This is a genomic window from Cupriavidus gilardii, from assembly GCF_013314895.1.
Lineage (GTDB): Bacteria > Pseudomonadota > Gammaproteobacteria > Burkholderiales > Burkholderiaceae > Cupriavidus > Cupriavidus gilardii_C.
Map to the genome: position 1 here is coordinate 228,627 of NZ_JABTYE010000004.1, position 57,671 is coordinate 286,297.

The 57,671-nt window shown below is 66.6% G+C and carries 49 protein-coding genes (2 of these 49 cut by a window edge); 19 read left to right on the forward strand and 30 right to left on the reverse strand.

The features are described from left to right. Positions 1–581, forward strand: partial view of a hypothetical protein gene (locus HTY53_RS05805; protein ID WP_053821808.1) — the 3' portion only. The gene continues 10 nt to the left of window position 1, outside the view; the window shows 581 of its 591 coding nt (coding positions 11–591); the start codon falls outside the window, past its left edge; its stop codon occupies positions 579–581. 379 nt (positions 582–960) lie between these two features. On the opposite strand, the gene HTY53_RS05810 is transcribed toward HTY53_RS05805, so the two are convergent. The 5 genes from HTY53_RS05810 to HTY53_RS05830 form a co-directional block, all read right to left on the reverse strand. Next, a complete protein-coding gene (locus HTY53_RS05810; RefSeq protein ID WP_174105505.1) occupies positions 961–2,085 on the reverse strand; it encodes an MBL fold metallo-hydrolase in 1,125 nt (374 codons plus the stop codon). Between the two features lie 835 nt (positions 2,086–2,920). Then, positions 2,921–3,205 carry a relaxase domain-containing protein gene (locus HTY53_RS24730; protein ID WP_238508903.1) on the reverse strand — a complete coding sequence of 95 codons (285 nt, stop codon included), beginning with the start codon at positions 3,203–3,205 and terminating at the stop codon, positions 2,921–2,923. A 202-nt stretch (positions 3,206–3,407) separates the two neighbouring features. Further along, positions 3,408–4,286 (reverse strand): NAD(P)-dependent oxidoreductase, encoded by an 879-nt coding sequence (locus HTY53_RS05820; protein ID WP_174105506.1) that lies wholly within the window; start codon positions 4,284–4,286, stop codon positions 3,408–3,410. A 54-nt stretch (positions 4,287–4,340) separates the two neighbouring features. Further along, a complete protein-coding gene (locus tag HTY53_RS05825; RefSeq protein WP_174105584.1) occupies positions 4,341–4,874 on the reverse strand; it encodes a TetR/AcrR family transcriptional regulator in 534 nt (177 codons plus the stop codon). A gap of 196 nt (positions 4,875–5,070) precedes the next feature. After that, positions 5,071–5,940, reverse strand: a complete 870-nt coding sequence (locus tag HTY53_RS05830) for an NmrA/HSCARG family protein (protein ID WP_174105507.1) — start codon at positions 5,938–5,940, stop codon at positions 5,071–5,073. Between the two features lie 122 nt (positions 5,941–6,062). On the opposite strand from HTY53_RS05830, the gene HTY53_RS05835 reads away from it, so the two are divergent. Next, positions 6,063–6,989 (forward strand): LysR family transcriptional regulator, encoded by a 927-nt coding sequence (locus tag HTY53_RS05835; protein ID WP_174105508.1) that lies wholly within the window; start codon positions 6,063–6,065, stop codon positions 6,987–6,989. Positions 6,990–7,140: 151 nt separating this feature from the next. Here the strand turns inward: HTY53_RS05835 and HTY53_RS05840 are convergent, their stop codons facing one another. The 3 genes from HTY53_RS05840 to HTY53_RS05850 form a co-directional block, all read right to left on the reverse strand. Next, positions 7,141–8,652 (reverse strand): tripartite tricarboxylate transporter permease, encoded by a 1,512-nt coding sequence (locus HTY53_RS05840; RefSeq protein WP_174105509.1) that lies wholly within the window; start codon positions 8,650–8,652, stop codon positions 7,141–7,143. Next, complete coding sequence (locus HTY53_RS05845; protein ID WP_174105510.1) at positions 8,649–9,092, reverse strand: tripartite tricarboxylate transporter TctB family protein; 444 nt, start codon at positions 9,090–9,092, stop codon at positions 8,649–8,651. The genes HTY53_RS05840 and HTY53_RS05845 overlap by 4 nt, the downstream gene beginning before the upstream one ends. Positions 9,093–9,183: 91 nt before the next feature. Beyond that, positions 9,184–10,161 carry a Bug family tripartite tricarboxylate transporter substrate binding protein gene (locus HTY53_RS05850; RefSeq protein ID WP_174105511.1) on the reverse strand — a complete coding sequence of 326 codons (978 nt, stop codon included), beginning with the start codon at positions 10,159–10,161 and terminating at the stop codon, positions 9,184–9,186. Between the two features lie 134 nt (positions 10,162–10,295). Between HTY53_RS05850 and HTY53_RS05855 the strand changes: the two genes are divergently transcribed. The 3 genes from HTY53_RS05855 (at position 10,296) to HTY53_RS05865 (ending at position 13,954) form a co-directional block, all read left to right on the forward strand. Next, positions 10,296–10,970: a response regulator gene (locus HTY53_RS05855; protein WP_174105512.1), complete on the forward strand. Its 675-nt coding sequence runs from the start codon at positions 10,296–10,298 to the stop codon at positions 10,968–10,970. Beyond that, positions 10,957–12,432: a sensor histidine kinase gene (locus HTY53_RS05860; RefSeq protein WP_174105513.1), complete on the forward strand. Its 1,476-nt coding sequence runs from the start codon at positions 10,957–10,959 to the stop codon at positions 12,430–12,432. Before HTY53_RS05855 ends, HTY53_RS05860 begins: the two co-directional genes overlap by 14 nt. 220 nt (positions 12,433–12,652) lie before the next feature. Beyond that, the gene (locus HTY53_RS05865) at positions 12,653–13,954 is read left to right on the forward strand and encodes a cation:proton antiporter (RefSeq protein ID WP_238508913.1); all 1,302 of its coding nucleotides are present in this window, start codon (positions 12,653–12,655) and stop codon (positions 13,952–13,954) included. A gap of 189 nt (positions 13,955–14,143) precedes the next feature. On the opposite strand, the gene HTY53_RS05870 is transcribed toward HTY53_RS05865, so the two are convergent. The 5 genes from HTY53_RS05870 to HTY53_RS05890 all read right to left on the reverse strand — a co-directional run bounded on the left by HTY53_RS05870 (position 14,144) and on the right by HTY53_RS05890 (position 21,955). Next, entirely contained in the window at positions 14,144–14,674 is a 531-nt protein-coding gene (locus HTY53_RS05870; RefSeq protein WP_174105514.1) for a carboxymuconolactone decarboxylase family protein, read from the reverse strand. A 234-nt stretch (positions 14,675–14,908) separates the two neighbouring features. Beyond that, on the reverse strand, positions 14,909–15,898 hold the full coding sequence (locus HTY53_RS05875) for a Bug family tripartite tricarboxylate transporter substrate binding protein (protein ID WP_174105515.1): 990 nt from the start codon (positions 15,896–15,898) through the stop codon (positions 14,909–14,911). Between the two features lie 173 nt (positions 15,899–16,071). Beyond that, positions 16,072–17,565, reverse strand: coding sequence for an efflux transporter outer membrane subunit (locus HTY53_RS05880; protein ID WP_302480469.1), 1,494 nt, complete (start codon positions 17,563–17,565; stop codon positions 16,072–16,074). After that, positions 17,562–20,717, reverse strand: a complete 3,156-nt coding sequence (locus HTY53_RS05885; protein WP_174105587.1) for an efflux RND transporter permease subunit — start codon at positions 20,715–20,717, stop codon at positions 17,562–17,564. Before HTY53_RS05885 ends, HTY53_RS05880 begins: the two co-directional genes overlap by 4 nt. A 35-nt stretch (positions 20,718–20,752) precedes the next feature. Further along, positions 20,753–21,955, reverse strand: a complete 1,203-nt coding sequence (locus HTY53_RS05890) for an efflux RND transporter periplasmic adaptor subunit (RefSeq protein WP_174105516.1) — start codon at positions 21,953–21,955, stop codon at positions 20,753–20,755. A gap of 183 nt (positions 21,956–22,138) precedes the next feature. Between HTY53_RS05890 and HTY53_RS05895 the strand changes: the two genes are divergently transcribed. Next, complete coding sequence (locus tag HTY53_RS05895) at positions 22,139–22,726, forward strand: TetR/AcrR family transcriptional regulator (RefSeq protein ID WP_174105517.1); 588 nt, start codon at positions 22,139–22,141, stop codon at positions 22,724–22,726. A gap of 129 nt (positions 22,727–22,855) precedes the next feature. Beyond that, a complete protein-coding gene (locus tag HTY53_RS05900; protein WP_174105518.1) occupies positions 22,856–23,971 on the forward strand; it encodes an alkene reductase in 1,116 nt (371 codons plus the stop codon). 30 nt (positions 23,972–24,001) lie between these two features. Here the strand turns inward: HTY53_RS05900 and HTY53_RS05905 are convergent, their stop codons facing one another. Genes HTY53_RS05905 through HTY53_RS05920 form a run of 4 tightly spaced genes read right to left on the reverse strand, consistent with a single transcriptional unit; the run spans position 24,002 to position 29,466 of the window. Further along, positions 24,002–25,732: an acetyl/propionyl/methylcrotonyl-CoA carboxylase subunit alpha gene (locus HTY53_RS05905; protein WP_174105519.1), complete on the reverse strand. Its 1,731-nt coding sequence runs from the start codon at positions 25,730–25,732 to the stop codon at positions 24,002–24,004. A gap of 38 nt (positions 25,733–25,770) precedes the next feature. After that, positions 25,771–27,414 (reverse strand): 5-oxoprolinase subunit PxpB, encoded by a 1,644-nt coding sequence (gene pxpB / locus HTY53_RS05910; protein WP_174105520.1) that lies wholly within the window; start codon positions 27,412–27,414, stop codon positions 25,771–25,773. A 37-nt stretch (positions 27,415–27,451) separates the two neighbouring features. Next, complete coding sequence (locus HTY53_RS05915; RefSeq protein ID WP_174105521.1) at positions 27,452–28,207, reverse strand: LamB/YcsF family protein; 756 nt, start codon at positions 28,205–28,207, stop codon at positions 27,452–27,454. 11 nt (positions 28,208–28,218) lie between these two features. After that, complete coding sequence (locus HTY53_RS05920) at positions 28,219–29,466, reverse strand: MFS transporter (RefSeq protein WP_174105522.1); 1,248 nt, start codon at positions 29,464–29,466, stop codon at positions 28,219–28,221. A 384-nt stretch (positions 29,467–29,850) separates the two neighbouring features. Here HTY53_RS05920 and HTY53_RS05925 point away from each other — a divergent pair, with 384 nt between their 5' ends. Beyond that, positions 29,851–30,519, forward strand: a complete 669-nt coding sequence (locus HTY53_RS05925) for a GntR family transcriptional regulator (protein ID WP_174105523.1) — start codon at positions 29,851–29,853, stop codon at positions 30,517–30,519. 18 nt (positions 30,520–30,537) lie between these two features. Here HTY53_RS05925 and HTY53_RS05930 read toward each other — a convergent pair whose 3' ends face one another. From HTY53_RS05930 to HTY53_RS05945, 4 genes are all read right to left on the reverse strand, one after another. Next, entirely contained in the window at positions 30,538–31,680 is a 1,143-nt protein-coding gene (locus HTY53_RS05930) for a VWA domain-containing protein (RefSeq protein ID WP_174105588.1), read from the reverse strand. Next, positions 31,677–32,825 (reverse strand): DUF58 domain-containing protein, encoded by a 1,149-nt coding sequence (locus HTY53_RS05935; protein ID WP_217435516.1) that lies wholly within the window; start codon positions 32,823–32,825, stop codon positions 31,677–31,679. Before HTY53_RS05935 ends, HTY53_RS05930 begins: the two co-directional genes overlap by 4 nt. Continuing rightward, positions 32,803–33,816 (reverse strand): AAA family ATPase, encoded by a 1,014-nt coding sequence (locus HTY53_RS05940; RefSeq protein WP_174105524.1) that lies wholly within the window; start codon positions 33,814–33,816, stop codon positions 32,803–32,805. Before HTY53_RS05940 ends, HTY53_RS05935 begins: the two co-directional genes overlap by 23 nt. Before the next feature lie 61 nt (positions 33,817–33,877). After that, positions 33,878–34,804, reverse strand: a complete 927-nt coding sequence (locus tag HTY53_RS05945) for a S1C family serine protease (protein ID WP_174105525.1) — start codon at positions 34,802–34,804, stop codon at positions 33,878–33,880. Between the two features lie 69 nt (positions 34,805–34,873). Between HTY53_RS05945 and HTY53_RS05950 the strand changes: the two genes are divergently transcribed. Continuing rightward, entirely contained in the window at positions 34,874–35,953 is a 1,080-nt protein-coding gene (locus HTY53_RS05950) for a VWA domain-containing protein (RefSeq protein ID WP_174105526.1), read from the forward strand. Positions 35,954–35,989: 36 nt separating this feature from the next. Here HTY53_RS05950 and HTY53_RS05955 read toward each other — a convergent pair whose 3' ends face one another. After that, positions 35,990–36,967, reverse strand: a complete 978-nt coding sequence (locus tag HTY53_RS05955; RefSeq protein WP_174105527.1) for an SOS response-associated peptidase family protein — start codon at positions 36,965–36,967, stop codon at positions 35,990–35,992. Between the two features lie 103 nt (positions 36,968–37,070). Continuing rightward, positions 37,071–38,003: a LysR family transcriptional regulator gene (locus HTY53_RS05960; protein ID WP_174105589.1), complete on the reverse strand. Its 933-nt coding sequence runs from the start codon at positions 38,001–38,003 to the stop codon at positions 37,071–37,073. 103 nt (positions 38,004–38,106) lie between these two features. Here HTY53_RS05960 and HTY53_RS05965 point away from each other — a divergent pair, with 103 nt between their 5' ends. After that, complete coding sequence (locus HTY53_RS05965) at positions 38,107–39,321, forward strand: CaiB/BaiF CoA transferase family protein (protein WP_174105528.1); 1,215 nt, start codon at positions 38,107–38,109, stop codon at positions 39,319–39,321. Positions 39,322–39,355: 34 nt separating this feature from the next. After that, positions 39,356–40,354: a tripartite tricarboxylate transporter substrate binding protein gene (locus tag HTY53_RS05970; RefSeq protein WP_174105529.1), complete on the forward strand. Its 999-nt coding sequence runs from the start codon at positions 39,356–39,358 to the stop codon at positions 40,352–40,354. Between the two features lie 56 nt (positions 40,355–40,410). Here HTY53_RS05970 and HTY53_RS05975 read toward each other — a convergent pair whose 3' ends face one another. Both HTY53_RS05975 and HTY53_RS05980 read right to left on the reverse strand, forming a co-directional pair. After that, positions 40,411–41,841 (reverse strand): heavy metal sensor histidine kinase, encoded by a 1,431-nt coding sequence (locus tag HTY53_RS05975; RefSeq protein WP_174105530.1) that lies wholly within the window; start codon positions 41,839–41,841, stop codon positions 40,411–40,413. A gap of 4 nt (positions 41,842–41,845) precedes the next feature. Continuing rightward, positions 41,846–42,520: a heavy metal response regulator transcription factor gene (locus HTY53_RS05980; RefSeq protein WP_174105590.1), complete on the reverse strand. Its 675-nt coding sequence runs from the start codon at positions 42,518–42,520 to the stop codon at positions 41,846–41,848. Between the two features lie 291 nt (positions 42,521–42,811). On the opposite strand from HTY53_RS05980, the gene HTY53_RS05985 reads away from it, so the two are divergent. Further along, positions 42,812–43,084 carry a hypothetical protein gene (locus HTY53_RS05985; RefSeq protein WP_254599829.1) on the forward strand — a complete coding sequence of 91 codons (273 nt, stop codon included), beginning with the start codon at positions 42,812–42,814 and terminating at the stop codon, positions 43,082–43,084. A 58-nt stretch (positions 43,085–43,142) separates the two neighbouring features. Here the strand turns inward: HTY53_RS05985 and HTY53_RS05990 are convergent, their stop codons facing one another. Further along, positions 43,143–44,399 (reverse strand): phosphatidylserine decarboxylase family protein, encoded by a 1,257-nt coding sequence (locus HTY53_RS05990; RefSeq protein ID WP_174105531.1) that lies wholly within the window; start codon positions 44,397–44,399, stop codon positions 43,143–43,145. Positions 44,400–44,885: 486 nt separating this feature from the next. On the opposite strand from HTY53_RS05990, the gene HTY53_RS05995 reads away from it, so the two are divergent. Beyond that, on the forward strand, positions 44,886–45,614 hold the full coding sequence (locus tag HTY53_RS05995; protein ID WP_254599830.1) for a MipA/OmpV family protein: 729 nt from the start codon (positions 44,886–44,888) through the stop codon (positions 45,612–45,614). Between the two features lie 12 nt (positions 45,615–45,626). Here the strand turns inward: HTY53_RS05995 and HTY53_RS06000 are convergent, their stop codons facing one another. The 3 genes from HTY53_RS06000 to HTY53_RS06010 all read right to left on the reverse strand — a co-directional run bounded on the left by HTY53_RS06000 (position 45,627) and on the right by HTY53_RS06010 (position 48,730). Beyond that, positions 45,627–47,009: a sensor histidine kinase gene (locus tag HTY53_RS06000; RefSeq protein WP_174105533.1), complete on the reverse strand. Its 1,383-nt coding sequence runs from the start codon at positions 47,007–47,009 to the stop codon at positions 45,627–45,629. Beyond that, positions 47,006–47,671: a response regulator transcription factor gene (locus HTY53_RS06005; protein WP_174105534.1), complete on the reverse strand. Its 666-nt coding sequence runs from the start codon at positions 47,669–47,671 to the stop codon at positions 47,006–47,008. Before HTY53_RS06005 ends, HTY53_RS06000 begins: the two co-directional genes overlap by 4 nt. A 150-nt stretch (positions 47,672–47,821) precedes the next feature. Continuing rightward, the gene (locus HTY53_RS06010; RefSeq protein ID WP_174105535.1) at positions 47,822–48,730 is read right to left on the reverse strand and encodes a LysR family transcriptional regulator; all 909 of its coding nucleotides are present in this window, start codon (positions 48,728–48,730) and stop codon (positions 47,822–47,824) included. Positions 48,731–48,888: 158 nt separating this feature from the next. Between HTY53_RS06010 and HTY53_RS06015 the strand changes: the two genes are divergently transcribed. Together HTY53_RS06015 and HTY53_RS06020 are read left to right on the forward strand one after the other, a co-directional pair. Next, a complete protein-coding gene (locus HTY53_RS06015; RefSeq protein WP_174105536.1) occupies positions 48,889–50,070 on the forward strand; it encodes a M20 aminoacylase family protein in 1,182 nt (393 codons plus the stop codon). A gap of 22 nt (positions 50,071–50,092) precedes the next feature. After that, positions 50,093–51,100: a Bug family tripartite tricarboxylate transporter substrate binding protein gene (locus HTY53_RS06020; protein WP_174105537.1), complete on the forward strand. Its 1,008-nt coding sequence runs from the start codon at positions 50,093–50,095 to the stop codon at positions 51,098–51,100. 59 nt (positions 51,101–51,159) lie between these two features. Here the strand turns inward: HTY53_RS06020 and HTY53_RS06025 are convergent, their stop codons facing one another. After that, the gene (locus HTY53_RS06025; RefSeq protein ID WP_368040918.1) at positions 51,160–52,329 is read right to left on the reverse strand and encodes a phosphotransferase family protein; all 1,170 of its coding nucleotides are present in this window, start codon (positions 52,327–52,329) and stop codon (positions 51,160–51,162) included. Between the two features lie 161 nt (positions 52,330–52,490). Here HTY53_RS06025 and HTY53_RS06030 point away from each other — a divergent pair, with 161 nt between their 5' ends. The 4 genes from HTY53_RS06030 to HTY53_RS06045 all read left to right on the forward strand — a co-directional run. Further along, positions 52,491–54,146, forward strand: a complete 1,656-nt coding sequence (locus tag HTY53_RS06030; protein WP_254599831.1) for a long-chain-fatty-acid--CoA ligase — start codon at positions 52,491–52,493, stop codon at positions 54,144–54,146. Between the two features lie 92 nt (positions 54,147–54,238). Next, complete coding sequence (locus tag HTY53_RS06035; protein WP_174105538.1) at positions 54,239–55,444, forward strand: acetyl-CoA C-acetyltransferase; 1,206 nt, start codon at positions 54,239–54,241, stop codon at positions 55,442–55,444. Between the two features lie 89 nt (positions 55,445–55,533). Beyond that, positions 55,534–57,669, forward strand: a complete 2,136-nt coding sequence (locus tag HTY53_RS06040) for a 3-hydroxyacyl-CoA dehydrogenase NAD-binding domain-containing protein (protein WP_174105539.1) — start codon at positions 55,534–55,536, stop codon at positions 57,667–57,669. Further along, on the forward strand, positions 57,666–57,671 hold the start of the coding sequence (locus HTY53_RS06045; protein WP_174105540.1) for an acyl-CoA dehydrogenase family protein. It continues 1,152 nt past the right edge of the window; only the first 6 of its 1,158 coding nucleotides appear in the window; the start codon lies at positions 57,666–57,668; its stop codon lies off the right edge, out of view. The genes HTY53_RS06040 and HTY53_RS06045 overlap by 4 nt, the downstream gene beginning before the upstream one ends.

Consider the following 57,671-nt stretch of genomic DNA (forward strand, 5'->3'; position numbering starts at 1 on the left):
CCGACGAACTAAGCAGAGAAGACCTGTTGCTCCGCCTCATCGAGCGCTACGTCATGATTGGTGGCCGTTACTACCGTGACATACCGGCGGAACAACAGGCGCAATACCTACCCGACGTCTGCGAGAGCGAATCGTATCGATGTGAACGGTTGCGACAGCTGCTATATGAGCACGGCGCATTTCGAGGAGTGCCTTTCCGAAAGGGACCGATCGAGGTGATGGACGCCTTTATTGCTCAAGGTCCGCAGCGGCTTGCGGCAGAGCGCGAGAGACAGCGCGCCAGTGCCGAAGAAGACGAGCAAATGCGGAACCGACTTCTTGCACGGCAAAGAGAGCGGGAACCTGAGATTGACAGGACCGCAGACAAGCACCGCCGGCTGAGCTGGCTACCTTATGAGTCGGGGCCCGAAGGCCAGATTCTCGACCTCGTCAGTGCAAGCGTCAAGAAGTTGCACGCGGTCCAAATCGCCAAGCTGCTCGAGATGGAAGTAGCCGATGTCCTGGAAGGACTGGCGTCGCTGATCAGGTCAGAACGCATTATTGCGAGCGGCGACGGCACGTTTAAACTGGCAGACGAATAACCTGCCGGGGAGACACGCCCCTTCGCACGCTACCTGACAGACTGAAGATGTAACATGGCCGCCGTACATCCAAAGAACACTTTAAGTTGAACCGTTCAACGGAGTAACAATTTTCTGCAAAGTTTGTTCAACTAAATTTGTTACTAGGCAAGCGACAAGCAGCGTCACGCCGTCAGTGTGTGAGTAACAAAATTACGCAAAACAACGGCCCCTTTGCCTTCGAACGGGAGCAAGACGTCGCTGAGAATTCTGAACCGCGAATAGACATCTGCGACGAGGTTCATCGACATGTCCGCGCCCCCTCCGACTCCTCGCCGGCAAGCCCGCCGTGGACCGTCGTCGCTTCGCAAGACATCGTCAGTTGAAGCAGCGACAGCGGCTAGCGCCCTACGCGCACCGCGTCCAAGATAAGTCTGCGTTCCATCGCTAACTCAACACTCACCGACAGCTCCTCGCCGTCGCGGAACCGAAGGTGGTCACACAGCGAAGGCACTGCTTCCAGAGCGGTAGCGATTCCCTCCAAGGCCCTACTTCTCGTTGTCGTTAGCCAAATCGTATAGTCCGTTGCGGCGGTTTCGTCGATCCATACCAAGACTGCCGCGGATGGATTCCCATAGCGTCCGTCGGCGGAGATGACATAGTGATCGGCGGTAACCTGCTGGAAGAAGCCAGCAGTATGGTTCCGGTCGCTACCGTGGTGCGCCACTTTCAGCAGGTCGAAATGGACCCGTCCTTCACTATCCAGATATCCCGCGTTTCGAAGTCCGTCGAGGATGTGGTCACCACGCGCATCGCCACAGAGCAACATCCGACGCACCCTCCCAGATGAGTCGGAAGCCTCCATCACCATGACGAGACTCGATAGATTGAATATCGAACTGTCCAAGTATGCGCGTTGCAACGGGCGACTTTCCGACGCGGCCCTCCACTCTTTTTCGAGCCTGCGCAACTGCTCGGAGGTCGGCCCAACCAAGGTCACCGTCAAATTTGGATCCAACTCGAGCCGTGTACCGCCCGGACCGGCAACCAGCTGCGCGGCCCCGCCATTGATACCGAAGCCGCGCTCGCGGATTAAATCCCGCAGGTGCTTGCCTTGGGGAACACTGCGCAAGAGCCTGGCATCGGCTGGCGATTGCTCATTGAGATGGCTTACACCGATGATTTGTGCGGGCGTACGAAGCGTGCCCGTCCTGGGCTCGTCGAACGTGTTGAGCCAATAGTGGCGGCACTCAGCTGGCGGGTCGTCCCGGTCCTGGAGGAGTTCCAGTATCCCGGCAATGTGATCGTCGTCTGTATGCGAAACGATGATATGCGCGATCTGCAGAGGCCGGACGCGCCTTTCGTCGGCAAGTTGATCGAGGCGTGGCCGAATCGTACTCTGATAGACGCCGCCCGGCCCGCCGTCGATCAGGACTAGCCTTGGTTGTTGCCGTCGGCCATAGTGCAATAGCAATGCATCCCCATGGGCCGCATTGAACGCCTCCAGCGCGAAAACATCCACCATTGCGTCGGACTCCCTTGCTACCTGCTACTCGCCACCGCAAGATAGGACTCTCACTGGAAGCGGTAAGCGTCCTTCGACTCCGGCATCGGGTCGTGGTCCCGCCGTGGGCATTCGACTCTCGCCTCAGTGTCCAACATGGCAGATAACAAGAGGACCGGTAGAGAGCAAATCTGGATACGGCATTGGACGACCCGATAGCGGGGCTTCATCGTGGAGTTCTCGGTTCACTGCCGAGCAGCCGCCATAGTTGTGAACGTCTGCCTCGCTCCCTACCGCGATCGCTGACGCCACTCTCGAGCGGGGTTGCGCTATGACCGTTAATTGGATCCTCGATCCGAGCATAAAAGCGGGACATCCTCTTCCGGCAGTTATGGTTTCTGTTCGGCTCGGATAAGCAACTGCCACGAAATACGGCCCGCCTCGGGCAAATGCTGGTGATGGTTCTGGGGCGGTAAGGTATGCCCCTTGGCAACCGCAATCTCGTCGCCACAGCCGATACACCTGTAGATGCCGGCGTTGTGCGCCTGTGCACCCGGTGGAAGCTCGAAGTCATAGATGGACTCCTCGGCCAATGTCAGGTGTCTAGCGTACTTGTATTGAGCCACGCTTCCTCCAGTGGATGACGATGGCGGCCAACGACAGGTTGTTCGCCGCCGCTTGAACGAAGGCAGCATAGCGAAAGCGATTCCGCATGTTTTCGGATTTTCGCTGTTCCTTATCTGCATGGGACAGCGCTGATCCGGCCCCATGCATATCGTGCTCTGCAGCATCGGCTCATGCCTTTGACAAACAGTTGTGGCTGAACACCGCGACAACGTGTGAACCAACGGCACCCTCATGGGGGCGTTCTATCAACGCAGCAACTCTTCTTAATCCGAATTCGAATCCAGCGCTGTATGGGGAGCAACGACGTGCACGCACTGATCGCCGCGCTGACGCCACAGAGCAAGGCCGCGCGACTCGGGGAGCTAACGCCAGCCATCGAAGCCAAGCTCCGATAGCCCAGGACCATCAGCTCTCGCGCCACCTCGACCTGATACACACTATCGATCGCCTTCTTCGCGTGAAAGAGATCTTCGTTCAACAAGGCGCGCCAGGCGCCATCCGCGCGCTGGGTCATATTCAGTACCACTGCATGCGTATGCAGCTGCGGGTCCTTGCCGCGAGTCACCGTGGCGGAATTTGGCGATCACCAGATTGGCCGCACGCTCCTGAACATCGCTCCGATATGGGCGCGCATGGAGGCCGACATTTGTCCGCTGAATGCCATCTCGCATAGCAAGGCTTAAGCACGCAGACGTTTGCTCGAGGTCTCGTACCTCTCATGCCTGCCCTGCCCGGCGTGCCGACGTCCGCGACAACGCCGCCCAGTCCAGATGGCCTTCATCGTGCGCGAGGCTTTCGATGTGGGCATCGCGCAATGCGCTTGCCAACGGCAGCGGTACGTTGACCTGCTCGGCTGCCGCCAACGCAAGACGTATGTCCTTGAGGCCGAGAGCCAGCTTGAACCCGGCCGGCTCGAAGCGTTCCTCGGCGATCGCCTTCCCGTAGCCCTTGTAGACCGGTGCGGCAAACGCCGTCGACGTGACCAGTTCAAGAAAGTCGGCCTTGTCCACGCCATGCCCCTGTGCCAGCGCGACGGCCTCGCCCATGGTGCCGATGGCACTGGCAATCATGAAGTTCACCGCGAGCTTGGCGGCATTGGCCTGCTCGGGCCGCTCTCCCAGGTACCAGGTCTTTTGGCCGAGCACGTCGAACAGCGGCTGCACGGCCGCCACCGTCTCGGCGGCGCCAGCGGCCAGGATATTGAGCTCTCCGGCTTCGGCGACATTCACCCGGCCGAGCACCGGTGCGGCGACGTATCCAATGCCTTGCGTCTGGTGCAGCGCCGCCAGTTCGGCCCCCAAGGCGACCGATACCGTTGCCATGTTCACATGGATTGCCCCGGGCTTGAGGACGGCCAGCATTCCCGCTTCGAGCACGGCGGCGCGTGTAGCAGCGTCGTCCGCCAGCATCGAGATCATGACATCGGCATCGGCGGCGGCTTCCCGCGGTGTGGCGGCGCTTTCCGCGCCGAGCGCGGCGAGCTTCGTCATCGGTGCCGGCGAGCGGTTCCAGCCGCGCATGGCATGGCCTGCCTTGACCAGATTGATTGCCATCGGCAGGCCCATCGTACCGAGGCCAAGAAATGCGATCTTCATACAGGTCTATCCTCGCTCAAATGGAATTGGTCATTTCCTAAATAGGCAAGAAAATCAGGCGATCGCCTTGAGCGCGGCGTCTACCACGGCATGCATGTCTTCGCGGCTGCGGCGTGTCTTGCCGACCACGCGCATGCCTTGCGTCAGGCACAACAGCATCCGCGCGGCCGCCTCGACATTGACGTGGGCGGCAATGGAACCGTCGTCTTGTCCCTGGCGGATCAGCTCGGCGAGGAACGCTTCGTTACGTGCGAGCGCCGTGGTGATGTGGTCGGCCAGCGGTTTCTCGAACGCCGACAGCCCCACCGTGCTGCCGACAACAAGGCATCCTTGCCGGCCGGTCGCCCCGTGAGACGATTCGGCATAAAAAACCAGCGTCTTGCGCAGGCGTTCCAGGCCAGTACCGCCCTCGCCAATGGCATGGCGCAGCTTCTCCATCCGCTGCGCGCGGTATCGGTCAAACGCCGCCAGGAAAAGCTGTTGCTTGTCCTTGAACGCCTTGTAGAGACTCCCCTGCGCCAGACGCATGGCGTGAGTCAGGTCGGAGATCGACGCACCGTGGTAGCCCCGTTCGCTGAATACACGCACGGCCCGATCCAGCGCCTGATCGACGTTGAATTCGCGCGGTCTGCCTCGGCCGCGCGAGTGGGCGGAGGCTTGATGATGGGTCGCCATGCTGTGGATATCGCTCAATTTGGAATTGATCGTTTTCCAATATAGCACGGGTTATGGACTAGCGTGCGGTGCCGCGCTGCCTCGGGTCAAGGTACGCATTGACCTGGCCTCATGCCGATGCCGCGACCTGCGTGGCAAATTCGCGATAGGAATGAAGCGGTCGACCCAGCAGCGCGGTCAGCCGTTCGACGTCGCCGGCCTCGGGGATCATTCCCTCGGTGATGAAACGCTCGCTCATCAGGCGCATGTCGAAGGCCATCCAGTTCGGCATGAACTGCCGCAGGTTCTGCTCGAACGCGGCGGTGTCGTCGCCCGGATAGGCGATCCTGCGGCCAAGTACCTCGGTCCAGATCGCGGCAACATCCACGCCGGTCAGCGTGTCGGGGCCGACCAGGTTGATCCGGTCCAGTGGCAGCGGCATTGCCGAACGTTCCCGGCGCAGCAGTTCGATGGCCGCGACCTCGCCAATGTCCCGTGTGTCGATCATCGCCAGGCCCTTGCTGCCGATCGGCATCGGATAGACGCCGTATCCGGTCACCACGTCCTTGATGGTGAGGTCGTTGTCCATGAAGTAGGCAGGACGCAGGATCGTGGCATTGAGCCCCATCTGCTCGATCATGCGTTCGACGCCATACTTGCCGGCAAAGTGCGGCACGTTCGGATAAAGGTCGCTGTGGATCACCGACAGATAGACGATCCGCTGGATGCCGGCCTCGCGCGCGACGTTGAGCGCGATCAACGCCTGGGTGAATTCGTCCGCCACTACCGCGTTGAGCAGAAAGAGCGTCGAGACGCCGGAGAAGGCGCTGCGCACCGAGTCGACGTCGAGCAGATCGCCTCGGACCACGTCGACGCCCGCCGGGAAATTTGCCTTGGAGGGATCGCGGACGAGCGCGCGGATATCGGCTCCGCGCTTGACGAGTTGTTCGACGACTTGGCGGCCGACCGTGCCGGTGGCGCCGGTAACGAGAATGGTCATGGTGATTCCCTTGGTTGCGGGTTGGGGTGCGGTTGTTGGTGCGTATGAAGCAACCATAATGCGTTTCACATGCAGAACAAAGACTCTAAAATGCAGACAACCCGTTCCGAATATGAGACACCATGGACCTGAATGCCCTCGAGGATTTCCAGCTGGTAGCCGCTCACAGCGGCTTTGGAAGAGCCAGCCGTGCCAGCGGCCGCTCCAAGGCGACGCTGTCGCGGCGTGTGGCCGATCTTGAAGAAGCCCTGGGCATTCGACTCATCGAGCGCGGCGACCGCAGCCTGGAACTGACCGAAGCCGGCCAGTTGCTGCTGGCTAGAGTCGAGGGACCGCTGCGCGAGGTTGCCGAAGCGGTCGCGGCGGCGCGGGATGGCCTTGCCGCTCCGAGAGGCCGCCTGCGTATCGCGGCACCGCTGCTGTTTTCTCAGGTCGCGCTCGGGCGGCTCGCCGCTGCGTTTCAGGCGGCCCACCCCGAAGTCCAGATTGAAGTCGTGTCCGAGGACCGTCTCGCCAATCTCGTCGAGGAGCATTTCGACGTCGCCATCCGCATCAACCCGCGTAAGGACAGCGCACTGGTAGGCAGGTGTTTCGCCAGGGACCGACTGGTCCTCGCCGCGGCCCCGTCTGTTCCAATGCCGAAGGGGCCCAGAGATAAGACGTTTCGAGTACCGGCTGTCGTGATGCCGAACTATCGAGACGGTGACATCTGGTCCGTCCGGGATGGCGGGCTCACGATCGAACCACTACCTGTGCTGCGGCTGTCCTCGCTGCTGACCGTTCGCGATGCCGTGGCCGCCGGCGCCGGGGTGGCCATGCTGCCGCAGTCCATCATCGGAAGCCTGCTGGAAAACGGCGAACTGGTGTCCTGGGGCACGGCCGGCGACGAGGTCGAACTGTGGGTTCTGCACACGTCTCGACGCCTGCAAAGTCCCAAAGTGCGGGCCTTTGTGGAGTTCATCTGCAACCAGTACCCCGATGGATCATTCGTGGTGCAAACGTACGCCGATACGCCGGTTGGCGCCGAGCGCCGCAGGCCGCGCCGGTGATGACATCGCCAGCGTCCGTCATGCGTGGATGCGCGGCGCCTACGCAGTCCCGCACCAGGCGCGGCGTCCATGCCATCGCCTTTCAACCTCGCCCGTTACTTGTCGGGCATTCCGAGTTGGCATGGCCACCTCCTCTGAAATGTTCCGGGCCTCACGCCGCTTGCCGGCGTACACCGCGCAACCGCCGGACAAGAAACGGTGCAATCAGCATCGTGATCGACGCCGCCAGCAAGCCGGCCGAAATCGGGCTCGACCACAACACCGCCACCTCGCCATTCGAGATGGACAGCGCGCGGCGCAGGTTCTGTTCCAGCATTTCGCCCAGAACAAAACCGAGGATTAGCGCGGACATCGGGAAATCCATCTTGCGCAGGATGTAGCCGAATACGCCGAGCGCCGTCATCAGCACCAGATCGAAGGTGGTGGCATGCACGGCGTAGACGCCGATTGCGCTGATGGCAGCGATGGCTGGCACCAGCATCCACATCGGTGTGGAAAGCGCCCGCGAGAACAGATTGACCAGCGGGATGTTCAGCACCAGCAGCATCACGTTGCCGATAAACAGCGACGCGATCAGGCCCCAGACGATATCCGGCTGCTGCGTAAACAGCATCGGACCGGGCGTGATGTTGTACAGGGTCAGCGCGCCCATCATCACCGCCGTCGTACCCGAGCCCGGCACGCCCAGAGTCAGCATCGGCACGAAGGAGCCGGTCGCCGAGGCGTTGTTGGCCGCCTCGGGTGCCGCCACGCCGCGAATATCGCCATGACCGAAGGTACCGTTAGTGCCGTAGATGCGCTTCTCGGTCATATACGTGATCGCGCTGGCAATGGTCGCGCCTGCGCCCGGCAGCACGCCGACGAAGAAGCCGATGACCGACGAGCGTACCGTGCACCACCAGGTCTGCGCGGCTTCACGGGCGTTGAACATCATGCGGCCGGTGTTCTTGACTAGTTGCTGCCCGGTCTCGGTATGCTGCTCCAGCATCAGCATCAGCATCAGCTCGCTGACCGAAAAGAAGCCGATCACCACCACGATGAACTGGATGCCATCGGACAGGTGCACATTGTCGAAGGTAAAGCGGTACACGCCGCTATTGGCATCCACCCCGACGGTGGCCAGCGTCAACCCGATCAACGCCGCCAGCAGGGTGCGCACCGGCTTGTCGCCCACCATGCCGGCGAGGCAGGCGATAGCAAACACCATCAGCGCGCAGTATTCGGCGGGGCCAAAGGCAACCGCCCAATCGGCCAGCACAGGCGCAAATATCACCAGGCCGATGGTGGCAATCACCGAACCGACGAACGAGCTCCACGCCGAAATGGAAAGCGCGACGCCGGCCAGTCCTTTGCGCGCCATCGGATAGCCGTCGATCGCCGTCATGATGGCACCGGCGTCGCCCGGCACATTGAGCAGAATCGACGAAATGCGACCGCCGTACTCGCATCCCATATAGACCGCGGCGAGAAGAATCAGAGCGGTCTCCGGCGGCAGCTTCATCGCATAAGCCAGCGGCAGCAGAATGGCGACGCCGTTGATTGGGCCCAGCCCCGGCAGCATGCCGACCAGCGTTCCGATAAAGGCGCCGATGGCGGCCACCAGCAGGTTCGACCATTGCGACGCAATGCCGAAGCCATGCAGCAGATGTTCGAACGCGTTCATAGCAGGCCCTCGATCAGCGAGCCGATCGGCAGCGTGACTTCCAGCCAGCGATCGAACAGGAAGAACAGGCTCGTACCCATGACTGCCCCCGTCGCCACGCAGGCCCGCCAGCCGCCGCCGAACAGCCGGCCCAGCACGATCGTCAGCAAGGCGGTGGCAATGGCGAAGCCAAGCGACTGGAACACCAGCGCATACACCAGCAGCGCCAGCACCATGATGGCGAGCCGGATGACGCCGCGGCGCTCGGGCCAGGCCACCCTCGGCCCGGGGAAGAGCAGCAGCCAGACGCTGCAAAGTGCCATCAGCACGCACAGCAGCAGCGGAAACGCCCGCGGGCCAACCGGCTCGTAACTGAACTCGGCGGTGAAGCCGGTTGCCACCCACGCGGCGGCGGCGCTCAGCAGCAGCCACGCGATGGCGAAAACGCGATCACTATTCATCGATGTCTCGGCGTATAGGAAGGGGCCGCGAACGCGGCCACCAGGGAGATGCCGGGCCGCCCATGCGCCCGGCGCAGAGGGGGCGACTGGCCTACTTCATCAGGCCGAATTCACGCGCCAGGGTCTGATAGCGGGCGACTTCGGCCTTTACGTAGCCGTCCAGTTCCGGTCCGGTCTTGGCGAACGGAAAGAGGCCCCGGGAGTCGAGCGCCTCGCTGAACTGGCGGGACGCCAGCAAGTTCCGGAACGCGGCGCTCCACCATTGGAAATCGGCATCCGACACCTTCGGCCCCATATAGAAGCCGCGCACGATGGGCCATTGGACATCGAAGCCCTGCTCTTTCGCGGTCGGAATTCCCGACAGCTTGCCGGGCAGGCGCTTGTCGGACAGCACCGCGAGCACGCGAATCTTGCCGGCGTCCAGCATGCCCGCGGCTTCGCCAATGTCGCCAGGCACGACCTGCACATGGTTGCCGAGCAAGGCGGTGATGGCCTCGCCGCCGCCCTCGAAGGCGACGTAGCGCATCGCGCGATGCTCGACGCCAGCCTGCTTTGCCACCAGCGCCGCCTTCATCCAGTCCTGGCTGCCGACCGAACCGCCGGCACCGAACACCACCTTCTGCGGATCGGCCTTCATCGCGGCCATCAGGTCTTTCAGCGTCTTGTACGGCGAGTTGGCTGCGACCGCGACCATGCCGTAGTCGGTGCCGATCGCAGCCAGCCACTTGACGTCGTCCGGGCCGTACTTGCCGAACTTGCCATGCGCCAGGTTCAACAGCGACCCGCTCGAGAACGCGACGATGGCCTGCCCATCGGCCGGCCGCTGCGCGACGACGGCGTTATAGGCCACCGCGCCGATGCCGCCCGGCATATAGGTGACCCGCATCGGCGCCTTCAGCTGGCCGCCGTCCTGCAGCGCGGTTTGTGCCAATTTGCAGGTCAGATCAAAACCGCCTCCGGGCTTGGCCGGTGCAATGCATTCGGGGCGCGATGGCTGAGCTTGCGCGCCGGACGAAAGCATCAATCCGGTCGTGAGCACGGTGGCAACAAGCATGGGAATGGCGGTCATGACGTCTCCTGGTCCGGTCGTTGTTATGGCGCGCGAACACGAATTGACTTCCGCGCGATTGGCCGTATCGTAGAGCCCGATGCTGTCGCGAGCCTGTCATTGCGACTGTCACGGCCTAGCGTTTACCCTATTCCATGCGTTTATTGCTGATCGAAGACCACCAGGATCTCGCAGCCTGGATGGTGAAATCCCTGCGGACGGACGGTTTCGATATTGGTCATGTCCCCGATGGCGAAACTGCGCTGGCGATGCTGCAGAACCAACCTTATGGTCTGATCCTGCTCGATCTGTCATTGCCTGGCATCGACGGCCTGGAGGTCCTGCGCATGGCCAGAGCCCGCGGTGTCGTGGCGCCTATCCTGATCCTGACGGCGCGTACCGAGGTCGCTGACCGCATCAAGGGCCTGGACCTGGGCGCCGACGACTATATCGCCAAGCCTTTCGACCTCGGCGAATTGATCGCGCGTATCAAGGCCCAGCTGAGACGTACCCATGGTGGCCAACCGATGACGCGCTTCGGCGACCTCGCCTTCGACTCGGTTGAGCGCGCCTTTCTGCTACGCGATGAGCCGCTGATGCTGTCCCGGCGAGAGCATGCGGTGCTGGAGGCGTTGTTCATTCGCCCCGGCCGCGTGGTGACGCGCGAAAGCTTGCTCGGGCGAGTGTTCTCGCTGGATGACGAAGTCAATCCCGAGGCCATCGAACTCTATATCTCGCGAGTACGCAAGAAGCTGCGCAATAGCAGAACGACCATCACCGCCGTCCGGGGCATCGGCTACCTGCTCGAAGCAAACCATGGCAGCGAGTGAGAGCCGGCACAGCTTGCGCCGGCGTCTGCTTTGGCGCCTGACTATCCCGCTCGTCGCGGTAGGTATCTTTACCGCTTTCACGTCGTATCGCACCGCCTTGTCCGAAGCCAACCAGGCTCATGACCGCACGCTGTTGGCGTCCGCCCGCGCCATCGCCGAACGGCTGGACTATCGCAATGACAGGCTCGTCGTCGACGTTCCTTACGTGGCGCTGGACACCTTCCAGGTCGATATTCGGGGCCGCATTTTCTATCGGGTGCGAGATCCGGCCGGGCGTTTTGTCTCCGGTGACCGCGACCTGCCCGCCATGCCGAAGGAGGTGCCGCGCAGCGACCACTACCCTGCCCTCGTGCATTTCTACAACACCGACTATCTCGGCACGCCGCTGCGCGTCGCAGCGTTGTGGCAACCGGTGGCCGACGCCCCCGATGGCGGCATGGCCCTGGTCGAGGTGGGCGAAACGCTCGAAATGCGCGACGACATGGCAATGCGGCTGCTGGCGACCACGCTGTGGCAGCAGGCGCTGCTGATTGCCGCCTCGATTGCGCTGATCGCGCTGGCGGTACACGTCGCACTTCGGCCGCTAAAGAATATCGAGGACACGCTACGCGCGCGCGACACCGCCAGTCTGGACCCCATCGATGTTCCCGAGCTGCCGCGGGAAATTCATCCGCTGCTGGCGTCGTTGAACAGCTATCTGGCCAGTCTGCGCAGCATGGTGTCGCGGCAATCCCAGTTTCTCGACGACGCCTCGCATCAGTTGCGCACCGCGCTTGCGCTGGTCAGAACGCAGGCAGACCACGCCGTGCGTACGTATCAGGCCAAGCCGGAATGGCGCGAGATCAGAGACGCGATTGACCGAACCATCCGGCTGACCAACCAGCTGCTGGCGTTGGCACGTACCGATGCCCAGCCGCCGCATGCTGCGCCGGGGGCTGCGTTGCATCGGCTCGACCTGACGGCGTTGTGCCGGGCGGTGTCGGCCGAGTGGTATCTCGCGGCGCGCGAGCGGCAGCTGGATTTCGGCCTGAGCGCCCGCGACGAGGTGCACGCCTACGTCAACGGCGACGAAGGTACGCTGCGCGAGATGCTGGCCAATGTGCTGGACAACGCCGTGCAATACACGCCGGCCGGAGGACGGGTGGAAGTGACGGTGATTGCCGGGGCCACCACACACCTGGTGCTGATCGACGACAGCGGCGTAGGCATTGCCCCGCCGTTGCGGGACAAGGCCTTCGAACGATTCGTGCGCCTCGGGGACCTGCGTCAGCCAGGCAGTGGCCTGGGCCTGGCGATCGTGCGGCAGATTTGCGAAGCGCATGGCGGACAGGTGCTGCTGGAAGACGGGCCGGATGGGCGCGGACTTCGGGTCCGTATCGAATTGCCCGCAGCGCCTGAGCCCCGCATTGCTTCGCCCATCCTCGCCCCTGCCTTGCCGCGCAAGGCAAACGGCCCGCTCTGAAATCATCTCGCCGTAGCCAGGTTCTGCAGTACGTGGAAACGAACAAAGGGCGACGGACGCGGGTATGATTGCCCGCGGCGGGCCCGTAATGCTGCACCCGCCTCCGCCAGGGCGAAACTCGGGATGGGCTGCCGCTGCGGGGTTCCCCCGGTTCCCGACACAGCAATACCGGGGCTCCCTACTCCTGAAGTCCGCGAAGCGGCTTGGCAAGGAGATCCGTGTGTTTGCGATCTGGGCGTTGGTGATTGGCGGACTGATGGTGACGATGGGCCTCATCGGCTCGGTCGTGAAACGGATGCCCATTGCGCCCTCCGCGCTGTACCTGCTGTTCGGCGTGGCGCTCGGGCCCGTTGGCGCCGGCCTGATCGCGCTCGATGTCCACAATCCGAGCCACGTTGCTGCGCTCGAGATCATCACCGAAATTGCCGTGCTGATCTCGCTGTTCGGCGTTGGGCTGCGCTTGCGCGTCCGCATGTCGTATCGGATATGGCGCTTGCCGGTCCAGCTTGCCAGCGTGGCGATGCTGCTCACCATCGCGGGGATATGCGCGGTCGGAGTCGGTTGGCTCGGCCTGCCGCTCGGGGCGGCAATCCTGGCCGGCGCCATCCTTGCGCCCACCGATCCGGTGCTTGCGTCCGACGTACAAATGGCGGACACCGAAGACCGGGACATCGTTCGACTGAGTCTGACCGGGGAAGGCGGCCTGAACGATGGCACGGCATTTCCCTTCGTGATGCTGGGCCTGGGCCTGCTTGGCTATCACGAGCTGGGCCCCGGCTTGACGCGATGGATTGCCGTGGACCTGATCTGGGCAACCGTCGGGGGCCTTGGCATCGGCGCCGCGCTTGGCTTGCTGGCCAGCAAGACGATCCTGGCCTTGCGCATGCGCTTCCATGAGGCTGTCGGGCTCGAGAGCTTCTTCACGCTGGGTCTGATCGGCGTGTCCTATGGCGCCGCATTGTCGGTGAGCACCTATGGCTTTTTGGCGGTGTTTGCGGCGGGCGTGGCAATGCGTCAGGTCGAACGCGACGAAAACCCCAACACCCCGCCGGACGAAGTGCTCGGCACCCTTCCCGTCAAGGGCCTCGAACAGGTTGCCACACACGAGCACAAGGCCGCGGCGTATCTGACGCAAACCGTATCCGAGTTCTCCCTCGACGTGGAGCGTCTGGCCGAGCTATGCGTCACCCTGCTGATCGGCGCCATGCTGACACGGGCGACCTTCAGCGTTCCCGCGCTGGGCTGCGCCCTGCTGCTCATCCTGTTGATCCGGCCGCTCTCGGTCTATCTCTCCACGGCCGGCATGGGCTTGCGGCCGGCGCAACGACGGCTCACCGCATGGTTCGGCATCCGAGGCATCGGCTCGCTGTACTACCTGGCCTATTCGCTGGTTCATGCACCCGATATGGCGCACGCCGACCTGCTGCTGCAGATCACCTTGTGCACGGTCGTCGTGTCGATCGCGCTGCACGGATCGACCGCCACGCCGCTGATGGCCATGTACCAGCGGCTCCGCAGGTGACAGCGCTTTTCGCGCTGCAGAGGGTCCGGTGCACGCATGGACCAATCGAGGACATGACGCGCCGATTGGCATGGCCCTTGCGAATAGTCCCCTTGCGAATAGTCAACGAATCGCTTGCTTGCGTGGAACCGGCCGGGAGCGACCCCGCGCGTCCAGGCCCGACCAAGTACCCAGCCGCGGCGATACCGCTCAGTGTGGCGCCGCACCGGCATTGCCCTGACCCGTGGCCTGCAGTACCTCGCGCACCGCATTGGCCGCATCGATGGCGCGCGGAAATCCCGCGGTCACGGTGGTCAGGTAGACCACCTCTTTCAATTCTTCGGGCGTCACGCCCAGCCGCAGCGCGTAGCCGGCGTGGATCTTCAGCACCTGCGTGTGCCCCTGCGCCGCGAAGGCCGCCACGGCGGCAAGCTGGCGCGTGCGGTCGTCCAACCCGGGCCGGGACCAGACATCGCCCAGCGAGTAGTCGACGATCGCATCCGCCAGCGGCGGAAAGTCCTTGCGCAATGCGTTCAGCACCGGCTGGCCCGCACCGCCGGAAAGTTTGTCCATAGTGGCGTTGCCACGCTCGCGCGGCGTGCGTTGCGCGGGCTCGTTGCCTGCCACCCCCTGCGCGTACGCAGCGCCGAAGGTCGCGCTGACGTAGACGGCGGCCAGTACCAGGGCGGGGTCGACGGAACGAAGGCGGGCAAGGAAGGCGAAGCGATGGCGAACTGGCATGACAGGCTCCTCGGTCATGATGTTGTCTGACCGAAGCATTGTCGGCTGCCCCGCGGAAGGCGCGAATACCTATTGGTCTGCGATGCTTGCCTGATTCTCTTCCAGGATGCCGTCTCGGCGCCGTTCCTGACCCGCAAAGGCGGGTGGCCGCGTGAAGCGCCCGATTTCCAGGACACGGAAAGCGAGCCGAGGGGACTGCGGCACTCCTGATGGGCCGAGGCGAAGCAACCGCGATTACTCCGCAGCGATCTTCATCGTCTTGATGTCCTTCTCCCAGCGCACCAGCTCGTCGTTGATGCGTGCCCGGAACGCCGCCGGCGTGCTGGCCTCCGGTTCGACGCCCTGCTGCGCCAGCGCCGCGACCACATCCGGCCTGGCAAGCGCCTTGGCGGTTGCGCGCGCCAATTGTTCGACGATGGCGGGGTCGGTGCCGCCGGTCGTAAAGAGCCCATACCAGCTGGAGAAGTCGTAGCCCGGCACGCCGGCTTCGGCCATCGTCGGCACGTTCGGCAGCGAAGGAACGCGCTTCCTCGTGGTGACGGCCAGGATTTTGGCCTTGCCGGTCTTCAGTGCGGCCATGGCGACCGGCACCGAGCCGAACACCATGTCGACATTGCCCGCGTAGAGGTCGTTCATCGCCGGACCGTTGCCCTTGTACGGGATGTGCAGCAGGTCGATGCCGGCCAGCTTCTCCATCAGCGCGCCGGAGACATGCAGCGTGGTGCCGTTGCCGGAGGAGCCGTAGGTATAGGCACCCGGCTTCTGCCTGGCAGCGGCCAGCAATTCCTTGACGTTATTGACCGGCAGTCCGCTCCTGACCATCAGCACATTCGCCGCCTCGGCGACCAGCGATACCGGCGCGAGGCCGGTGCGCGGATCGTAGGGCATCTTGCGGGTCAGCGCCGGCATGATGGTCTGCGCGCCGGCGCTGCCGAGCAGCAACGTGTAGCCGTCCGGCGTCGCCTTGGCCACCATGTCGGAGCCGATCAAGCCGCCCGCGCCGCCGCGGTTTTCCACCACGACGGACTGGCCCATGCTCTGCTGCAATTCCTTGGCGAGGATGCGGGCGATGGTGTCGTTGGCCCCGCCCGCGGCAAATGCCACGACCATGCGGATCGGCTTCGAAGGGTACTTGTCCGCGGCAAACGTCAGCGAAGGGGCGACGCACAGCGCGCCAAGGGCAAGCAGGGTACGGCGGCGGACGGCATTACGGACGGCGGGCATGACGGGTTCTCCTCCTGATGGTCGGCCGATCATAATTGCGCTCACAAATAAAGAAAATTAAGACTTTATTTGTCGGGTCAAAAGAAAACCTTAAGGCCCGCCTTGTAGCGCCAACTGGCCAACTTGCCGTCCCTTCATGGGCCCGCCATTCCCCATCGAGGGGCAACGCCGCCCTATATCGGTGAACTGCCCGCCGCCGGAAGCGTCCTGGCGGCGGCCGGGCTTTCCGCCGACCACCCTCCTCCAAGCGCACGGAACAGCGAAGCCAGCGCGGCCTGCCGCTGCGCCGCCACGTCGATCAGCGCGGTTTGCGCGGAATAGTGGCTGCGCTGCGCCTCGAGGTAGCGAAGATGGTCATCGACGCCGGCGCGATAGCGCGCCTCGGACAAGCGCAGCGTCTGTTCGCTGGTCTGCGCCACCGCACGACGCGCGATCTCCTCGCGCCGCAACGTATCGGTGGCGGCGAGCGCGTCCGATACTTCGCGGAATGCAGTCTGGATCGTCTTCTCGTAGTTGGCCACGGCGATGTCCTTGCGCGCATGGGCCAGATCGAGGTTCGCGACATTGCGGCCCCCGGAGAAGATCGGCAGCGTCAGTTGCGGGGCGAACGCCCATACCGTCTGACCCGCGCCGAACAGATTGGACAGCTCGCCGCTCGCGCTGCCGAACATGCCGGTCAAGGCAATGCGCGGGAAGAACGCGGCGCGCGCCGCGCCGATGTCGGCATGCCGCCCGCGCAGCCGCTGTTCCGCCGCGAGGATGTCCGGGCGATGAATCAGCAGTTCCGAAGGCGTGCCGGGCGCCAGCTCCTGCACCAGCAGCACGTCGTCGCGCGGGGTCTGCGGCAAGCGCGCGCCAACGTCCGGCACGCCGACCAGCAGTGCGAGGGCATTGGTGGCCTGGCGGAACTCGCGATCGGTGCGCTCCAGATCGGCACGCGCCTGATCGGTCAGGCCGCTTGCTTCGTGGAAATCGAGCGCGGTCGCGGTGCCGGCCTGGCGGCGCTGCGCGATCAGACGCAGCGACGACTCGCGCGCCTGCAGCGTCTGCATGGTCAGCAGATGGCGCCGCTGGGCGCTGTCTCGCGCCAGATAGGCCTGTATGACCTCGGCGATCAGGCTGATGCGGGCACTGCGCGCGGCCTCCTCGGTTGCCAGGTACTCGCGCAGCGCCGCTTCTGACAGGTTGCGCACGCGGCCGAACAGATCGAGTTCGAACGACGGCACGGCGATACCGGCCTGCACCGATTGCTGGACCGACGACATGCCCGGCTGACGCAGATCCTCCGCGACCCGCTGCCGCGTACCCCCGCCTTCTGCCTGCAGACCCGGCACGCGATCGGCGCGTTGCACGCGGTACATCGCCCGTGCCGCCTCGATGTTCAGCACGGCCTGCCGGAGGTCGCGATTGTTGTCGAGCGCGAGCGCGACGAGCTCGCGCAGCTTGTCGTCGACGATAAAACGCTCCCATTGCAGTACGGCGGCCGATGAAGGCGTGGCCTGCATGTCGTCGGACGCAGGCGGGCCGGCGGTCCATTGCGTCGGGACCGGCGCCACGGGTCGCTGATAGACCGGCGCCAGCGAGCAGCCCGCAAGCACTGCGCCCAGGCTCAGCAGCAGACAAGGAAGTACGCGCGGCAGCATCGTTCGGGATCGAATCGATTTCATTGTGCGCCCTCCGTCGTCGTGGCCGCTGTCGGCGTGATGGGGCGCGCGTTGTCCCGGTATCGCTTGAAGCGCGACAGCACCCAGACGAAAAACACCGGTGCGAAGACCACCCCGAGCGTGGTCGCCGTCAGCATGCCGCCGATGACGCCGGTGCCGATGGCACGCTGGCTGGCCGCACCGGCGCCGGTGGCAATGGCCAGCGGCACGACGCCCAGAATGAAGGCCATCGACGTCATCACGATCGGGCGGAACCGCAGCCGGCTCGCCTCCAGCGCGGCGTCGATCAGCGGCATGCCCTGTTCCCGCAACGACTTGGCGAATTCGACGATCAGGATCGCGTTCTTCGCCGCCAGACCGATGATCGTGATCAGGCCCACCTTGAAATAGACGTCGTTCGGCATGCCCACCGCATTGACCGCCAGCACCGACCCCAGCGCGCCGATCGGCACGATCAGCATCACGGCACCGGCGATCGCCCAGCTCTCGTACAGCGCGACCAGCAGCAGGAAGACCACCAGGAACGACAGCGCCAGCAGCAGCGGTGCCTGCGCGCCGGCCTGGCGCTCCTGATACGACAGCCCCGTCCATTCGTAGCCGATACCCGCCGGCAGCGTGGCGACAATGCGTTCGATCTCCGCCATGGCCTCGCCGGTGCTGAAACCGGGCGCGGCGTCGCCGATGATCTTGATGGTCGGATAGCCGTTGTAGCGGGACACCTGCACCGGGCCGATTTCCCATTCGGGCGTGGCAAACGCGCTCAGCGGCACCTGTTCGCCGCGTGCGTTCGGTACGTTCAGCGACAGCAACGCCTCGGGCGTCATGCGGTCGCGCACGTCGGCCTGCACTACCACCCGCTGCAGTCGGCCGACGTTGGCGAAGTCGGCCACGGTGGCCGAGCCATAGGCGCTGGAGAGCGCGGTGTTGATCGCCTCGAAGCCGACGCCCAGCGCTTCGGCCTTGTCCCGATCGATATCGAGACGCAGTTGCGGCGCGTCCTCCAGGCCTTCCATCATCGCGTAAGCGAGCACCGGCGAGGCGTTCGCCTTGGCGAGCAGCGCGTCGCGTGCCGCGATCAGGGCGGCACGCCCCAGGCCACCGCGATCCTGCAGCCGCAGCGCGAAGCCGCTGGCGTTGCCCAGCCCTTCGATCGGCGGCGGATCGACCGCCATCACGCGGGCCGCCTTCATGCCGGCAAATTTCGCGTTGAAGGCCGCCACCTCGTCGCTGGCATGCTGGCCGCTGCCTCGCTCGGACCAGTCGGTCAAGGTCGGAAAGCCAAGCGCCGCGTTCTGGCCGCTGCCCGAGAAGCTGAATCCCAGCACCATCGTGGTCGACTCCATCGCCTTGCGCTCGAGCAGCCAGCTCTCCAGTTCCTTGACGACGGCCTCGGTGCGCTGATAAGTCGCGCCCGGCGGCAATTGCACGTCGACCACGAAGTAGCCCTGGTCCTCGGTCGGCACGAAGGACTCGGGCAGCCGCGTGTACAGCAGGGCCAGCACCGCGACCACCATGCCGTAGACGACCATGCAGCGGCCGGCGCGGCGCAGCAGCTTCCCGTTCAATGCGGTGAAGCGCTCGGTCAGGCGGCCGAACTTGCGGTTGAACCAGCCGAAGAAGCCGCGCTTCTCCTCGTGATGCCCCGCCGGAATCGGCTTGAGCAGCGTGGCGCAAAGCGCCGGCGTCAGCGTCAGCGCAAGGAAGCCCGAAAAGAGGATCGAGACGGCCAGCGACAGCGAGAACTGCCGGTAGATCACGCCCACCGATCCGGACATGAACGCGAGCGGAAAGAACACCGCCGCCAGCACCAGCGTGATGCCGACGATCGCGCCCGACACCTGGCTCATCGCCTTGGCGGTTGCCTCGACCGGACCGAGACCTTCCTCGGCCATGATGCGCTCGACGTTCTCGACCACGACGATCGCGTCGTCGACCAGGATGCCGATCGCCAGCACCATGCCGAACATCGTCATCATGTTGACCGAGAAGCCGAGCGCATACATCACGGCCAGCGTGCCGGCCAGGCACACCGGCACCACGATGGTCGGAATCAGCGTGTAGCGCAGGTTCTGCAGAAACAGCAGCATCACGAGGAACACCAGCACCACCGCTTCGAGCAGCGTGTGGATGACCTTCTCGATGGCGACTTCGACGAAGCGCGAGGTGTCGTACGGAATCGAATACTCGATATCGTCGGGGAAGGACTTCGACAGCTCGTCGAGCCGGGCCTTGACGGCGCGCGCGGTCTCGAGCGCGTTGGCGCCGGGACGCAGTTGCACCGCCGCGCCGACCGCCGGCTTGCCGCTGGTCGTCATGTCGAAGTTGTAGTCCTGCAGGCCCACTTCGAGGCGCGCGACATCGGCCAGCGTCACCTTCGAACCATCCGGATTGGCACGCAGCACGATGGCACCGAACTCCTCGGTGGTGGTCAGCATGCCCTTGACGGCGATGGTCGCGCTCAGCTCCTGCTCGGCGCTGCCGGGCCGGCTGCCGAAGCTGCCGGCCGGCACCTGCACGTTCTGCGCGGCGATCGCCGCGTTGACATCGGCCACCGACAGCCCGTAGCCAAGCAGCTTCTGCGGGTCGATCCACACCCGCATCGCTGCTTCGGCCCCGAAGAACTGCACCTTGCCGACGCCCGGCACGCGCCGGATCTCGTTGTTGATCCGTCGCGCCGCATAGTCGGCGAGCGTGACCATGTCCTTGCCGGCACCGTCTCCCTTGAAGTTGATCGCGTAGACCATCAGGAAGCCCGCGCTGACCTGCTCGGTACGCAGGCCCTGCCGCGTGACCGCGGCCGGCAGCCGCGCTTCGGCCTGCTTGATGCGGTTCTGCACATCGACCTGGGCGAGGTCCGGGTTGACGCCCGGCGCGAACGTGACGGTGATTTCGGCGAGGCCGGCGGAGCTGCTGGACGAGTCGTAGTACAGCATGCCCTTGGCGCCGTTCAGCTCTTCCTCGATGACGCTGGTCACCGAGTCGACCAGCGTGGTTGCCGAGGCGCCGGGGTAGATCGCGGTAATCGCGATCTGCGGCGGCGCAACCGTCGGATATTGCGAGACGGGCAGCGACGGCATCGCCAGCAATCCGGCCAGGACGATGAAGATGGCCAGCACCCAGGCGAAGTTGGGGCGATGAATGAAGAATCTTGGCAGCATGATTTGTGTTCAGTGGCGCGACGCCTGCGCGCCTAGCCTCGTTGCCCCGGAGGACTGTTCGATGGCGCGGCCTCGGCGGCACGGCTGGCCGGCGCTGCGGGAACTGCGGGGGCTGCCGGGGCGATGCTGACCTTCTGCCCCGGGTTTGCATCGCCGCCGATCACGATCCGATCGCCCGGCTTGACGCCCTCGACGATCTGCCATTCGCCGCCCTGCATGCGGCCGGTGCGTACCTGGCGAGTCTCGGCGACATCGCCCTTGCCGACCACCACGAGGTGCGCCTTGCCATCGGGGCCTCGGCGGACCGCCCGCTGCGGCACCAGCATGGCGGCGGGATCGGTGGCATGGGTGACATGCACGCGCACGTACATGCCCGGCAGCAACAGGCCGTCATCGTTGGGCAGCTGGCCGCGCAGCGACACCTGACCGGTCTCGCGCTCGACCGAGATGTCGGAGAACAGCAGCCGCCCTTCCCGCTTCTTGTCGGTGCCTTCGATCGTCACCTGGATCGGCACGCCGCCGTCCCGCTGTTGGCGCAGCCGGCCCTGCTCCAGCGCTTCGCGCATGCGCATCACGTCGGCGACCGGTTGCTTGAAGTCGACGTAGACCGGATCGAGCTGCTGGATGGTCGCCATCGGCGTGGCCTCGCCCTGCCCGACCAACGCGCCTTCCGTGACCAGCGCGCGGCCGATCCGTCCCGAGATCGGCGCCCGCACGGTCGCGTACTCGAGGTTCAGGCGCGCAGTTTGCACCTCCGCCGCGGCACTGCGACGGGCTGCCTGCGCGCTCTTGAGCGCGGCCTGAGCGGAATCGAAGTCCTGGCGGCTCACCGCTTCGATCTCGACCAGCGGGGTGTAGCGGCGCACCACCGCGGCGGCCTCGGACAGCACCGCTTCGGCCCGGGCCAGCTCGCCTTCGGCGCGCGACAGCGCCGCCTGCAAGGGCGCGGGATCGATCTGGAACAGCGGATCGCCGGCCTTGACGTCGGCGCCTTCCTTGAAGTTGCGCTTGAGCACGATGCCGGGCACCCGAGCCCGTACTTCGGCGACGCGAACCGGTTCGATGCGGCCCGGCAGTTCGCTGCTGACCGCCATCGGCCTGGGCTCCAAGGTCAGCACATCGACCGACGGAGGCGCAGGCGCCGGCTCCTGGTCGGCATTGCCGCACGCCGTCATGGCAATGGCGGCAGCCAGCACGGCGACGGTCCGCCGCCCTTGCCATGGAAAGTGCTTCATGTCGTACCTTCGCTGTTTGCAAAGCATCGGATGGTACGCCGGTTCGTCAGATGAATCAATAACGATTCATCCGGTAAGGAAACTGGCGTTTTTGGCCGATAATCCCTCCGCGCCAACGTCGCACTCCGCCAACAAGTCACAGAAAAGTGCTTTTCGAGACATAACAGTGAAACCCACACCGTCATGACGGCTGCCATCGCATCGAACGAAGACCACAGCCGACTCCTCGCCGCCCTCGCGCTCGCCCTTGTCGACCAGCCTCGCGGCACCTTGCAGGATCTGGCCAAAGCCGTCGGCATCAGCAAGGCAACGCTGTATCGCTTCTGCCGTACCCGGGACCAATTGATTTCCCGTCTGATCGACCATTGCGTCCGCGTACTCGCCGAAGTCATCCAGTCGGCCGGACTGGACGATCCTTCTCCCCTTGCCGCGCTACGACGCCTGAATGCCAACATGGTCGAGCAGCGGGAGGTGGCCGCATTCCTCATCTACTACTGGCGAGAGGTCGTCTCCGGCGTGTCGTCGGATTGGCAGACCGACTGGGAGGGCAAGCTCGACGCCTTCTTTCTGCGCGGACAACAGCAAGGCGTCTTCCGCATCGACATCACCGCCCAGGCGCTGACCGAAATCTGGGCGTCGGTGCTGATCGGTCTGCTCGATGGCGAGCGGCGCGGCCGCATTGCGCGGGCGGGCCTGGCGGCGGTGGCGGAACGGGCCTTCCTGCAGGGCGCCGGGGCGCCTTCCGTGCAAGTAACCAGCGCCAACCCTTGATCGTCACGCAAGAATCATTTGCCGAATGGCGGGTTTTTCCAGACCGGCGGGATCCCCACAATCGTCGCATCGCGAGATCGGCATGGCCCACGGCCACGCCGATCCGGAATCCGCAACCGTGAGGACCCCATGCTGTTTACGCCCTATCGCCTTGGACATCTGACCACCGCAAACCGTATCGTGATGCCGCCGATGACCCGCTCGCGGGCGGGCGAAGGCGGCGTGGCGACCGACCTGATGGCCGAGTATTACCGTCAGCGCGCCTCGGCCGGACTGATCATTTCCGAAGGCACGCAGATCAGCCAGCAGGGTCAGGGCTATGCCTGGACACCCGGCATCTACACGCCCGAACAGGTGGCGGGCTGGCGCAAGGTCACCGACGCCGTGCACGCCGCCGGCGGCGCCATGTTTGCGCAGCTGTGGCATGTCGGCCGTGTCTCGCACACCTCGCTGCAGCCGGGCAATGCCGCGCCGGTGTCCTCCTCGGCGCTGGTGGCCGAAGGGGTCAAGGTCTTTATCGATGTCGAAGGCAAGGGGCCCGCCGGCGGTGCCGGTGCGATGGTCCAGCACTCGACGCCGCGTGCGCTGACGATCCCGGAAATCCATGGCATCGTGCGCGACTACGCGCACGCCGCGCGCAATGCGCTCGAGGCAGGCTTCGACGGCGTCGAGCTGCATGGCGCCAACGGCTATCTGATCAATCAGTTCATCGATTCGCAGGCCAACGCGCGCACCGACGAGTACGGCGGTTCGCTGCACAACCGGCTGCGCTTTCTGAAGGAAGTCGCGCAGGCCGTGACCGACGTCGTCGGCAAGGATCGCATCGGCGTGCGCCTGGCCCCGCTGACCACGCTGCAGGGCGCGATCGACGACACGCCGCAAGCCACCTACCTCGCCGCTGCGCACGCGCTTGGCAAGATCGGCGTGGCCTATATCCACATCGCGGAAGCCGATTGGGAAGACGCGCCGCTGATGCCGGCCGCCTTCAAGGAGGCGCTGCGCGAGGTCTACCCCGGCACGCTGATCTACTCGGGCAACTACAACAAGGCGCGTGCCCAGGAGGCGCTCGCCAAGGGTTGGGCCGACCTGGTCGGCTTTGGCCGCAGCTTTATCGCCAATCCCGACCTGCCCTACCGGCTGCGCCACGACCTGCCGATCCATCCCGGCAATCGGGCCAGCTATTTCGGCGGAGGCGCCGCGGGCTACACCGATTACCCCGAGTACGCGGCGAGCGCGGCGGCCTGAACCGGACCCCTTGAGCGAGGCCGAACGACCTCAGGCAATCTCGGCCAGCCGCGCACCCGCCGTCAGGAACGTGCCCGCGCTGGCCTGCCAGGTTATGCGGCCATCGCGATGCGCATGGACCTGCATCTCCATCTTCATCGCCTCCATCACCGCGATCAGGTCGCCTTCCTTGACCTCGTCGCCTACCGCCACCTTCCACGCTTGCACCGTGCCCGCGATCGGTGACGGCAACTCGGCGGGGTTGGTTGCGGCGGCCTGAGCCGGTTTTTCGGCTTCGCCAGTCGCAGGGGCGCTGGCCAGGCCCCGGATCCATTGCGCCGGCACGCCCAGCACCATGCGCCGGCCGTCGACCTCGATCGCGGTGCGCAACAGGCTGTCATCCTGCTGCGGCTGCGCGCGGGCGGCGGCGGCAAGCGGCTCGGCGAAGTCGGACTCGATCCAGCGCGTGTGGACCTTGAAGCCATCTGTGCCGACGAAATCCGGGTGGTCTATCACGGCGCGATGGAATGGCAGCACCGATGCCACGCCCTCGATCCGGAATTCGCGCAGCGCCCGACGGGCGCGCGCCAATACCTGTTCGCGCGTGGCGCCGGTCACGATCAGCTTGGCCATCAGCGAATCGAACGTACTCGGCACCACCGAGCCCGACTGGACGCCGGAGTCGACGCGCACACCGGGCCCGGACGGCGCGTCGAAGCGCTGCACCGGCCCGGGCGTGGGCAGGAAGCCCCGACCCACGTCCTCGGCGTTGATGCGGAACTCGATGGCGTGCCCCAGCGGCACCGGGGTCTCGGTGATCGACAGCGGCAGGCCATCGGCCACGCGCAGTTGCTCGACGACCAGATCGACGCCGGTGGTCTGCTCGGTCACCGGGTGTTCGACCTGCAGCCGCGTGTTGACCTCGAGGAACGAGATCGCACCGGTGGCGCTGAGCAGGAATTCCACCGTGCCGGCGCTGGTATAGCCCGCGGCCGCGCAGATGTCCCGCGCCGCCGCGTGAATCCTTGCGCGCTGTTCATCGGTCAGGAACGGCGCCGGCGCCTCTTCGACGAGCTTCTGGTTCCGGCGTTGCAGCGAGCAATCGCGCGTGCCGAGCACGACCACATTGCCGTGCCGGTCGGCCAGGACCTGCGCTTCGATATGGCGCGGCTTGTCCAGGAACTGCTCGACGAAACATTCGCCGCGGCCGAAGGCGGTCACCGCCTCGCGCACCGCCGATGCGTACAGCTCCTCCACCTCGTCCATGCGCCACGCGATCTTCATGCCGCGGCCGCCGCCACCGAAGGCGGCCTTGATGATGATCGGCAGGCCGTGCCGTTCGGCAAAGGCCAGCACCTCGTTGGCGTCGGCGACCGGCTCGGGCGTGCCGGCGACCAGCGGAGCGCCGACCTGCAGCGCGATCTTGCGCGCCTGCACCTTGTCGCCGAGCCGTGCGATCGTGGCCGGCGACGGGCCGATCCACGTCAGGCCGGCATCGATGACGGCCTGCGCGAACGCCTCGCTCTCCGACAGAAAGCCGTAGCCGGGATGCACGGCATCGGCGCCGCTGCGGCGGGCGATCTCGAGCAGCTTGGCAATGTTCAGATAGGTCTCGGCCGGACGGTCGCCGTCGAGCCCGTACGCCTCGTCGGCCAGGCGCGCGTGCATCGCGTCGATATCGGCATTGGCATACACGGCGACGGAGCCGACGCCGTAGTCGGCGCAGGCGCGGATGATGCGGACGGCGATCTCGCCACGGTTGGCAATCAGGACTTTCTTCATCGCGAATCTCGGTGCGGAAATCTCGGTGGGACGCCCGCTCAGTCGGCAGACGGTTGCAGTGCTTCGAAGGGACCGACCAGGTTGAAGCGCAGCCACGCGCCGACCGGAATCTGGCCCGCACGATCGAGGTGGTAAGGCGCCACGGCGCCGATCACCGGATAGCCCCCGGTCAGCGGATGGTCGGCCAGGAACAGGATCGGTTGACCGCTGGGGGGCACCTGTAGCGCGCCCAGCACCGTGCCTTCGCTGGGCAGCTCGCCGGTGATGGCGCGTTCCAGCGGGACCTCGCCAGCCAGCCGCAAACCCACGCGGTTGGACTGCGGCGTGACCCGCCAGCGCTGCCCGGCCAGCCGCGCAACCGACTCGGGTGTGAACCAGTCAGTGCGCGGGCCGAGCACCACGTCGAGCACGACGTCCCGATCGACCGTCGGCAGGTCGGCGGCCGGCTGCTCTGGCATGCCGACCACGGCGCCGACGGGCGCGGGCAACACACCCAACACATCGCCGACGGCCAACGGTGCCGGTCCGATTCCGGCAAGCGTGTCGGTGGCGCAGCTGCCGAGCACCGGGGCAACGGCAAAGCCGCCGCGTGCCGCGATATAGCAGCGGGCGCCGGCGCCCGGCTGGCCAAGGCTCAGCGTGTCGCCATCGGCCAGGGCCACGGCCTGATGCGTCGGCACGTTCCACTGCCGGCCGTCTGCGGTACGCAGGGTCAGCGGTGCCTGCGCGCCGGTGACGGCCAGCACGGTGTCCCCCTGGCTCTGCAATTGCAGACCGCCGCCGACGGTTTCGAGCGCGGCACTGTCGCTGCGATTGCCGACCAGGCGGTTGGCCGTCCTCAACGCCGCCTGGTCCAGTGCGCCCGAGGCCGACACGCCCTGCCCCGCCTGCCCGTGGCGGCCCGGATCCTGGAACACCGTCAGCAATCCAGTGCACCTGACCTTCAGCGCGGCGGACGAGGCCGCCCTGCCGGGCTGGCCATGCGGGTCGACTGCCGGCACAGCGCCGCTTCCCGCCCCATCCGGGCGGCTGCCGGCCGTGCCGATGGGGGTGTCAAAGCCACCATCCAATGCCGCCATATCGACAAAGCGCACGCGATAACCCGGCTGCAGCAACGCCGGTTGCTCACGGCCCAGGTCCCACATCGGCACCGGCGTCGTGCCGATGATCTGCCAGCCGCCGGGGCTGGCCTTCGGATACACGCCGCTGAAGGCGCCGGCGAGCCCCACGGCGCCGGCCGGAATCTGCGTGCGCGGCGTACGGCGGCGCGGTACGTCCAGCGAGGGGTGGCCGCCGCTCAGATAGGCAAAGCCGGGGGCGAAGCCGGTGAAGGCGACGGTGTATTCGCTGCCGGTGTGGCGGCGCACGACTTCAGCAGGCGTGATGCCAAGCCACTGCGCCACCTCGGCCAGATCCTCGCCGTCATAGCGCACCGGGATCTCGATCAGCGTATTGCTGCGCTCGACACGCTGCGACAGATCGCGCGAGGCAATGGCGCGGACCAACGCGGAAGCGGTGGTCGCCCAGGGCCGGTAGTGCACGAGAATCGTGCGGGCGGCGGGCACAAGCTCCGCCACGCCGTGCAAAGGATCGCGCTGCAGCGAGGCCAGCAGCGCCAGCGTCTGGTCCAGATCGGCCAGCTCGACCAGCAGCGCATTCAGGGAAACGGGCAGGAAACGCAAATCGAACTCCGCAAATGCCAGATCCAGCGCTGCACGTTCAGGCGAACGCGCAGACCTTGACGCCGTCGCGCTCCAGCGCATCCCGCACGGCGCGCGCCATTTCCAGCGCGCCGTCACTGTCGCCGTGCACGCAGATGGATTGCGCCTCGATGCGGGCCACGCTGCCGTCGATGGCACGCACCGTCCCCTCCCGCACGAGGCGCAACATCCGCTCGGCGACCTCGGCCTCGTCGTGCAGCACCGCGCCCTTCTGGCGCCGAGACACCAGCGTGCCCTGCGGCGTGTAGGCGCGGTCGGCAAACGCTTCGGCAATGACGCGCAGGCCGGCTTCGCGCGCCCAGCCGACGAGCGGCGAGCCGGCCAGCGCGACCAGCGCCAGCTCGGGATTGACCGCGCGGATCGCGGTGATCACGTCCCGTGCCTGACGCTCGTCGCTGGCGATGGTGTTGTACAACGCGCCGTGCGGCTTGACGTACCGCACCGTCGTGCCGACCGTCGCCGCCATTCCGGCCAGGGCGCTGATCTGGTAAATCACGTCGGCGATCAGGTCGTCGCTGGCAAGGTCCATGTTGCGACGGCCGAATCCTTGCAGGTCCGGATACGAGACATGGGCGCCCACGGCAACGCCGCGCGCCTTGGCGGCCTTCAGCGTCTGGAGGATGCCGGCCGGATCGCCGGCATGAAAACCGCAGGCCACGTTGGCGCTGCTGACGATGTCCAGCATGGCGGCATCGTTGCCCATATGCCAGGCGCCAAAGCTCTCGCCCAGATCGCTGTTCAGATCGATTTGCATGGCATCCAGCCTCAGTGCGCCGGCTCGGCTTCGCCCAGCAGTTCGCGGCCCTGCGTCTCGGGCAACAGCAGGCAGGCGACGACGACCAGCCCATAGGCACCGGCGGCGAGATAGCCGATCGCGACCCCGAGCGACATCGTCGCGCCCATATGCCCGATCATCGCCGGGAACACCGAACCGACGGCGCGCCCGAAGTTGTAGCAGAAGCCTTGGCCGGAGCCGCGGATATGGCTCGGATACAGCTCGGTCAGATACGCGCCCATGCCGGAGAAGATGCCCGACAGGAAGAAGCCCAGCGGGAAGCCCAGCACCAGCATCGCGGCATCGGTGATCGGCAGCTGGGTATAGCAGATCACCAGGATCGCGGCGCTGACCGCGAACAGCATGAAGCACCGCCGGCGTCCGAGCCGATCGGACAGCCACGCGCTGGTCAGATAGCCGGCGAAGGAGCCGGCGATCAGCACCATCAGATAGCCGCTGGTGTTCAGCACGGACAGATTGCGCTCCATCTTCAGGTAGGTCGGCAGCCAGGTCGTCACCGAGTAGTAGGCGCCCTGCATGCCGGTGGCCAGCAGGCTCGCCAGCACGGTCACGCGCAGCACGCCGGGCTTGAAGATCAGCATGAAGTTGTTGCTTTGCCCGGTGATGGCGAGCCTGGCCTTGGTTTCGCGATACACCTCGGGCTCGCTGATGTTGCGGCGGATATAGAGAATGAAGACCGCCGGCAGCACGCCGATCCAGAACAGCACGCGCCACGCGTATTGCTGCTCGAACATCGCATAGACCGCCCAGAAGGCAATCGCCGACAGGCCCCAGCCGACCGCCCAGCTGCTCTGCACCAGCCCGACCGCCTTGCCGCGATGGCGGGCCCTGATCATCTCGGCAATCAGCACGGACCCGACCGACCATTCGCCGCCGAACCCAAGCCCTTGCAGCATCCGCGTCACGAACAGCTGCTCGGGCGACTGCGTAAAGCCGCTGAGGAACGTGAAGAAGCTGAACCACAGCACGGTCAGCTGCAGCACGCGCACGCGGCCGTATTTGTCGGCCAGGATGCCGGCCAGCCAGCCGCCGATCGCCGAACTGATCAGCGCGCCCGTGGCGATGTAGCCGGCCTGGGCCTTGGTCATGCCCCACACCAGGATGAAGGTGGGAATCATGAAGGTGTAGATCATGTAGTCGAAGGCATCGACCCCATAGCCGACGAAGGCGGCAAAGAGCGTCTTGCGCTCTGCCTGCGTTGTTTCTCTTAGCCACATGGTTGCGCTCACTCGGGATAACGACACTGCGTGGGGAAGGCTCGCCGCACGGTTTGCACCGCAACGTTGCGACGACGTCAGGGTAGTGAGCGGGACCGCGCGAGACCGCCAGCCGGTCGCCCATGCACCGCAGCGCCGTTTGGCAGGTCACCTGCCATGTTGATAAATATTCACGCCTTTACTCAACCACCGTGGCCGGATTGTTCAACAATCAAAGAGAACGATCGATTCTGGTATACACCTAGACGTGTTTCTGCCCGACGGCGTCGCACCAATCCCGTGCATGTTGTTGAACAAAAGGTGGGGTAACATCCCGCGGCGGGATTTGCAGGCGCCTCGTCCAGCCCCGGCCGACCGTCGTCCCGACCTTCCCTTGCAGCGAACATGACAACCAGTTCTGACGTAAAAAACCTGGCCGAGCGGGTCACCGAACAGATTCGCCAGCGCATCCTGCATGGCGACTTCGCGCCAGGGCAGCGGCTGTCGGAGGCCGCGCTGAGCGAAAGCCTGCAGATCTCGCGCAATACGCTGCGCGAGACGTTCCGCGTGCTGACCAAGGAGGGTCTGCTCAAGCACGAGCCGAACCGCGGCGTGGCGGTGGCCATTCCGAGCATTGCGTCGATCATCGATATCTACCGGGTGCGCCGCCTGATCGAATGCCAGGCGATCGCGCAGGCCTATCCCAGTCATCCGGCCAGAAAGCACATGCGCCAGGCGGTGGAAGCGGGACTGCGCTGCCGCGACAACGCCGACTGGCAGGGCGCGGGCACCGCCAACATGGAGTTCCACATGGCCATCGTGGAACTGGCGGACAGCGAGCGGCTGAACGTGATGTTCTCCCACCTGCTGGCCGAACTGCGGCTCGCGTTCGGCATGCTGCAGGACCCGGAATTCCTGCACGGGCCCTATGTCGAGATGAACCAGCAGATTCTGCAGCTGTTCGAGTCGGGCAAGCTCGCCGAGTGTGCGCAGGCGCTGAACGACTATCTGGTGCAGTCCGAGCGCATCGTGCTGTCGGCCTGCGCGCGGCACCCGATCTTCAAGGGGCGCTGAGCGAGGGCGGCGGTGGCGCTACAGCACCCGCCCGAACCACCATAGCGACAGCAGCGCGGCCCCGGCCGCGAGCACCGCGCCGAGCGCGGCGAACAGCGCGGTGATTTCCGCCTGCTCGGTCTTGCCGAGCGTCAGCTTCGCGTTGATCGCCCGATACACCTGCCTCAATCTGGCGGCGTCTTCCAGACGGAAGTATTCGGCCCCGGTGGTATCGGCGACCTGCTTCAGCACCGCCTCGTCCAGCTTGACGCGTGCCGACCAGCCGTCGGCCGACAGCACGACACCCTGGGTCGTGCCGACTCCCACGGTATAGACGCGCACGCCGTAGGCGGCGGCGAGCTCTGCCGCCTGTATGGCGGTCGGACCGGCATTGCTTTCGCCGTCGGAGAACACGACGATCGCCCCGGCGGCATAGGAGCCGGGGGCGGCGCCCTCGGCGTCGGCCGCATTTGGCCCTCCCTGGCCGCCTCCCTGGCCTCCTCCCGGTGCCACTCCCTGGGTCCCTCCCGATGTGCCGAACGGACTGCTGGGCGGGCCCTGCTTCTTCAGCGGCGAGGCGTCGCCCTCCATCAGCCGCGCCGCGTCCTCGGTCGCTTGCGGCCGCAGCGCCGTCAGCGCGATCAGCAGGCCGTTGCCCAGCGCGGTGCCGCCCTGCGGCTGCAGCCGATCGATCGCCGTGGCTACGTCCTGCTTTCTGCGGCTCGGCGCCTGCGCCACGGCCGAGGTCCCCGCCATCGCGACCAGGCCGACGCTGACGCCGGCCGGCTTCGCGTCGAGCAGCCCCTTGGCGGCGTGTTGCGCGGCGCGCAGCCGGTTCGGTTGCACGTCCTTCGCACGCATGCTGCCGGACAGGTCGATGACCAGCATTACCGTCTCGATACGCGAGGGCAGCACCAACAGCGCATGAGGACGCGAGATGGCGACGATCAATGCCGCCAGCCCCAGCAACATCAGCACAGGCGACACGTGCCGGCGCCAGCCCGCGACGCCGCGATTGGCGAAACCTACGGTCTTCAGCGCCGGATAGTGAACCGCCGCGCGCCGGCGGCGGGCGTCCAGCCACAGGTAGGCGGCGGCCAGCAAGGGGATCAGCAGCAGCAACCACAGCATCCGGGGCCACAGGAAGCTGATGGCGGGAAGGCGCGCGATCGCGTCGCTCACGCCGTCCATGCGGTCCCCTTCCCTGCGCCTTTCCGTGGCGCCTTCTCTGCCGCATCCTCTGCCGTATCCTCTGCCGTATCCTCTGCCGCCTTCTCTGCCGCCTTCTCTGCCGCCCTCTGTGCCGAGCTCCCGGGCGGACTTGCCGCCGGATTCACTGCCCCCTTCGCGATCCCCTGCCGATGACGCCGCTGCCGCGAGAATGCCAGCAGGGCCAGATCGAGGCGAGCGTCGGTCGACAGCGTCAGGCAATCCACGCCAGCGCGCGCAAAGCCCAGCCGCAGTTCATCCTCGCGCGCCTGCGCCGCCGCGGCGAAGCGCTTGCGAAAGACCGGGTCGTGGGTGTCGACGAACATCTGCTCACCGGTTTCGGCGTCCTGCATCACGAGCAAACCCAGATCGGGCAACGCCTGCTCCAGCGGATCGACCAGCCGCACGGCGATGACCTCATGACGCCTGGCCAACATGGCGAGCGACGCCTGCCAACCCGGGTCGCTGATGAAGTCCGAGACGACGAACAGCACCGAGCGCCGCCTGGCCACCGCCCGCGCGTGATCGAGCAGCTCGCGCAGCCGCGTCTGGCCCGGCGAGGCGGCAGGCGTCGCATGCATGCAATCGAGCAGGTGCAGCAGCTGTCGGCGCCCCGCACGCGCGGGCACCGCCGACGCCGTCATGTCGGCGGCCCCGTTATAGAGCACGGCGCCGACGCGGTTGCCGTAGCGGGTCAGCAGCAGCACCATCACGGTGGTGAAATCGCTGAGCAGATCGCGCTTGCGGACCTCGCCCGAGCCGAATTCCACCGAGCCGCTCAGATCGAGCAGGAACCAGGCCGCGATCTCCCGGTCCTCCTGGAACATGCGCACATGCGGCGTCTGCAGCCGGGCAGTCACATTCCAGTCGATGTGGCGGACGTCGTCGCCGGCCTGGTATTCGCGCAGGTCGGCCAGGTCCAGCCCGAAGCCGCGAAACAGCGTGCGATAGTCGCCTTGCAGCATGCCGTCGAGGCGGCGCACCACCGTCCATTCCATGCGGCGCAACAAGGCGTCGGTGCGGCCTGCCCCGACACCGCGCGGCGCGCCGGGCGCGGCAGCGCGCTCGGAAGCGGCCTCCGGGCCGGTCCGGCGCCTAGCGCGCAGCCGCCCGAACATGGGATTCCAGCGGACGCTCGGGAACCGGCATGGCCTGTACGATGCGGCCGATCAACGCATCGGCGGTGACGCCGTCGGACATGGCCTCGTAGGACAGCGACAGCCGATGGCGCAATACGTCCGGGACGAGGTCGATCACGTCCTCCGGCACCGCGTAATGCCGGCCGCGCAGCAGCGCCAGCGCCCGCGCGCCTTCGATCAGGCCGATGGTCGCGCGCGGGCTGGCGCCGAAGGTCACGTACCGATCGAGATCGTCGAGCCCGTAGCTCGCCGGCTTGCGGGTGGCCGCTACCACGCGCACCGCGTACTGGATCAACCCCGGATCGACATACACGTTGCGGCACTCTTCCTGCAGCTCGGCCAGTTGTTCCGGCGTGGCGATCGGACTGACGTCGATTCGCGGACCGGTCACGCGGTTGACGATCACCACCTCTTCGTCCTCGCTCGGATAGCCGACCAGCACTTTCATCATGAAGCGGTCGACCTGCGCCTCCGGCAACGGATAGGTGCCTTCGGTCTCGATCGGGTTCTGCGTGGCCATCACCAGAAACGGCATCGGCACCCGGTGCGTTTCGCCGGCGATGGTGACCTGCTTTTCCTGCATCACCTCGAGCAGGGCGCTCTGCACCTTCGCCGGCGCGCGGTTGATTTCGTCGGCCAGCAGCAGATTGGCGAAGACCGGCCCGCGCACCGTGGAGAACTCGCCGGTGCCCTGGTGATACATGCGCGTGCCGACCAGGTCGGCGGGCAGCAGGTCGGGCGTGAACTGGATGCGCTTGAACGTGCCGCGCATGGTTCTCGCCAGCGTATTGACGGTCAGCGTCTTGGCCAGCCCCGGCACGCCTTCGACCAGCAAATGGCCGCCGGCAAGAATCGCCACCAGCACACGTTCCAGAAAATGGTCCTGTCCCACCACCACGCGTTTGACCTCGTACAGCAGGCGTTCCATCAGGTTGGCGGTTTCGATGGCGTCCCGGGCTTGGTCGTTCATGGGCCTCTCGCTTTCGTCTTCGTCGGAGTTTTCGTCTCGAGTTTTCGTCTCGAGTTTTCGTCTAGAACGGCGAAGCGCCGACGGAACCGCCCGCGCTTTCGATGGTGATGGCAAACCCGATGCCGAGAAAATTGCCGCTCTGGTTGGGATTGAGGATGGCCGTGACGATGCCCACCACCTCGCCCTTCATGTTGACCAGCGGTCCGCCCGAATTGCCGGGATTGGCCGCGGCATCGAACTGGATCAGCTTGTCCAGCCGCTGCTTGTCGTCCGGCGACACGAACTGGCGGTCGAGCCCGGACACCACGCCGGCCGTCACCGACGGCCCGATGCCGAACGGGAAGCCGACCGCCACCACTTCGCTGCCGGGTGCGAGTTCTCGGCTGGAACCGAGCGTCGCGGGCGGCAGGTCGTCGGGTATCGATTTGGGCTGCAGGATGGCCAGGTCTTTTTCCGGGACGGCCTGCAGCAGGGCCGCCTCGGCGGTATGGCCATCGTGGAATCGGACCTCGACGCGCCGCGCGCCGGCGACGACGTGATAGTTGGTGATGATGACGCCGCTCTCGGTGACGACCACGCCGGTGCCGATGTGCCGGCCGTCGGGCAAGGTTTCCGGCGCGCTCTTGTCGCCGGGGGGCTTGCCCTTGGCGGTTTCGTCGCGCGGGGGGCGCCGGGATGGAGTCGAGGATTCGGGCAGCGGCTTGGCCGGGCGATCCCGTCCGGCCTTGTCGGTGCGGGGTTTTTCCGCGGCGGGCTCAGTGCCCGGATAGGCGCGGACCTCGACCACCGACTGGCGAACCGCCTCGGCCGCGCGCGCGGCGCGCGACGGCAGGTCTTTGGTATGGAGTGTGTGGAGCACCGCAGAGTCGATGTCCGACTGCGTCAGCGCCCGCTGTTTCGGCTGCAACAGCCAGGCCGAACCCACGCCCGCAGCGAAGACGAGTGCGATCGCCGCCAAGGCTCCACCGTAGATCGTCACCCGTTTCATCGCCGCCCCGAGTTCACGCGCCGGAAACTACAGTACCATCGTTCTTAACGACGCGCCAAGGAGCAGGGCATGCAGTTTCTCTGGCCTCAAATGCTCTGGCTGCTGCTTGTGCTCCCCGTACTGGCTGCAGCTTATTTCTATGTGCTCGCCCGGCGCAGGAAATCCGCGCTGCTCTACGCCAGTCTCGCGCTGCCCCGTGCGGCGCTCGGTCCCCGCCAATGGCTTCGGCGCCACGTCCCTCCGCTGCTGTTCCTGTTGTCGCTCGGCACCGCGCTGCTTGCCTGCGCTCGCCCCAGCGCCACCATCACGCTGCCGGCCGACACCATCACGCTGGTGCTCGCCATGGACGTCTCGCGCAGCATGGAGGCCACCGATGTCTCGCCGACTCGCATCGCCGCCGCCCAGCAGGCCGCCACCAACCTCGTGACGGGGCTGCCCGCCAACGTGCGCCTGGGCATCGTGTCTTTCGCCGCCACCGCTTCGGTGGTGCTCAGCCCGACCGACAACCGGCAGGACATGCTCGAAGCGATCGAGCGCTTTCAACTTCAGCGCGGCACCGCGACGGGAAGCGGATTGATCGAGGCGCTGGCCGTGCTGTTCCCCGACGACGGAATCGACCTGGAGGCGGTGCTGTTCGGCAGCGCGTCGGAGCAGTTCGAGAATCCGGGCCGATCGCTGGACGAAGCGGCCGCCGCGGACGCGGCCCGCAACCGCGAGAAGCGAGCCAGGCGGGAGGAACGACCCGCCGCCGAGCCCGGCTCCTACCGGCACGGCGCGGTGATCCTGCTCAGCGATGGCCGCCGCACCACAGGCCCCGATCCGGTGATCGCGGCCCGCATGGCCGCCGAGCGCGGCGTGCGCGTCTATACGGTCGGCTTCGGCTCGCCGCAAGACGGCACGGGCGGCGGACAGGCCATGTCTTACTACATGCAGCTCGATGAACCCGCGTTGCGCGCAGTGGCCAAGCTCACAGGCGGCGAGTATTTCCACGCGGGTTCCGAAGCCGACCTGAGCCAGGTCTATCGCCAGCTCAGCTCGCGCTTTGCGCTCGAGCGCCGGGAGACCGAGGTCGGCGCGCTGTTTGCCGCGGTGGCGGTGCTGCTGCTGGTCGCGGCGAGCGTGCTGTCGATCCTGTGGTTCCGGCGCTGAGGCGCCGAAGGTGCCCGCCCCACCACACGCCTGCCGCTAAGCCGCCAGCCGATACTCGAAGAATGGCCGCTCGCGGTCGTCGAGGATGGCGTGCATCGCGGCCAGATTGCCGCGATCGGGGTTGAGCCAGGCGTCGACGTTCTGCGGCTTGATCGGAATGACGCAGCGATCGTGGCCGGCCGCGGCCACTTCAGCAGGCGGCTCGTCGGTGATCGCGGCAAACGAATACAGATCCGGCTCGCCGGCCTCGCCCGGGTGGACCGACCACAGGCAGGCGATCAGCAGGTCCTGCGGCGGATCGGGGCGGAACGCGAGGACGACGCCCTCTTCCTTCTCGCCCGGGCCGAGTTCGCGGTGTTCCATCCGATGCCGGGCCACATGTTCATGGAAGGCGCGGATCGCCAGGATGCCGTGGCGATAGCCGAACAGCTCGCGCCAGGCAGTCTCCAGATTGTCGCGGCGCGCGTTGTAGGTGCCAGGCTTCTTTCTCTCCATGGCAACGTCCCAGCCGGGCAGCCGGCAGCGATAACGCATCGGCACGATCATGCGTTGGCCGTCGATCGTGACCATTACCGGCGCGTAGTAACCCGGGAAAATCATCGCGTCTTCAGCGGTCGGCGCGGCGCGTTGCAGGTCGGCAAGGTTCTGCTGCAGCCGGGCGATCCTGTCGGTGGCGATGCGCTGCTCGTTCTCCGCCTTGCGGGTGGGCCGGCTGGCCAGCGCACGTTCGGCTTCGGCCAGGCGCGTCTTCTGCCGGAACAGCTCGGCCTCGAGGGCGTTGGCATGGTCGCGGTCGCCCGCGGCGACCAGCTCGGCCAGTTCGCGCTCCTCGTCGCTGGCGTCGTCGCTGCGGTCTTGCGCGAACGCGGTGCGCACCGCCTTGGGGATCTTCTGCCATTCCTGGTCCTTGCGCTTGTGCCAGAACAGCTTGAAGAACTGGTGCAGGCTCAGCACCGCGCCGTACTGGCGCGTGAATTTCCTGAAGTCGGCCTTGATTTGCGCGGCGTAGCACATCGGACCCTCCCTGCGGCGCCCACGGTTGCGCCATCGTGACAGCCTTCGCCTGGCGCGGACATCGGTATTGAGCCGGGGTGGCCTGCCTGCTGGCGCCCCGAACTCAGACCGCCTCGCGCGCCTCGGCCGCCTTGGCTGCCTCGGCTGCCTCGGCTGCCTTCTGCCGCAGGAACGCAATCAGAGTGGACACCGCGCGCGTCTGATAGCGCGACGGCATATACAGCAGATACATCGTGGTGCGCAGGAAGGTCAGATCCTGCGCCGGCAGCGGCAGGCGCTGCAGGATCCCGGCCGCGAGCTCCCGCGCCACCATGTATTCGGGCACCAGACCGACGCCGAGCCCCTGCAGGATGGCGTCGCGCAGAAAGAAGAAGTTCGCCGACATCAGCCGGGGACGCAGAGAACGCAGCCCGCCGCCGGACCCTGCCCGCCCCGCCACGTCCAGCCGCTGGCCGGTGAGCTCCGAGGTAATCAGCGGCAGGCCCTTCAATTCCTCCAGCGTTTGCGGCACGCCAAATTCCCGCGCGGCCTGCGGCGTCGCGCAGGCGACGTAGTCCACATCCCCGAGGCTGCACGCCACCGCATTGGTCGGCGTCTCGCCCATGACCCGCACCGAGAAGTCCACCGCGCCCTTGATCAGGTCCTCGATGTCGTTGTCGAACACGACATTGAGCGTGATGGCCGGATACAGGCGCATGAACTCGAAGAACCACGCGGACATCGTGTGCTGGCCGAAGCCGCCCGGCACGCTCAGGCGAACCGTGCCGCTGAGCCGCTTGCCCAGGCTCTGTACTGACTCCTGCGCCGCCATCAGCTGCTGACGGATGGCGCGGCCGTGTTCGTACAGCTGCCAGCCCAGCTCGGTCGGCTCGAGCTGACGCGTACTGCGCCGCAGCAGCTCCGCGCCGAGCTGGCGTTCGAAGTGGTTCAGGCGCTTGCTGACGTTGGCGCGGCTCATGCCCAGCTGCCGGGCCGCCCGGCTCAGATTGCCGGCTTCGATGATGTCCACCAGCAGGGACAGCGCATGCAGGTCCAATGTCAACTCCAGGTAGCCATATCTGTCGGTTCAAGGTTGCAATTGTCAAGCATTCGCAACATATAGACAATCGCCGCTGTTTCATTGACTCGAATTCCCCGCCATGCCCCTGCAACACTCCGCCCTTCCGCTGCCGCTGGCCGGCGTGCGCGTCCTCGATCTGTCGCGCGTGCTGGCCGGGCCGATGTGCGCGATGGCGCTGGCCGACCTCGGCGCCGACGTCATCAAGGTCGAGCACCCTGCGCGCGGCGACGACACCCGCGACTGGGGCCTGCGGATCGGCACGCGCAATACCTCGTACTTCAACAGCGCCAACCGCAACAAGCGCTCGGTCACGCTGGACCTGCAGAGCGAAGATGGACTGAAGCTGGCGCGCGAACTGGCCGCGCGCAGCGATGTGGTGATCCAGAACTTCAAGGTCGGCGGCGCGGAAAAGCTGGGCCTGGGCTACGAGCAGCTGGCGGAACTCAATCCACGCCTGGTCTACTGCTCGATCTCCGGCTACGCGCGCTTCACGCCCCAGGCCGAACGCCCGGGCTACGACCTGGTCGTGCAGGGCGAGGCCGGCGTGATGGCGACCAATGGCGAGGCTGGCCAGGGCCCGCTGAAATTCGGCGTGGCCGCGGTCGACATGTTCACCGGCATGTATTCCGCGCAGGCCATCCTGGCTGCGCTGTATGCGCGGCAATCGACCGGACGCGGGCGCCATGTGCAGATGGCCCTGTACGACTGCGGCCTGATGATTACCTCGTACTACGGCATGGAGGCCCTGCTGCAGGGCGAAGACCCGGCGAAGTTCGGCAATGCGCATCCCTCCATCGTGCCCTACGGCGTCTTCGATGCCGCCGATGGTCCGCTGGTCATCACGGTCGGCAACAACGGGCAATTCCAGCGTTTCTGCCGCGACGTGATTGGCCGCCCCGAGTGGGCCGAGGACGAGCGCTTCGCCACCAATACCGCGCGTTCGCAGCATCGCGACATCCTGCTGCCGCAGTTGCGCGCAGCGCTGCGTCAGTTCACGCGCGCCGACCTGCTGCAGCGCCTTGCCGCCGCGCAGATTCCCTGCGGCGAAGTGCTGGGCATGTTCGAGGCCCTGCAGTCGCAGCGCACCGCGCAGGCCGGACTGCTGCATCGCTACGAGGACAGCGAGGCCGGCACGCAGGCGGTGCTGGCACCGCCGTATGCGATCGACGGCCAGCGCATGCCCGTGCGCATGCCGCCGCCGCATATGGGCGAGCACACGCAGGAAGTCTTCAAGGAACTGCTGCAGCTGGACGATGCACAGCTCGCGGACCTGCGGGCCCGCGGCGTCATCTGAACGAAGACATTTTCAATCGACGGAGACAAGACCCATGAACAAGCCGACCTTCAGCCGCCGCCAGATGCTCCAGGCGGGCGCTGCCGCCTCGCTCGCAGCGATGATGCCCGCCGCGCTCGCCAAGAACGGCTGGCCCGACAAGATCATCAAGATGGTGGTGGCCTTCCCCGCCGGCGGCCCGACCGATACCGCCGCGCGCATCGTGGCGCAGAAGCTCTCCGAGCGCCTCGGGCAACAGGTCATCATCGAGAACAAGCCCGGCGCCTCCGGCTCGATCGGCACCGCCGGCTTTATCAAGAGCGCACCGGACGGGTACAACCTGTCGATGTTCGGCATGCCGGCCCTGCTGGCACCGCTGATGTACAACAACAACGCGTATGACGTGAAGAAGGACTTCCAGTCCGTCGCCACCGTCTACGTGCTGCCGATGGCCATCGTCATCAATCCGAGCGTGGTGCCGGGCGTAGAAACGCTGGCGGACCTGATCCGCTTCGCCAAGGCCAGCAAGACGCCGCTGAACTACACCAGCTCCGGCACCGGCAGCTTCGGCCATCTGGCGATGGAGCAGCTCAAGGACCTCGGCGGCTTCGACATGCTGCACGTGCCCTACCGCGGCAGTGCGCCGGCAGTCGCCGATCTGCTCGGCGGCCAGGTCGGCACGATGTTCGCCGATGTCGTGGCCGCATTGCCGCATATCCGCGCCGGCAAGCTCAAGGCGATCGCGCTGAGCTCGCCCAATGCCAAGATCCTGCTGCCGGGCGTGAAGACGATCTCCGAGCAAGGCTTCCGCGGCTTCGACTTCGACTCGTGGGGCGGGCTGATCGCGCCCCTGAATACGCCGCTGCCGATCGTCGAGCGGATCGCCAGCGAAACGCGCGACATCCTCTCGAATGACAAGGAGCTGCAGCAGAAGCTGGTGACGGCCGGCGCGATCGCATCGTTTCAGGACGGCAAGCAGATGCAGGCGCGGCTCAACAAGGACTACGACCGCTGGAGCGCCATCGTCAAGGCGAAGGGCATCAGCGCGACGTAATCCCATAAACCACCACGTAAACCACCTCCTCGACCCGCACGCCGCTGCCCGCTTCGTCACGGTGCGGGCAGCGGAAACGCCAGCTCCAGCACCGTCAGGCCCGACCGGCTCGAGACGGTGGCCCGGCCGTCGTGGAGCCGCATGATGGAATCCACGATGGCCAGCCCCAGGCCCGTCGAGTGGGCCGAGTTGCTGCGGGCCGGATCGCCGCGGTAGAAGCGTCCGAAGATATGCGCCAGCCGCTCGGGCGGAATGCCGGCGCCCCCATTGGCAACGCGGATGCAGGTCGCCTCGCGCTGCGCACTGACGCTGACCGACACCTCGCTGCCAGGCGGCGCATGGCGCAATGCGTTGTCGAGCAGGTTGGTGAGCGCGCGGCGCAGCAGGGTCTGATCGGCGCGCACCGTCGCCTGCCCCTGCAGCGACAGCGAGATCGCGCGCTCGGCCGCCACCGCCTCGAAATACTCGGCCACCGCTTCCACCTCGGCACGCGCGTCCAGCGTGCGTGGCGCAAGCGCGACCTGCGCGTGATCGGCCCGCGCAAGAAACAGCATGTTCTCGATCATGCGGGACAGTCGGTCGTATTCCTCGAGGTTGGACTCCAGCAGCGCCTCGTACTCCGCGACAGTACGCGCCTGCGCCAACGTGACCTCTGTCTGCCCGATCAGGTTGCTCAGCGGCGTGCGGAAGTCGTGTGCGAGGTCGGCAGAGAACTCCGACAGCCGCGAAAAGCTGTCCTGCAACCGCGCCATCATGCCGTTGAAGGCGTCCGCCAGTTCGCGCAGTTCGGCGGGCGCGGCCCCGGCATCCAGCCGCGTGGCCAGCCGGCTCGTCGTCACCGCCGATGCCTCCTCGGCCATCCGCCGCAGTCCGCGCAGTCCTCGGCGCGCCAACAGATAGCCGAGCGCGGCGGCCGCAACCGTTGCGCACAGCGTCGCCCAGAAGACATGGAAGCGGTAGTCGCGCATCAGCACGGCCCGGTAGCCGGCGTCGCGCAGCACGACGATCTCCACGGACTGGTCGCTGTCGCCCAGCCGGCCCAGCGCCGCGATGGCACGCGACGGCACGCCATTGCGCGGATACCAGGTCTGCAGCATCGACGGCTCGGGGTGCACGTCCGCCGGCAAGGCCCGCAGCGGCGGCACCGTCTCGTGACGCGGGTTCAGTGTCACCAGCGGCTCGCCCTGGCGGCTGCGGACCAGCAGGATCAGGCCCTCGTGCCCGAGCGCGATATCGGCAAAGCGGTGCATCCCTTCGCGCACGGCCGCTTCCGAGTCCACCTCGGACAACAGGTGGCGGACCAATACGACCTCCCCGACCAGTTCGGCCTCGTCGCGCTCCTGCAGCTGCGTCGACAGCGCACTGGCGAGATAGGTCCCCATCGCCGCCATGATGGCCGCGGCCACCGCGCCGAAGGCCAGCGCCATGCGCGCCGTGAGCGACTGCGGAAGCAGGCGCGCGGCCAGCGTCTTCGATCGGAACCGCATGGCGCTACCGCTCGTGATCGTCCAGCACATACCCCATGCCGCGGCGCGTATGGATCAGCCGGGCCGGGAACGGTTCGTCGACCTTGGCGCGCAGGCGCCGTATCGATACGTCCACGACGTTGGTGTTGCTGTCGAAGTTCATGTCCCAGACCTGCGAGGCGATCAGCGAGCGCGACAGCACCTCGCCGCGGCGGCGCGCCAGCAGATGCAGAAGCGCAAACTCCTTCGAGGTCAGCTCGATCTTCTGCCCGGCACGGGTGACACGGCGGCGCACCACGTCGATGCGCAGGTCCGCCACCTCGATCCACTCGTGCTCGCGTACCGGTCCGCGGCGCAGGATCGTGCGGATGCGCGCGACCAGCTCGGCAAAGGCGAAGGGCTTGATGATGTAGTCGTCGGCGCCGAGCTCCAGCCCTTTGAGGCGATCGGCGAGGTCGTCGCGGGCGGTCAGGAACAGCACCGGCGTGTCCTGCTCGCGCCGCAACTCGCGCAGGATCTGCCATCCATCCATGCCGGGCAGCATCACGTCCAGCACGATCAGATCGTAGGGCTGCGCACGGGCGTGCGACAGCCCATCGACACCATCGCGGGCCAGGTCCACGACGAAGCCAGACTCGGTCAGGCCCTTGTGCAGGTAGGCGCCCGCCTTGGGTTCATCCTCGACAATCAGTACGCGCATCGACATTGAACATATCGCCGGACCACCGGCAAGACGGAAACGGTACCGCAATCGCGGCGCCGGTGGCCGAACATGACAAATTTGTCATGTTGTCGTCAGCTTCCATGCGACGGCGGCGGGCGCTGCCCGAACCGGCGCCTGCCGGCCGTGACGGCACGGGCCGGCCGCATGACAGCATTGTCATGGGGTCGTCATGCTGCTGTGGCGGGGCTCTCCCTAGACTGGTTTCACCGGTCGTTACCGGCCACCCAATCCATTCGGAGAACCCTGACGATGAAAACGATGACAACGATGAAGATCCTGAAGGACGTGAAGACCCTGAAGGACGTGAAGACCATGAAGACCGTGAAACAGGCGCTGCTCGCCACTACGGTCGCACTGGCAGCACTGCCTGCCATCGCAAGCGTCGGCGACGCCGGCACGATCGGGGGGCGCCATGTCCATGCGGACGGGGCACATCAGCGCGTCGACCCGTTCACCGAGCACCTACGTGGAGGCACGCGAGACGTGTTCACCGACGGCGCACGCACGGGCCAGCGCGACGTTCGCACCGACGGCGCCTGAGGCGCCCCTGGGCTGGCGAGCGCCCGGGAGACCGGCTCGGATCTGGCTCGGGACACCGCTACCGTGCCGTCGCAAGATGCGCGTTGACCTTGACGATCGGCGGGTCGTCGATCCGCGTCGGATCCCAGACGATCTCGCCGACCTTGCCCGGCTCGAACAGCATGCAGATCGTCGAGCCGCCGTATTGGAAGTAGCCGAGTTCCTCGCCCTTGGAGACGTGCTGGCCTGGCACCACGTCCACCATGCAGGACGACACCTCCCCCATGCCGACGAACACGCAGGCGATCTGTCCGATGGCGGGATCGTCGGCCTCGATGACGATCACCGCGCGGGTCGCCATCGCGGTGGTGTAGCCCTGCGAATCGTTGAGCCCCTCGGGGTCCGGGCCCTGCGCCTCGGCGCAGGAATAGTAGGTGCCGGCCAGGTTGTAGGCCTTGACGACGGTGCCGCGCACCGGCGCATGCCAGCGGTGATAGCTGTAGGCGTTCAGGAAGGCCTGATACACCGTGCCGCCGACGAAGCGGCGCGCCAGCGCTTCCGCGTGCGCGCCCACCATGTCGCGCAGCGAGTACGGCTGCGACTTGATCCAGAAATCGTCGACCAGCTTGACGTCGCGGCGTAACTCGTACGGCTTGGCCTCGCACGGGCTGACGATGATCTTGTCGTCGTCGGCGCCCTCCACGGGCCGCTCGCCCTCCCGGAAACGGCGCGTGAAGAAGTCGTTCCAGGACAGAAAGCCCCAGTACGGCAGGTCGGGATGGGTAATGAACTGCGACAGTCCGATTTTCGCGTCCGCCTCCGGACTGAACCAGCCGTCCGGGGATTGGGTGTTCAGATGCGCGCGGGAATGCGGACCGCCGAGGAACGCCGACCAGGACGTCAGCACGCGCCGCATCTGCTTGTTGAACACCGGATGGCGAAACACCGCATAGCCGGACGGCATGCACATCGGCCAATCGAAGACGGCATTGATCGGACACACCACCAGGCTGCTGTCGCTGAATGGCGGCGCGTACGACATCAGGTAGTCGACGACCTGCATCAACTCATCGATATTGCGATAACCCAGCGCGTAACCGGCGTCGATCGCCTCTTCGATCGCGCGCGTCATGCCCATTCGCAGCGCGGCGTCGTCGCGCAGCAGCGTATGCAGGGCACTTACTGCTTCGGATCGGAGACCGCCGCTGGCGCGCTCCCTCGCCTGCCGGCACAACTGCAGCCGGAACGCCGCCACGGCCGATTCGTCGGCGGGCAGCCAGTTGCCCAGCCGCTTGCGCTGGTTGAGCGGGGCAGAAGGCGCATTCTGTGAAGGCATGGTGTTGCTGGGCAGGATGGTGATGATGCCGATCAGTATGCGCAGCGGGGCCTGCGCATGTCATCGGTGCGCGTCTGACAAAACGCCTGTGCTACCTGTGCTGCCTTCAGTGCCCGCCCGCGCTAATAACTCCTTAAACCGATATCGGCACCATTGGCACCGCAGGACGCCGGCCCTCGGCGCCCTCGTGACAGCAAGGTTGCTCGTGCCGATTCCCATGCTTCCTCCCCGGTCCGCGATGTCCGCGCCTGCAGCGCCCGCAGGGCCCGCAGCGTCCAATGGCAGCCCGTCGTCCGCCATGGACGGTCCCTGCCTTTGCCTGCGTTGCCGCACGCTTGCGCTGGCGCGCGCCAATCCGGCGCGGCCCCTCGCCGAGCCTGCCGATCTCCCGATCCACTCCCGCCTGACGAATCAACAATGAACGGAACCCTACCCCTTCGCCGCGCCACCGCTCTCCGCCATCCGGCCGCCGCAGCAGCCATCAGCTTGCTCGCAAGCCTATGGATCCCACCGGCAAACGCACAAAGCGCGGATGCCACCTTCCAGCCCGGCGAATCGCAATGGGGGCTCGGTGTCGGCGCCGCTGCCCGGCGCAAGCCCTATCGCGACGTCGGCACGGATTACCGGGTCATTCCGGTGCTGTCGTACGAGAATCGATGGCTGCATGTGTACGGCCTCGGCGCCGACCTGAAGCTGCCGTCAGTCGGGCCGGTATCGTTCCGGCTGCGCACACGCTACGGTTTGAGCGACGGCTATGAAGCCTCCGACTCCGGCGCGCTCGAAGGCATGGCCGACCGCAACGCCAGGCTGTGGTTCGGCGGCGCCGCGATCTGGCACAACGACATTGCCAATGTCTCGGCCGAATGGCTCGGTTCCGCCGATGGGCACAAGGCCACCCTGCAGATCAGCCGCGGCTTCCAATACGGCAATTTCCGTTTGACGCCGCACGTATCGGCGCAATGGCTCAGCACCGAGAACGTGGACTACTACTACGGCGTCAGAGCATCGGAGGCGCGGATCGGCAGGCCGCAATATCAAGGCGATTCGACGGTCAACTTCAGTGCGGGCCTGCGGGTCGATTACCGTCTGGCGCGGCATCACGGGCTGTTTCTGGACGTCAGCGCGACGCGCCTTGGCTCGGCGATCAAGGACAGCCCGATTGTCGACCGCTCCAATATGACGACCGTGCAGGTGGGCTACCTGTACCGGTTCTGAACGTTTGCCTCATCACGACATCGGCTCGGCCTGCGCGAACGCGACCCGTACACGGAAGCCGCGACCGTCCAGACCGGAGCCGGTCTCGATGGTCGCGCCATGCGATTGCGCAATGGTCGCCACCAGCGACAGGCCGATGCCGCTGCCGCGCACACGGTTGCCGCTGGCGCGGTGAAATCGCCGGAAGATCGCCTGCCGTTCGTCTTCCGGAACGCCCGGGCCATCGTCCGCGACCTCCAGATAGACGGGACCGCCAGCGCCTTGGCTCGCGGTGCCGCAGCCGATGTGGATGCGGCCGCCCGGCGGCGTGTAGCGCAACGCATTGTCGACGAGGTTGCGCAGCAGGATGCCGATCTCGTCGATATTGCAGGCGATGCGTCCACCGCCGGTTTGCACGGACAGTTGGCGGGATTGCAGTTCCGCCTGAACCTCGAATTCGCTGACCACATGCAGCACCAGATCTTCCAGGTCCGCCGGCTCGTGCGGCGCCTGGCCGCAGGCATTCAGACGGGCAAGGTCGAGCAGCTGTTCGGAGAGCCGCGTGGTCCGTTTGGCGGTGGCCAGCACCTTTTCCAGCGCCGTGTCCTTGTCCTTGCCGCTCGCGGCACGAAGCGCGATTTCGACCTGCGCCTGCAACGCCGACAGCGGCGTGCGCAGTTCGTGCGCCGCGTCGCCGATGAAACGGCGTTCGCTCTCGACGGCGTGGTCGAGCTGCGCCAGCACGCGGTTGAACGACTGCACCAGCGGTTGCAGTTCGGTCGGCAGGGACGTCGACGGCAGCGGCGTCAGGTCAAACGTGGTGCGATCGCGCATCAGCCGCTCCAGCGCCGCGACGGGCTTCAGCGATCGGCGCATCGTATGCCACAACAGCACGCCGACCAGCGCGAGCAGCACGCTGTTGGCCAGCAGCGCCTGCATCGTCGCATCGCGCACTTCGGCATTGATGACCTCATGCGGGATCCCGACCTGCGCCTGCATGGTGCCGGTGCTGTCGGAGACAGCGTACACGCGCCAGCGTTCGCCGTCGATGACACGCGTGGCGAAGCCGTCGATAAAGTCGGGCTTCAGCGCGGCAGCCGGCGTATTGGCCTGCGCGCGCGGACGCGGGCTCTGTACGGTCAGCAGCTTCTGCTGGGACCATATCTGGATCACGAGGTCGAATTCGGGCGAGCCGTCATCGTCGCGCACCTCCCGACCGGGTCCGACCAGATTGAACGCCTTCTTGTTCGCCGGCAGTGCGCGCACGATGCGGGCGGCGAACGCCTGCAGCTTGTCGTCCCAGATGCTGGACCGGCTGTGCTGCAGATAGACCATCAGCGCGGCCAGCGACACCACCCAGCACAGCACGATGACGCCGACCATCACTGCCAGCAGCCGGCCCTGCAGCGACTTCATGCGCCGGCCTCGCCGATCAGGTAGCCATGTCCGTGGACCGTCGTGATCAGGCCCTCGCCGAGCTTGCGGCGCAACTGATGGATGAACACGGCGATCGTATTGCTTTCGATGGCGCCGGCGTTGCCGTACACCACGCGCTCCAGGTGCTCGCGGGTCACGACCCGGCCGGGCCGTTCCAGCAAGGCCAGCAGTGTCCGGTATTCCTGCGCGCTCAGCGGAACGCGCGCGCCCGCCCGCGTGACCAGCCGGCGGCTGCGGTCGAGCTCGATGTCGCCCCAGCTGAATACCGGCACCACCCTGCCCTGGCTGCGCCGGATTACCGCACGGACGCGGGCCCACAGTTCGTCGATCTGGAACGGCTTGACCAGATAGTCGTCGGCACCGGCATCGAGCCCTTCGATCCGCTCGCTCAGTTGCCCACGCGCCGTCAGCATCAGCACGGGCGTGATGTCGTAGCCGGCGCGCATGGACCGAAGAACGGTCAAGCCGGATTCGCCCGGCAGCCCGATATCCAGCAGGACCGCCGAATACGCATGGTCCACCAGCGCCGCGCGGGCCGCGGCGGCGCCATCGGCGTGATCGATGTGCCAGCCGTTCTGCCGCGCCCCATCGCAGATGGCTTCGGCCAGCATGGGGTCGTCTTCAACCAGAAGCAAAGTCATGGCGCCTGTCATTGGGAGAAAGCCGGAGTCGGGAAGTCGGGAAGTCGGGAAGTCGCCAGGCGCGCGATGATGACAGCGCGACATTAAGCGTTGATTAAGAGCCGGTAGATCATTGCATCGGAAGCAACATTCGTCACCGCGGCGCGGGCCTCAGATCAACGGGAAGGCCTTGACCACATGCCGCAGCAAGCTGTCGGCGACCGGGGACAGCGGCCGGCCGGCGCGAGTGATCACGTGGATCCGGCTGTTGTTCAGGATCGGACTGGCGAGCGGCAGCGACACCAGTTGCTTGAACTGCGGCCCCTTCAGCGGCACCGAGCGGGGCGTCAGGATGTAGCCCAGCCCCATCGCCGCGAATTCCCACAGCACCTTGAACGAGTTGGTCACCAGCATCGGCTTGAGCGTGATGTGTTCCTCCAGCTCGGCCGCCTGAACGTGCTTGCGCACGCCGAACGATTCGGCCAGCGCGGCCCCCTGGTGCGGCGCGAGGTCGGCCAGCGTCAGCGCACGGCGGCGGCGCGCCAGCGGATGGTCCTTGCGGACGTGCGCACGGATCGGCGACACCCGCGAGTAGTGCGAACGCAGCCGGACATCGTTCGGCGGCTGGAAGGCAAAGCCGATGTGCGCCAGGTCTTCGAGAATATGGCGCACCGTTTCATCCGTACCGGCCACCTGGATGCTGTATGTCACGTCGGGATGCTTGCGCAGGAAGCCCTGCAGCACAGACTCGAGCACCAGGTCGACGAAGCCCTCGCCGAAGACCAGTTCCACATGGCCCCGCTGTGCGTTCTTCAGATTGTTGATCTCGGCCAGAAAGGTATCGCTCAGGTCTTGCTGGCGCCGCGCGAACAGCGCCAGCAGCCTCCCGGCATCGGTCGCCGCGACGCCGCGCCCTCGCCGCTCCAGCAAGGTCACGCCGAGATCCTGCTCCAGCTTGGCAACGGCCCGGCTTACCACCGAAGGATCGAGCTCCAGCACTTCGGCGGCGCCGCGCACCGTACCGGTCTCGATGATCTGCAGCAGACACAGCGCCCGCTTGCGGTCCAGCACATGCTCCATGACGTCTCTCTCCCCCTTGTTGACGCGCCGGCGTATCGATGGCGCCGCCGCGCGTTTTTTAATGTTGCTATTTATACAACGATTTACGCCCATCATTGTCATGGATGCGGGACGGCCATGGAAGCAGAATGGTACGCACCATCCGCTCCCTTACCGCCATGCAAGCCTCCGACCTGGTTGAACTGCGGCAGTCCATCGCCACCCTGTCCGCGGAATTTGTCGAGATCCGGCGGCGCATCCACGCCCACCCCGAACTCGCGTTCGAGGAACGCCAGACCAGCGAGCTGGTCGCGGAGCGGCTCGCGGCGTGGGGCTACTCGGTGCATCGGGGCGTGGGAACGACAGGCGTCGTCGGCCAGCTGACCAAGGGACGAGGACAGAAGGCACTCGGCATCCGCGCCGACATGGACGCGCTGCCCATCCAGGAAAAGACCGGCTTGCCTTATGCCAGCACCGTCGCGGGCAAGATGCACGCCTGCGGCCATGACGGCCACACCGCCATCCTGCTGTGCGCGGCCCGGTATCTGGCCGAGTCGGTGGATTTCAACGGCACGCTGAACCTGATCTTTCAGCCGGCGGAGGAGAACGAAGGGGGCGCGCTGCGCATGGTCGAGGAAGGGCTCTTCGACCGGTTCCCCTGCGACGAAATCTACGCGCTGCACAACTCGCCCGGCTTGCCGGTCGGGCAGATCGGGTTCATCGCCGGGCCGGCCATGGCCTCGTTCGACCGCGCGACGGTCACGCTGCGCGGCCGCGGCGCGCATGGCGCGATGCCGCATCACGGCATCGACCCGATGCAATGCGCGGCCAGCATCGTGCTCGGGCTGCAGTCGATCGTCAGCCGGGAGATCGACGCGCTCAAGTCGGCCGTCATCACCGTCGGCTCGATCCAGGCCGGCAGCACGTATAACGTCGTGCCGGAGACCGCGACCATCAAGATCGGCGTGCGCACGCTCGACCCGAAGGTGCGCGACCTCGTCGAGGAACGCATCCGGGGCTTTGTGGCCGCGCAGGCCGACAGCTTCCGGCTGCAACGCGAGGTGGTCTACGAGCGCAAGTACCCGGTGCTGGTCAACCACGCCGCCCAGACCGAATTCGCGCGAGAGGCCGCGACCCGCCTGCTTGGCGCGGACAACGTGGTCGAGCGGCCGCCGGTGATGGGCAGCGAGGACTTCGCCTACATGCTCGAGCACCGGCCGGGGGCCTATGTCCGGCTCGGCAACGGCCTGGGCGAGGACGGCGGCTGCATGGTCCACAACCCGCTGTACGACTTCAACGACAAGGCTCTGCCGGTCGGCGCCGCCTTCTGGGCCCATCTGGCACAAAGCTATCTGGTTTGACCAACCGCTCTCGGGGACATCGATGCCTTCTCTGAATCGCCGCCGTTTTCTGCAATATGCCGGCTCTGTCGCCGGAGCCTCGGCGCTGGGCGCGCTGCCCGCGCGCGCGGACAGCTTTCCCGTCAAGCCGCTGGCCCTGGTGGTGCCTTACCCGGCCGGCGGTGCCAGCGACACGTCCGCCCGCATCTTCGGGGAATCGATCGGCAAGACGGTCAAGCAGCAGGTCATCGTCGAAAACTACGGCGGCGGTACCGGGCTGATCGGGGCCAACAAGGTGCTGAGCGCGCCTGCCGACGGCTACACCTTTTTCCACGGCTCGATCAACGAGGTCTTTCTGGCGCCGATGCTCAATCCGGCGGCGCGCTACAAGCCGCAGGACTTCATGCTGGCGGCGCCGATCAGCGACGCCACCATCGTGCTGATGGTGCGCAGCGGCCTGTCGGCGGAGACCTTCGACCGGTTCCTCGAACAGGCCAGGCAGGGCAAGGACAAGCCGCTGACCTATGCCACGGTCGGCATCGATTCGATCTATCACCTGATGGGCGACGCGCTGGGGGCCAGGCTCGGCACGACCTTCCTGCATGTGCCATACAAGGGCGGCGCGCCGGCGCTGCAGGGGCTGGCAGGCGGCGAGGTCGACTTCGCCATCCTGCCCTACCAGTCCAGCTTTGACAGCATGCAGCAGCAAGGACGGTTGCGGATCCTGACCAGCTTCTCGAAGGCCCTGCCCCCAGCGCTCAGGCACATTCCGCTGATCTCGCAGAGCCGGCTGGTGCCCGACTTCGAATACACGATCAGCGGCGGGTATTTCGTCAAGGCCGGCACGCCGGAGAACCGGGTGGCGGTGCTGCGCAAGGCGATCGGCGAAGCGCTGGCCAAGCCGGACATCCGCGCCCGGCTCGAAGCGGAGGGCCGCACCGTCGCGCAGCCCATCGACAGCCAGGCGCAGGCCAATCAGGTCTTCGACCGCTACATGACGCGCGTCACGCAGCTGGTTCGGAGCGTCGGGCGCAAGACCAACGCGGCGTAGGACTGCGGGCTCGGCCCGGCGTGCGGCACGGGCTTGGGCCCGGACCGCGGCATTTCCCGTCAGGCCGCGCCGGCTCGCTGCGCACACCGCCAGCCCAGCTCGGCCAGGGCCGCCACCTTCGCGCCCCTCTGCGTGGCATCGCCGGGGCCATGCACCGCCGTCCCTTGCAGCATGGCGGCCAGCCGGAACAGGTTGCAGGCCAGATGGAAGTCCCAGTGGCGGAACACCGGTACCGGATCGACTTCGCGCGCCCTGCAGTAGTCCTCGATGAACGCATGCTCCTGCGGGATGCCGAGCGCGGTCAGGTCCACGCCCGCGACGCCGCGCCACAGATCCGGCGGAAGGCGCCAGCACATCGCGTAGAAGCAGAGGTCGGCGAGCGGATGGCCCAGCGCCGCCTGATCCCAGCCAATCACGGCGGCGATGCGGGACTCGGTCGGATGCAGGATCAGGTTTTCCATGCAGAAATCCCCGTGTACCAGGGCGACCTCGTCGCCTTCCGGAACGCCGGCCGGTAGCCAGCGGATCAGCGCTTCCATCGCTTCGATGCGCGCCGTCTCCGAGGCACGGTACTGGCGCGTCCAGCGGTCGATTTGACCGGCGATGTCGTTGCCTTGCCCGCCGAAATCGCCGAGCCCCGCGGCGGCGCAATCGAACCGATGCAGCGCCGCGAGCGTCCGGTGGATATCGGCATAGATCGCCTGCCGCTGCGCGACCGAAAGGCCGGGCAGCGCCGGATCGGTGAAACGGCGGCCCTGGACGTACTCCATCAGACAGAACGGCGTTCCGAGCCATGCCGGGTCGTTGCAACAGGCGATGGTGCGCGGCACCGGCACCCCGCTGTCGGCCAACGCCGCCATCACGCGGAACTCGCGGTCGATCGCCCGCACCGACGTCGCCGGCGCGCCGGGCCGCATCTTGCGCAGCACAAAGACGCCATTCGCTGTGTCGACGCGAAAGGCGGCATGGGGCCTGCCGCCCGGCAGGGCCTGCACCGCCAGCCCGCTCGTGCCGATGCCCGCCTGCCTGAGCCAGTCGTGCAGCGCGCCCAGGTCGACGGCCTGGCCGGCATCGGCTGGCGCAAGTTCAGAAGCGGCGAAGGGCTGTGGCATCGACAGGGATCCGTATCGGCAAGGCGTGCGGGGATCATTGTCGCGGCCCCTCGGCTCGCACGCGTCGTCCGATCGGACGATTTGCGCCGCGCCCGCCCTGCGCAAGGCAGGGTCCACCGCCCGCCTTCCAAATCCTCCCTTCGGACGAGGCCGGCCCGTCGCGGCTCGTCCATAATCGGCTCGACAAGCAAAGAAGCGGGACCGGCCGCACCATGCCGAAACTCCAGACGGCATCGGCGGCCCTGGCAAACCGCGCCCACAGGACGGAGACACAGTGCATGGCCGCTGCAGCTACCTCTTTCGCGCCATCGTTCGGCTACGCGATGGACATTCCGCTGGTGCTGACCCAGCTGCTCCAGGACGCAGCGCGCCACCATCGGCAGTCATCGATCGTATCGATCATCGATGGGCAGACGGTGCGCCACACCTATGCGGACTGTGAACGCCGTGCGCGCAAGGTCGCGCAGATGCTCGGCGCGCTCGGCGTGCAACCGCAGGACCGGGTCGCCACGCTGGCCTGGAACGATCATCGCCACTACGAGCTGTATTTCGGCATCGCCGGCATGGGGGCGATCTGCCATACGGTCAATCCCCGGCTGTTCGTCGAGCAGGTCGTACATATCGTCAACGACGCGCAGGATCGGGTTTTGGTGTTTTCGCCGGATTTCCTGCCGCTGGTCACCGAGATCGCGGACCGATGCCCGAGCGTCAGCGAATGGATCATGCTGGGCGAGCCGGACCCCGCGCTGCGGCTGCGCGGCATTGCCCCGAAAAGCTATGAATCGCTGCTGGCGCGCCACGACGGGGACTATGCCTGGCCCGATCTGGACGAGCGCAGCGCCGCCTTCCTGTGCTACACGTCGGGCACCACCGGCAACCCGAAGGGCGTAGTCTATTCCCACCGCGCCACCGTACTGCACGCCTACGCCTGCGCCCTGCCCGATTCGCACAATATCTCGGCCTGCGAGGTCGTGCTGCCGGCGGTGCCGATGTTCCACGCCAATGCCTGGGAGGCGCCCTTCGCCGCCACGCTGACCGGCGCGACGTTGGTGCTGCCCGGCGCCAGGCTCGACGGGGAGTCGCTGTATCGGCTGGTCGAGCAGGAAGGCGCGACCTTCGCCATCGGCGTTCCCACCGTGTGGTTCACGCTGCTGCGCCATGTGCAGGAGAACGGCCTGCGCTTCGGCACGCTGCGCCGGCTGCTGCTGGGCGGCGCAGCCACGCCGCCCGCGATGATCGAAGCCTATGCGGCGCTCGGCGTCGAGCTGTACCAGGGTTGGGGCATGACCGAGACCGCCGCGCTGATGACGTGCGCCCGCCCGCTGGCGCACCAGGCCGCGCTGACGCCGGCGCAGCGGCGCGAGACCATCTTCGGCACCGCCGGCCGTATCGTGCCTGGCGCCGACATGCGTGTCGTCGACGGCGATGGCCGCGAGCTGCCCTGGGGCGAAGGCAAGCCCGGCCATCTGCAGGTACGCGGGCACTGGGTGATCTCACGCTACTACAACGCGGGCGGGTCCGCGTTGCAGGATGGCTGGCTGCCGACCGGCGATATCGCCACGATCGACGCCGACGGCTTCTTGCGGCTGGTCGACCGCAGCAAGGACGTGATCAAGTCCGGCGGCGAATGGATTTCCTCGGTCGACCTGGAGAACATCGCCGCGGGGGTGCCCGGCGTGCGGCTGGCCGCGTGCATCGCCGCCGCGCATCCCAAATGGGGCGAGCGGCCGCTGCTGGTGGTGCAGCGCAATGCCGGCAGCGAGGTCGACGAGGCGGCAATTCTCGGCGCCTTCGACGGCAGGATCGCCAATTGGTGCCGGCCCGACGCCGTGGTGTTTACCGACGAGATGCCGATGACCGCGACGGGCAAGCTCTTCAAGCTGCGGCTGCGCGAGCTGTTCGGCGATTACCTGATCAAACGCGCCTTCCCGTAAGGGCACCGGCGTCTTCGGCTTTCGAACGACCGGAACCGTGCCGGCGCCGACGCCGGCAGGGTCTGCTGCCCGCTGCTCCAGGAAATACGACGATGAACGATGCCTATCTGTACGACGCCGTGCGCACCGCGCGTGGCAAGGGTCGCAGCAGCGGCGCGCTGCATGCGATCACGCCGGTCTCGCTTGCCGCGCAGACGCTGCAGGGCCTGCGCCAGCGCAATGGGTTCGCGCCCGAGACCATCGACGAGGTCGGCCTCGGCGTGGTGATGCCGCTCGGCGAGCAAGGTGCCGACCTCGCCCGCACGGCGCTGCTGATGGCCGGCTACGGCGACACCGTGCCCGGCTATCAACTGAACCGCTTCTGCGTGTCGGGGCTCGATACCGTCAATCAGGCCGCCGCCGCGATCATGGCCGGACAGATCGACGCGGCGATCGGAGGCGGGGTCGAGTCGATGTCGCGCGTGCCGATCGGCTCCGACGGCGGGGCGATCTACACCGACCCGGCGGTCACGCGGCGTTTCGCCTATATGCCCAACGGCGTCGCGGCCGATCTGATCGCCTCGCTGGAGGGATTTACCCGCGCCGATGTCGACGCCTATGCGATGGAAAGCCAGCGCCGCGCCGCGCACGCGCGCGCGGCGGGCTACTTCTCGCGTTCGCTGTTGCCGGTACGGGATGTCGCCGGCAACGTGGTGCTGGCCGAGGACGAGGCCATCCGCGCAGGCACGACGATGGCCGATCTGGCCGGGCTGGCGCCGGCGTTTGCCGCGCCGGGCAAGCTGGGCTTCGATGCGATCGCACTGCAGCGCTATCCGACGCTCGAAGCGATCGAGCACGTCCACACCAGCGGCAATTCCAGCGCCATCGTCGATGGGGCTGCCGCCGTGCTGATCGGCAGCCGCGCCTTTGGCGAACGCAGCGGATTGAAGCCGCGTGCCCGGCTGCGGCACTTTGCCTCGAGCGGCAGCGATCCCGACCTGAACCTCGGCGGCCCGGTGCCCGCCACGCGCAAGTTGCTGGCGCGCAGCGGACTGTCGATCGCCGACATCGATCTGTTCGAGGTCAACGAGGCGTTCTCGGTGGTGCCGATGGTCTACCAGCGGACCTTCGGCATCGACCCGGACCGCATCAACGTCAACGGGGGCGCGATTGCGATGGGCCATCCGCTCGGCGCAACCGGCGCGATGCTGCTGGGCACCCTGCTCGACGACCTCGAGCGCCGCGGGCTGGGCATGGGCCTGGTCACGCTGTGTGCCGGCACCGGGCAGGCCACGGCCACCCTCATCGAGCGCGTGTAGCGAACGTACCGCGCAGGTACAGGCACGTACAGGGCAGGTACACGCACTGACAAGGCCCGCCCGCCAACAAGCAACCGGACGCATATCCGATGACCACCATCACACTGGCCGTGGACCACGACGGCATTGCCCTGATCACGATCGATTGTCCGGGCCGGCCCGTCAATATCTATACGCCCGAACTGACCGCTGAACTGGCCGCGGCAGTCGAACGCGTGATCGCCGATCCCACCGTTGCCGGCGCCGTGATCGTCTCCGGCAAGGAAGGCTTCCTGGCCGGCGCGGACCTGAAGTCCACGCATGCCGCGATCGTGCGCGCGCTTGCCGGCGGCGCCCCGCCCGACTTCTGCGCCGAGAACCGGCTGATGCGGCGAATCGAGACGGGTGGCAAGCCGTTCGCCGCCGCGATCCACGGCGCGGCGCTCGGCGGTGGGCTCGAACTCGCACTGGCCTGCCACTTCCGCGTTGCGTCCGATGCCGGCGACACCGTGATCGGGCTGCCCGAGGTGCAGGTCGGCCTGCTGCCCGCCGGCGGCGGCACGCAGCGCCTGCCGCGGATGATCGGCATCGAGGCAGCGCTGCCGCTGCTGCTCGAGGGCAACGCCGTGCCTGCCGCGCAGGCATTGGCACTGGGCGTGCTCGACGCGATGGTGCCGCGCGCCGAGCTCATCGCGACCGCGCGCGCCTGGTTGCTCGCCAACCCGCAGCCCAGCCAGCCATGGGACCGCAAGGGATGGCAGATGCCGGGCGGTGCCGGTGCGCTGGCCACCCATGCGAACCGGACCTTCTACGCGGGGATGGCGCAGGTCCGTGCCCGTACGCAGGGCAACTACCCGGCGCCCCTGGCGATCCTGTCGGCGGTCTACGAAGGGACCCAGCTGCCGTTCGACGCGGCGATGGCCGTCGAAGCGCGCTACTTTGGCCAGCTCGCCGCCGATCCGGTCGCGCGCAATCTGATCCGCACGCAGTTCGTCAATCGCAAGCGCCATGCCCGGCCTGCGCATTGGCCCGCCGGCGTTCCCGCCTCGCGGGTACGGACCGTCGGCGTGCTCGGCGCCGGCATGATGGGGGCCGGCATCGCCCATGCCGCGGCACGGGCGGGCCTGTCGGTGGTGCTGCTGGACGGCACGCAGGCCCAAGCCGAGGCCGGCAAGGCGCGTGCCGTCGCGATCGGCACGCGCACCGATGGCGAGGCCGGCGGCGATGCCATCGACGCCGCGATCCGTGCGACGGCGCGTTACGAGGACCTGTCGGGCTGCGACTATATCGTCGAAGCCGTGTTCGAGGATCGCTCGGTAAAGTCCTCCGTGCTGGCCAGCGTCTGCGAGGTCGTCGGCAACGACGTCGTGGTCGCGTCGAACACCTCGACGCTGCCGATCACCGGCCTGGCCGCCTGCACCGACCGTCCCACTCGCTTCATCGGCATGCATTTCTTCTCGCCGGTCGAACGGATGCCGCTGCTGGAAATCATCGTGGGCGAGGCGACCTCGCCCGACACGCTGGCACGATCGATGGACCTGGCGCGTCAGCTCGGCAAGACCCCGATCGTCGTCAACGATAGTCCGGGCTTCTTCACCAGCCGCATCTTCTGCGCCTATGTCGACGAAGCGATGGCGATGCTCGACGAGGGCGTCAGACCCGCGCTGATCGAGAACGCCGCTCGCATGGCCGGTTTCGCGACCCCGCCGCTGGCCGTGCTCGACGAGGTCTCGCTGGACCTGCAGCAACGCGTCGTGAACCAGGCCATTGCGGACGGCCTCGACCCGCGCTTCCTGCGCGTGCACGGCCAACCGGTAATCGCCCGCATGAACGCGCTGGGCCGCCTCGGACGCAAGGCCGGCGCCGGCTTCTACGACTACCCGCGCGATGGCCGCAAGCGCCTGTGGCCGGGACTGGCACAGCAATTCCCGCTGCAGGCCAGCCAGCCGGACGTCGATACGGTGCGGCAACGCCTGCTGTGCATCCCCGCCCTGGAGAGCGTGCGCTGCCTGGAGGAAGGCGTGATCGGCGCGCCCGCGGACGGCGATATCGGCGCCATCCTGGGCCTGGGCTTTCCGGCCTGGACCGGCGGCCCGCTGTCGCTGATCGATACCGTTGGCGTCGCCGAATTCGTGCGACGCTGCGACGCGCTCGCCGCGGCGCACGGCGCCCGATTCGCGCCGACCGAAGGCCTGCGGACCCGCGTCGGCAGCCGTACGGCGTTCTATCCGGAGGAGGCCGCATGACC

Excerpts from the sequence above, each read along its gene's own strand:
- HTY53_RS06015 (WP_174105536.1), top strand. The coding sequence starts at position 48,889 with ATGCAAGCCTCCGACCTGGTTGAACTGCGGCAGTCCATCGCCACCCTG.
- HTY53_RS05870 (WP_174105514.1), bottom strand. The coding sequence starts at position 14,674 with ATGCCAGTTCGCCATCGCTTCGCCTTCCTTGCCCGCCTTCGTTCCGTC.
- HTY53_RS05810 (WP_174105505.1), bottom strand. The coding sequence starts at position 2,085 with ATGGTGGATGTTTTCGCGCTGGAGGCGTTCAATGCGGCCCATGGGGAT.
- HTY53_RS06020 (WP_174105537.1), top strand. The coding sequence starts at position 50,093 with ATGCCTTCTCTGAATCGCCGCCGTTTTCTGCAATATGCCGGCTCTGTC.
- HTY53_RS05970 (WP_174105529.1), top strand. The coding sequence starts at position 39,356 with ATGAACAAGCCGACCTTCAGCCGCCGCCAGATGCTCCAGGCGGGCGCT.
- HTY53_RS05855 (WP_174105512.1), top strand. The coding sequence starts at position 10,296 with ATGCGTTTATTGCTGATCGAAGACCACCAGGATCTCGCAGCCTGGATG.
- HTY53_RS05990 (WP_174105531.1), bottom strand. The coding sequence starts at position 44,399 with ATGCCTTCACAGAATGCGCCTTCTGCCCCGCTCAACCAGCGCAAGCGG.
- HTY53_RS05820 (WP_174105506.1), bottom strand. The coding sequence starts at position 4,286 with ATGAAGATCGCATTTCTTGGCCTCGGTACGATGGGCCTGCCGATGGCA.
- HTY53_RS05975 (WP_174105530.1), bottom strand. The coding sequence starts at position 41,841 with ATGCGGTTCCGATCGAAGACGCTGGCCGCGCGCCTGCTTCCGCAGTCG.
- HTY53_RS05900 (WP_174105518.1), top strand. The coding sequence starts at position 22,856 with ATGCTGTTTACGCCCTATCGCCTTGGACATCTGACCACCGCAAACCGT.
- HTY53_RS05925 (WP_174105523.1), top strand. The coding sequence starts at position 29,851 with ATGACAACCAGTTCTGACGTAAAAAACCTGGCCGAGCGGGTCACCGAA.
- HTY53_RS06035 (WP_174105538.1), top strand. The coding sequence starts at position 54,239 with ATGAACGATGCCTATCTGTACGACGCCGTGCGCACCGCGCGTGGCAAG.
- HTY53_RS05875 (WP_174105515.1), bottom strand. The coding sequence starts at position 15,898 with ATGCCCGCCGTCCGTAATGCCGTCCGCCGCCGTACCCTGCTTGCCCTT.
- HTY53_RS06005 (WP_174105534.1), bottom strand. The coding sequence starts at position 47,671 with ATGACTTTGCTTCTGGTTGAAGACGACCCCATGCTGGCCGAAGCCATC.
- HTY53_RS06040 (WP_174105539.1), top strand. The coding sequence starts at position 55,534 with ATGACCACCATCACACTGGCCGTGGACCACGACGGCATTGCCCTGATC.
- HTY53_RS05965 (WP_174105528.1), top strand. The coding sequence starts at position 38,107 with ATGCCCCTGCAACACTCCGCCCTTCCGCTGCCGCTGGCCGGCGTGCGC.
- HTY53_RS05980 (WP_174105590.1), bottom strand. The coding sequence starts at position 42,520 with ATGCGCGTACTGATTGTCGAGGATGAACCCAAGGCGGGCGCCTACCTG.
- HTY53_RS06010 (WP_174105535.1), bottom strand. The coding sequence starts at position 48,730 with ATGGAGCATGTGCTGGACCGCAAGCGGGCGCTGTGTCTGCTGCAGATC.
- HTY53_RS05905 (WP_174105519.1), bottom strand. The coding sequence starts at position 25,732 with ATGAAGAAAGTCCTGATTGCCAACCGTGGCGAGATCGCCGTCCGCATC.
- HTY53_RS06000 (WP_174105533.1), bottom strand. The coding sequence starts at position 47,009 with ATGAAGTCGCTGCAGGGCCGGCTGCTGGCAGTGATGGTCGGCGTCATC.
- HTY53_RS05845 (WP_174105510.1), bottom strand. The coding sequence starts at position 9,092 with ATGAATAGTGATCGCGTTTTCGCCATCGCGTGGCTGCTGCTGAGCGCC.
- HTY53_RS05945 (WP_174105525.1), bottom strand. The coding sequence starts at position 34,804 with ATGAAACGGGTGACGATCTACGGTGGAGCCTTGGCGGCGATCGCACTC.
- HTY53_RS05850 (WP_174105511.1), bottom strand. The coding sequence starts at position 10,161 with ATGACCGCCATTCCCATGCTTGTTGCCACCGTGCTCACGACCGGATTG.
- HTY53_RS05985 (WP_254599829.1), top strand. The coding sequence starts at position 42,812 with ATGAAGATCCTGAAGGACGTGAAGACCCTGAAGGACGTGAAGACCATG.
- HTY53_RS05920 (WP_174105522.1), bottom strand. The coding sequence starts at position 29,466 with ATGTGGCTAAGAGAAACAACGCAGGCAGAGCGCAAGACGCTCTTTGCC.
- HTY53_RS05860 (WP_174105513.1), top strand. The coding sequence starts at position 10,957 with ATGGCAGCGAGTGAGAGCCGGCACAGCTTGCGCCGGCGTCTGCTTTGG.
- HTY53_RS05880 (WP_302480469.1), bottom strand. The coding sequence starts at position 17,565 with ATGAAATCGATTCGATCCCGAACGATGCTGCCGCGCGTACTTCCTTGT.
- HTY53_RS05915 (WP_174105521.1), bottom strand. The coding sequence starts at position 28,207 with ATGCAAATCGATCTGAACAGCGATCTGGGCGAGAGCTTTGGCGCCTGG.
- HTY53_RS05840 (WP_174105509.1), bottom strand. The coding sequence starts at position 8,652 with ATGAACGCGTTCGAACATCTGCTGCATGGCTTCGGCATTGCGTCGCAA.
- HTY53_RS06030 (WP_254599831.1), top strand. The coding sequence starts at position 52,491 with ATGGCCGCTGCAGCTACCTCTTTCGCGCCATCGTTCGGCTACGCGATG.
- HTY53_RS05955 (WP_174105527.1), bottom strand. The coding sequence starts at position 36,967 with ATGTGCTACGCCGCGCAAATCAAGGCCGACTTCAGGAAATTCACGCGC.
- HTY53_RS05895 (WP_174105517.1), top strand. The coding sequence starts at position 22,139 with ATGACGGCTGCCATCGCATCGAACGAAGACCACAGCCGACTCCTCGCC.
- HTY53_RS05935 (WP_217435516.1), bottom strand. The coding sequence starts at position 32,825 with ATGTTCGGGCGGCTGCGCGCTAGGCGCCGGACCGGCCCGGAGGCCGCT.
- HTY53_RS05835 (WP_174105508.1), top strand. The coding sequence starts at position 6,063 with ATGGACCTGAATGCCCTCGAGGATTTCCAGCTGGTAGCCGCTCACAGC.
- HTY53_RS05940 (WP_174105524.1), bottom strand. The coding sequence starts at position 33,816 with ATGAACGACCAAGCCCGGGACGCCATCGAAACCGCCAACCTGATGGAA.
- HTY53_RS05950 (WP_174105526.1), top strand. The coding sequence starts at position 34,874 with ATGCAGTTTCTCTGGCCTCAAATGCTCTGGCTGCTGCTTGTGCTCCCC.
- HTY53_RS24730 (WP_238508903.1), bottom strand. The coding sequence starts at position 3,205 with ATGACCCAGCGCGCGGATGGCGCCTGGCGCGCCTTGTTGAACGAAGAT.
- HTY53_RS05830 (WP_174105507.1), bottom strand. The coding sequence starts at position 5,940 with ATGACCATTCTCGTTACCGGCGCCACCGGCACGGTCGGCCGCCAAGTC.
- HTY53_RS05890 (WP_174105516.1), bottom strand. The coding sequence starts at position 21,955 with ATGAAGCACTTTCCATGGCAAGGGCGGCGGACCGTCGCCGTGCTGGCT.